General features: G+C 40.4%; 50 protein-coding genes, 2 tRNA genes, 1 pseudogene and 1 riboswitch (1 of these 54 cut by a window edge). Of the genes and pseudogenes, 29 read left to right on the top strand and 24 right to left on the bottom strand.

Translation table 11 applies throughout. The features are described from left to right. Together ACG59Z_RS05500 and recD are read left to right on the top strand one after the other, a co-directional pair. Window positions 1-3,428, top strand: the 3' portion of a protein-coding gene (locus ACG59Z_RS05500; RefSeq protein WP_400198259.1) for a UvrD-helicase domain-containing protein. The gene continues 271 nt to the left of window position 1, outside the view; only the last 3,428 of its 3,699 coding nucleotides appear in the window; the start codon falls outside the window, past its left edge; it ends in the stop codon at window positions 3,426-3,428. 107 nt (window positions 3,429-3,535) lie between these two features. Beyond that, the gene (recD, locus tag ACG59Z_RS05495) at window positions 3,536-5,287 is read left to right on the top strand and encodes an exodeoxyribonuclease V subunit alpha (protein ID WP_400198257.1); all 1,752 of its coding nucleotides are present in this window, start codon (window positions 3,536-3,538) and stop codon (window positions 5,285-5,287) included. Window positions 5,288-6,004: 717 nt separating this feature from the next. Here recD and ACG59Z_RS05490 read toward each other — a convergent pair. Further along, the gene (locus tag ACG59Z_RS05490; protein ID WP_263614938.1) at window positions 6,005-7,303 is read right to left on the bottom strand and encodes a serine hydrolase domain-containing protein; all 1,299 of its coding nucleotides are present in this window, start codon (window positions 7,301-7,303) and stop codon (window positions 6,005-6,007) included. 212 nt (window positions 7,304-7,515) lie between these two features. Here ACG59Z_RS05490 and rpsO point away from each other — a divergent pair, with 212 nt between their 5' ends. The 3 genes from rpsO (at window position 7,516) to ACG59Z_RS05475 (ending at window position 11,426) form a co-directional block, all read left to right on the top strand. Continuing rightward, window positions 7,516-7,785, top strand: a complete 270-nt coding sequence (rpsO, locus tag ACG59Z_RS05485) for a 30S ribosomal protein S15 (protein ID WP_001229357.1) — start codon at window positions 7,516-7,518, stop codon at window positions 7,783-7,785. Window positions 7,786-8,042: 257 nt separating this feature from the next. Further along, window positions 8,043-10,130 carry a polyribonucleotide nucleotidyltransferase gene (gene pnp, locus ACG59Z_RS05480; protein WP_288422346.1) on the top strand — a complete coding sequence of 696 codons (2,088 nt, stop codon included), beginning with the start codon at window positions 8,043-8,045 and terminating at the stop codon, window positions 10,128-10,130. Between the two features lie 84 nt (window positions 10,131-10,214). Then, window positions 10,215-11,426 (top strand): magnesium transporter CorA family protein, encoded by a 1,212-nt coding sequence (locus ACG59Z_RS05475; RefSeq protein ID WP_263612823.1) that lies wholly within the window; start codon window positions 10,215-10,217, stop codon window positions 11,424-11,426. Between the two features lie 271 nt (window positions 11,427-11,697). On the opposite strand, the gene ACG59Z_RS05470 is transcribed toward ACG59Z_RS05475, so the two are convergent. The 6 genes from ACG59Z_RS05470 to ACG59Z_RS05445 all read right to left on the bottom strand — a co-directional run bounded on the left by ACG59Z_RS05470 (window position 11,698) and on the right by ACG59Z_RS05445 (window position 19,084). Next, complete coding sequence (locus ACG59Z_RS05470; protein WP_209045781.1) at window positions 11,698-12,027, bottom strand: chaperone modulator CbpM; 330 nt, start codon at window positions 12,025-12,027, stop codon at window positions 11,698-11,700. Between the two features lie 11 nt (window positions 12,028-12,038). Further along, window positions 12,039-13,001 carry a DnaJ C-terminal domain-containing protein gene (locus ACG59Z_RS05465; protein ID WP_400198252.1) on the bottom strand — a complete coding sequence of 321 codons (963 nt, stop codon included), beginning with the start codon at window positions 12,999-13,001 and terminating at the stop codon, window positions 12,039-12,041. Between the two features lie 148 nt (window positions 13,002-13,149). Further along, window positions 13,150-13,761, bottom strand: a complete 612-nt coding sequence (locus tag ACG59Z_RS05460; RefSeq protein WP_308949916.1) for a LysE family translocator — start codon at window positions 13,759-13,761, stop codon at window positions 13,150-13,152. 136 nt (window positions 13,762-13,897) lie between these two features. Beyond that, window positions 13,898-14,773, bottom strand: coding sequence for an Hsp33 family molecular chaperone HslO (locus tag ACG59Z_RS05455; protein ID WP_004710781.1), 876 nt, complete (start codon window positions 14,771-14,773; stop codon window positions 13,898-13,900). A 165-nt stretch (window positions 14,774-14,938) separates the two neighbouring features. Further along, on the bottom strand, window positions 14,939-16,780 hold the full coding sequence (locus tag ACG59Z_RS05450) for a monovalent cation:proton antiporter-2 (CPA2) family protein (protein WP_400198249.1): 1,842 nt from the start codon (window positions 16,778-16,780) through the stop codon (window positions 14,939-14,941). 75 nt (window positions 16,781-16,855) lie between these two features. Then, window positions 16,856-19,084, bottom strand: a complete 2,229-nt coding sequence (locus ACG59Z_RS05445; protein WP_400198247.1) for a primosomal protein N' — start codon at window positions 19,082-19,084, stop codon at window positions 16,856-16,858. 148 nt (window positions 19,085-19,232) lie between these two features. Here ACG59Z_RS05445 and gspF point away from each other — a divergent pair, with 148 nt between their 5' ends. The 3 genes from gspF to ACG59Z_RS05430 all read left to right on the top strand — a co-directional run bounded on the left by gspF (window position 19,233) and on the right by ACG59Z_RS05430 (window position 21,654). Then, window positions 19,233-20,438, top strand: a complete 1,206-nt coding sequence (gene gspF, locus ACG59Z_RS05440) for a type II secretion system inner membrane protein GspF (RefSeq protein WP_396519843.1) — start codon at window positions 19,233-19,235, stop codon at window positions 20,436-20,438. Window positions 20,439-20,461: 23 nt separating this feature from the next. Then, complete coding sequence (gene gspG / locus ACG59Z_RS05435) at window positions 20,462-21,043, top strand: type II secretion system major pseudopilin GspG (RefSeq protein WP_400198327.1); 582 nt, start codon at window positions 20,462-20,464, stop codon at window positions 21,041-21,043. Window positions 21,044-21,309: 266 nt separating this feature from the next. Beyond that, window positions 21,310-21,654 (top strand): hypothetical protein, encoded by a 345-nt coding sequence (locus ACG59Z_RS05430; protein WP_311070272.1) that lies wholly within the window; start codon window positions 21,310-21,312, stop codon window positions 21,652-21,654. A gap of 62 nt (window positions 21,655-21,716) precedes the next feature. Here ACG59Z_RS05430 and ACG59Z_RS05425 read toward each other — a convergent pair whose 3' ends face one another. Then, window positions 21,717-21,977, bottom strand: coding sequence for a DUF2798 domain-containing protein (locus ACG59Z_RS05425; protein WP_032047914.1), 261 nt, complete (start codon window positions 21,975-21,977; stop codon window positions 21,717-21,719). A gap of 230 nt (window positions 21,978-22,207) precedes the next feature. Here ACG59Z_RS05425 and ACG59Z_RS05420 point away from each other — a divergent pair, with 230 nt between their 5' ends. Further along, window positions 22,208-22,546: a tRNA-binding protein gene (locus ACG59Z_RS05420; protein ID WP_032047915.1), complete on the top strand. Its 339-nt coding sequence runs from the start codon at window positions 22,208-22,210 to the stop codon at window positions 22,544-22,546. A gap of 1 nt (window position 22,547) precedes the next feature. Here ACG59Z_RS05420 and lnt read toward each other — a convergent pair whose 3' ends face one another. Both lnt and ACG59Z_RS05410 read right to left on the bottom strand, forming a co-directional pair. Continuing rightward, complete coding sequence (gene lnt, locus ACG59Z_RS05415) at window positions 22,548-24,107, bottom strand: apolipoprotein N-acyltransferase (RefSeq protein ID WP_032047916.1); 1,560 nt, start codon at window positions 24,105-24,107, stop codon at window positions 22,548-22,550. Beyond that, the gene (locus ACG59Z_RS05410) at window positions 24,104-24,943 is read right to left on the bottom strand and encodes an HlyC/CorC family transporter (RefSeq protein ID WP_004698992.1); all 840 of its coding nucleotides are present in this window, start codon (window positions 24,941-24,943) and stop codon (window positions 24,104-24,106) included. Before ACG59Z_RS05410 ends, lnt begins: the two co-directional genes overlap by 4 nt. A 184-nt stretch (window positions 24,944-25,127) precedes the next feature. Between ACG59Z_RS05410 and tusA the strand changes: the two genes are divergently transcribed. Together tusA and ACG59Z_RS05400 are read left to right on the top strand one after the other, a co-directional pair. Next, window positions 25,128-25,385: a sulfurtransferase TusA gene (tusA, locus tag ACG59Z_RS05405; protein ID WP_002053527.1), complete on the top strand. Its 258-nt coding sequence runs from the start codon at window positions 25,128-25,130 to the stop codon at window positions 25,383-25,385. An 84-nt stretch (window positions 25,386-25,469) separates the two neighbouring features. Then, window positions 25,470-25,997, top strand: coding sequence for a hypothetical protein (locus ACG59Z_RS05400; protein WP_400198243.1), 528 nt, complete (start codon window positions 25,470-25,472; stop codon window positions 25,995-25,997). A 42-nt stretch (window positions 25,998-26,039) separates the two neighbouring features. Here ACG59Z_RS05400 and ACG59Z_RS05395 read toward each other — a convergent pair whose 3' ends face one another. Next, on the bottom strand, window positions 26,040-27,752 hold the full coding sequence (locus ACG59Z_RS05395; protein ID WP_077169109.1) for an electron transfer flavoprotein-ubiquinone oxidoreductase: 1,713 nt from the start codon (window positions 27,750-27,752) through the stop codon (window positions 26,040-26,042). A gap of 184 nt (window positions 27,753-27,936) precedes the next feature. Here ACG59Z_RS05395 and ACG59Z_RS05390 point away from each other — a divergent pair, with 184 nt between their 5' ends. From ACG59Z_RS05390 to ACG59Z_RS05370, 5 genes are all read left to right on the top strand, one after another. Next, entirely contained in the window at window positions 27,937-28,548 is a 612-nt protein-coding gene (locus tag ACG59Z_RS05390; RefSeq protein WP_272244177.1) for a DUF1285 domain-containing protein, read from the top strand. Between the two features lie 46 nt (window positions 28,549-28,594). Next, window positions 28,595-29,461, top strand: a complete 867-nt coding sequence (gene murI / locus ACG59Z_RS05385) for a glutamate racemase (RefSeq protein WP_400198239.1) — start codon at window positions 28,595-28,597, stop codon at window positions 29,459-29,461. Between the two features lie 120 nt (window positions 29,462-29,581). Continuing rightward, window positions 29,582-30,586 carry a DUF4062 domain-containing protein gene (locus ACG59Z_RS05380; RefSeq protein WP_400198238.1) on the top strand — a complete coding sequence of 335 codons (1,005 nt, stop codon included), beginning with the start codon at window positions 29,582-29,584 and terminating at the stop codon, window positions 30,584-30,586. Between the two features lie 73 nt (window positions 30,587-30,659). Further along, window positions 30,660-31,676 carry a ferrochelatase gene (hemH, locus tag ACG59Z_RS05375; protein WP_400198236.1) on the top strand — a complete coding sequence of 339 codons (1,017 nt, stop codon included), beginning with the start codon at window positions 30,660-30,662 and terminating at the stop codon, window positions 31,674-31,676. Between the two features lie 23 nt (window positions 31,677-31,699). Further along, the gene (locus tag ACG59Z_RS05370; RefSeq protein WP_019456911.1) at window positions 31,700-32,344 is read left to right on the top strand and encodes an MBL fold metallo-hydrolase; all 645 of its coding nucleotides are present in this window, start codon (window positions 31,700-31,702) and stop codon (window positions 32,342-32,344) included. On the opposite strand, the gene ACG59Z_RS05365 is transcribed toward ACG59Z_RS05370, so the two are convergent. Next, on the bottom strand, window positions 32,341-32,535 hold the full coding sequence (locus ACG59Z_RS05365) for a DNA gyrase inhibitor YacG (protein WP_400198233.1): 195 nt from the start codon (window positions 32,533-32,535) through the stop codon (window positions 32,341-32,343). The two genes, ACG59Z_RS05370 and ACG59Z_RS05365, sit on opposite strands and share 4 nt — an antisense overlap. A gap of 87 nt (window positions 32,536-32,622) precedes the next feature. Here ACG59Z_RS05365 and ACG59Z_RS05360 point away from each other — a divergent pair, with 87 nt between their 5' ends. From ACG59Z_RS05360 to ACG59Z_RS05340, 5 genes and pseudogenes are all read left to right on the top strand, one after another. After that, on the top strand, window positions 32,623-33,261 hold the full coding sequence (locus ACG59Z_RS05360; protein ID WP_400198231.1) for an SAM-dependent methyltransferase: 639 nt from the start codon (window positions 32,623-32,625) through the stop codon (window positions 33,259-33,261). Next, the gene (locus tag ACG59Z_RS05355) at window positions 33,251-34,456 is read left to right on the top strand and encodes a TIGR03862 family flavoprotein (protein ID WP_400198230.1); all 1,206 of its coding nucleotides are present in this window, start codon (window positions 33,251-33,253) and stop codon (window positions 34,454-34,456) included. The genes ACG59Z_RS05360 and ACG59Z_RS05355 overlap by 11 nt, the downstream gene beginning before the upstream one ends. A 77-nt stretch (window positions 34,457-34,533) precedes the next feature. Then, a complete protein-coding gene (locus tag ACG59Z_RS05350; RefSeq protein WP_000075982.1) occupies window positions 34,534-34,944 on the top strand; it encodes a GFA family protein in 411 nt (136 codons plus the stop codon). A gap of 44 nt (window positions 34,945-34,988) precedes the next feature. Next, window positions 34,989-35,055: riboswitch (Fluoride riboswitch) on the top strand. Window positions 35,056-35,179: 124 nt separating this feature from the next. Further along, a complete protein-coding gene (gene crcB, locus ACG59Z_RS05345; RefSeq protein ID WP_000291735.1) occupies window positions 35,180-35,560 on the top strand; it encodes a fluoride efflux transporter CrcB in 381 nt (126 codons plus the stop codon). Between the two features lie 166 nt (window positions 35,561-35,726). Beyond that, a pseudogene (locus ACG59Z_RS05340) lies at window positions 35,727-35,853 on the top strand (hypothetical protein). 135 nt (window positions 35,854-35,988) lie between these two features. On the opposite strand, the gene ACG59Z_RS05335 reads toward ACG59Z_RS05340, so the two are convergent. The 3 genes from ACG59Z_RS05335 to ACG59Z_RS05325 form a co-directional block, all read right to left on the bottom strand. Next, window positions 35,989-36,321: a HopJ type III effector protein gene (locus ACG59Z_RS05335; protein ID WP_000046495.1), complete on the bottom strand. Its 333-nt coding sequence runs from the start codon at window positions 36,319-36,321 to the stop codon at window positions 35,989-35,991. Window positions 36,322-36,573: 252 nt separating this feature from the next. Then, a complete protein-coding gene (locus tag ACG59Z_RS05330) occupies window positions 36,574-36,828 on the bottom strand; it encodes a type B 50S ribosomal protein L31 (protein ID WP_001224256.1) in 255 nt (84 codons plus the stop codon). 101 nt (window positions 36,829-36,929) lie between these two features. Continuing rightward, entirely contained in the window at window positions 36,930-38,228 is a 1,299-nt protein-coding gene (locus ACG59Z_RS05325; RefSeq protein ID WP_400198227.1) for an ABC1 kinase family protein, read from the bottom strand. A gap of 257 nt (window positions 38,229-38,485) precedes the next feature. On the opposite strand from ACG59Z_RS05325, the gene ACG59Z_RS05320 reads away from it, so the two are divergent. Both ACG59Z_RS05320 and ACG59Z_RS05315 read left to right on the top strand, forming a co-directional pair. After that, window positions 38,486-39,733 carry an SfnB family sulfur acquisition oxidoreductase gene (locus ACG59Z_RS05320; protein ID WP_400198225.1) on the top strand — a complete coding sequence of 416 codons (1,248 nt, stop codon included), beginning with the start codon at window positions 38,486-38,488 and terminating at the stop codon, window positions 39,731-39,733. A gap of 32 nt (window positions 39,734-39,765) precedes the next feature. Then, window positions 39,766-41,016 (top strand): acyl-CoA dehydrogenase family protein, encoded by a 1,251-nt coding sequence (locus tag ACG59Z_RS05315; RefSeq protein ID WP_400198223.1) that lies wholly within the window; start codon window positions 39,766-39,768, stop codon window positions 41,014-41,016. Between the two features lie 33 nt (window positions 41,017-41,049). Here ACG59Z_RS05315 and abeM read toward each other — a convergent pair whose 3' ends face one another. Then, a complete protein-coding gene (gene abeM / locus ACG59Z_RS05310) occupies window positions 41,050-42,396 on the bottom strand; it encodes a multidrug efflux MATE transporter AbeM (RefSeq protein ID WP_400198221.1) in 1,347 nt (448 codons plus the stop codon). A 32-nt stretch (window positions 42,397-42,428) separates the two neighbouring features. Beyond that, window positions 42,429-42,890, bottom strand: coding sequence for a DMT family transporter (locus ACG59Z_RS05305; protein WP_064479811.1), 462 nt, complete (start codon window positions 42,888-42,890; stop codon window positions 42,429-42,431). Between the two features lie 117 nt (window positions 42,891-43,007). Here ACG59Z_RS05305 and hemW point away from each other — a divergent pair, with 117 nt between their 5' ends. Next, window positions 43,008-44,162, top strand: coding sequence for a radical SAM family heme chaperone HemW (gene hemW / locus ACG59Z_RS05300; protein WP_400198218.1), 1,155 nt, complete (start codon window positions 43,008-43,010; stop codon window positions 44,160-44,162). A gap of 51 nt (window positions 44,163-44,213) precedes the next feature. Here the strand turns inward: hemW and ACG59Z_RS05295 are convergent, their stop codons facing one another. Further along, complete coding sequence (locus ACG59Z_RS05295; RefSeq protein WP_004698949.1) at window positions 44,214-44,969, bottom strand: SDR family oxidoreductase; 756 nt, start codon at window positions 44,967-44,969, stop codon at window positions 44,214-44,216. Window positions 44,970-45,082: 113 nt separating this feature from the next. On the opposite strand from ACG59Z_RS05295, the gene ACG59Z_RS05290 reads away from it, so the two are divergent. After that, entirely contained in the window at window positions 45,083-45,979 is an 897-nt protein-coding gene (locus tag ACG59Z_RS05290) for a LysR family transcriptional regulator (protein WP_400198216.1), read from the top strand. A gap of 66 nt (window positions 45,980-46,045) precedes the next feature. Here ACG59Z_RS05290 and ACG59Z_RS05285 read toward each other — a convergent pair. From ACG59Z_RS05285 to ACG59Z_RS05270, 4 genes are all read right to left on the bottom strand, one after another. Next, a tRNA-Lys gene (locus tag ACG59Z_RS05285) sits at window positions 46,046-46,121 on the bottom strand. A gap of 22 nt (window positions 46,122-46,143) precedes the next feature. Continuing rightward, window positions 46,144-46,219: transfer RNA gene (locus ACG59Z_RS05280), tRNA-Lys, on the bottom strand. Between the two features lie 120 nt (window positions 46,220-46,339). After that, a complete protein-coding gene (locus ACG59Z_RS05275) occupies window positions 46,340-48,181 on the bottom strand; it encodes a long-chain-acyl-CoA synthetase (RefSeq protein ID WP_263612841.1) in 1,842 nt (613 codons plus the stop codon). Window positions 48,182-48,373: 192 nt separating this feature from the next. Beyond that, window positions 48,374-51,709: an Rne/Rng family ribonuclease gene (locus ACG59Z_RS05270; protein ID WP_400198214.1), complete on the bottom strand. Its 3,336-nt coding sequence runs from the start codon at window positions 51,707-51,709 to the stop codon at window positions 48,374-48,376. Between the two features lie 722 nt (window positions 51,710-52,431). Between ACG59Z_RS05270 and ACG59Z_RS05265 the strand changes: the two genes are divergently transcribed. The 4 genes from ACG59Z_RS05265 (at window position 52,432) to ACG59Z_RS05250 (ending at window position 55,455) form a co-directional block, all read left to right on the top strand. After that, window positions 52,432-53,364 carry an RluA family pseudouridine synthase gene (locus ACG59Z_RS05265; RefSeq protein WP_400198212.1) on the top strand — a complete coding sequence of 311 codons (933 nt, stop codon included), beginning with the start codon at window positions 52,432-52,434 and terminating at the stop codon, window positions 53,362-53,364. Then, window positions 53,361-54,035 carry an HAD-IA family hydrolase gene (locus ACG59Z_RS05260; RefSeq protein ID WP_400198210.1) on the top strand — a complete coding sequence of 225 codons (675 nt, stop codon included), beginning with the start codon at window positions 53,361-53,363 and terminating at the stop codon, window positions 54,033-54,035. The genes ACG59Z_RS05265 and ACG59Z_RS05260 overlap by 4 nt, the downstream gene beginning before the upstream one ends. A gap of 70 nt (window positions 54,036-54,105) precedes the next feature. Then, window positions 54,106-54,801, top strand: a complete 696-nt coding sequence (locus ACG59Z_RS05255; RefSeq protein ID WP_264463736.1) for a YafY family protein — start codon at window positions 54,106-54,108, stop codon at window positions 54,799-54,801. A gap of 48 nt (window positions 54,802-54,849) precedes the next feature. Next, window positions 54,850-55,455 (top strand): glutathione S-transferase family protein, encoded by a 606-nt coding sequence (locus tag ACG59Z_RS05250; RefSeq protein ID WP_212511965.1) that lies wholly within the window; start codon window positions 54,850-54,852, stop codon window positions 55,453-55,455. Window positions 55,456-55,508: 53 nt separating this feature from the next. Here ACG59Z_RS05250 and ACG59Z_RS05245 read toward each other — a convergent pair whose 3' ends face one another. After that, window positions 55,509-56,186, bottom strand: coding sequence for a DUF1345 domain-containing protein (locus ACG59Z_RS05245; protein WP_263612845.1), 678 nt, complete (start codon window positions 56,184-56,186; stop codon window positions 55,509-55,511). 268 nt (window positions 56,187-56,454) lie between these two features. After that, window positions 56,455-57,354 (bottom strand): DNA-binding transcriptional regulator HcaR, encoded by a 900-nt coding sequence (gene hcaR / locus ACG59Z_RS05240; protein WP_400198205.1) that lies wholly within the window; start codon window positions 57,352-57,354, stop codon window positions 56,455-56,457. Window positions 57,355-57,671 lie beyond the last annotated feature (317 nt).

Here is a 57,671-nt window from a genome sequence, read left to right as displayed (position 1 = left end):
TTCTTTTGGAGGCCGAGCAAGAATCTGACTTATTACTCCAACATGTTCTCAAGCATTTTGCGACACGTATTGCCTATGCCTGTGAGCGTTTAAAGCTCGTGATCGATCAGTTGGATGAGCTATTTGTCGGAACACTCGATAGCTTTAGCCAAAAGCTGTTACGTGAGTTTGCTTTTGAGAGTGGCAAAATTGAACGTGCTCAAATTACTGATGATGCTAAAACCTATAGCCGCCAACTGATTCACGATGTACTCCGTGAATGGATACAGTCTCAGCCTCAAACCGTGATTGATGCGTTGTATCTGGCAGGAGAGTTAAAAAGTGTCGACAGTTTTGTCAAATTGGTCGAAGACTCACTGAATTTTAGTTCGGCTCATTTTAAGCTTCCCGAAAAGCCTACTATTCAGTTTGAACAACTTGCTCAGCTCAAACAGTTAGCAACAGAAATTGATATTAGCCTTTTAGAGCCATATTACTTGCTTGATGGCGAGCACTATAAACATGTCAGCGGCACAATATTCCGTAATGGGGCGTTTAACAAATTATTTAGCGAGTGTTTACCGCAGTTATTACAAGTTTTAAAGCAAAGCGACAGCATTTTAGTTTTTGATGGATCTTTGACTGCACAACGTGAGCTTGTTTTTAAATTTTTAGGCCAACTTGCCGATCAGAAAGTTTTCAAGAAATGTCCCGCCGAAATTTCGGATGGATTCTATCAGCATCCTTGTATTCAGCAGATTCAGCAGTTATTTGGTGTGCTGAAAAACTACGCTGAACAGTTCGATCAGCTTCATATTTATTTAAAAGCCTATTTGTGTGTAGAAGTTAAGAAACGTTTACCTCAGGTTTTACAAAATAAGGGTGAGACGACTTTTTCTCAGCAAATTCGCACTTTGTCAGAAGCTTTAAAGGGCGAGCAGGGGCAACGTTTCGCCGTATTTGTGCAGGCTCGATACCCCTTAATCTTGGTCGATGAGTTTCAAGACACCAACCAAGACCAAGACGATATGCTCGCCAGCATTTGGCGTCATCCAGAGCGTTACCAAAAAGGTTGCATGATTATGGTGGGTGACCGTAAGCAGGCAATTTACGGTTTCCGTGGTGGGGACATGCTTACCTTTTTAAATGCCTATAAAGATATTCAGGCAAAGCATGGTCGAGAATATAAATTAATTCATAACCATCGTTCAGTCGCTGACTTGGTTGAAGTGGTTGATGCCTTATTTCAAAGGCAAATCGACTTCGGTGAGCAAGTTCAATATGACCCAATTCGGGCAGGGACTCGACCTCACCCAGCTTTAGTCGATCAAAATCAGCCTAACCCGCACCCTTTACGTTGGCTCATGCTCAAAGACAAGGAAACGGAAGCACAGCAAGTAGCATGGAAGATTCGGGATTTACTCAACCAGTCACATACTGGGCAGTTATATCTTCAAAAAGATACTCAGACCCAAGCTTTAAATGAAGATGATATTGCGGTCTTGTCACGCAATCATGATGGCCTTGATAAAGTTCAGTTTGAATTAGAACGTTTAGGAATACGCGTTAACCGGCCATCAAAACGAAGTGTTTTTGATTGCACAATTGCTCAGGATGTTGGGGCCTTACTCACTGCGATTCTTCATCCTTACGATGAGGCCAAAGTGAAACGAGCTTTGATTAGCCGATTGTTTGCTATGGACCTGAAACAGCTGTTGCAACTTGAGCAAACAGCTGAAGGTTTAAGCCAGTTCATGACGGGCTTTGATGCTATTCGGGAATTGTGGTCAGCTCAGGGCTTTTTAGTGGCATGGCAGCAATGTTTAAACCAATTTGGCATTTGGAAAAATCTGGTTGCTGTCCAGAGTAAAGATAATGAGCGGGTTGTGGTGAACTTGCGTCATTTGACCGAAATTTTGAGCCAACATAGCGAGAAATATCAGGGCGCGCAAAATCTCTATCACTGGTATCTCAAGCAATTACAATCACCGCTTGATCGCGAATGGGAGTTAGAGCGTAGGTTGTCGAGTGAAGCTGGTGTGCAGCTCATGACTATTCACCAGTCAAAAGGCCTTGAGTTTAAAATTGTCTTTTTGCTCGGGGCCGACAAGCCATTTCGGGAAAATAACAAAACACTTAACTTCTCGACCCAAGATATAACGGTTCCGGAGTCGGCTCAAACTCTAACACAACGTGTTGTTGCGATTGCCGATAAAACATATTTAAACGAAACCGAGCTGAAGCAGCATGAAGAACGGGCTTTGGCGGAACAAAACCGTCTATGGTACGTTGCTTTAACTCGGGCAAGTCATCGTGTTTATGCACTCTTACAAGATACAGATGGCAAGTCTGTTTCAGGTTTAGCTTTTTGGAAAAATAGAGCTGAACCTTTCCAGCACCGTTGTTGTACCGATGAAATGATTTTGGAGCAACCACCTGCTGCCATGCATTTAAATCAGCATATCAATATTATTGAGATACAGGCACAGCATTTTCCTGATCAGCGCTTCTATTCGAGAGGCAAAACCAGTTTTAGTTATCTGGCACAGCATTTAAGACATAAAGTAGGTACAGATTTACTCGCGAGCCAGAGTCATGAAGCTGTTTTAGCTGAAGATGAACTCGATCAGGTTATTTCTGTTGAGTCGCCCGCAGCACAGCCCATTAGCTGGATCAAAAGTAATTTTCCGAGAGGGACGCTTGCAGGTAATTTCTTACATGAAATTTTTGAACATATCGATTTTCAATGTTCAGATGAGTGGGTAAGTGAAATACGCCGTCGTTTTAAAAATGACTACAGTAGTTTGTGGCAAGATTTATTAATCAAATACCAAGAAAGCTTTCTCGAAGAACAAGAAGCGGAATATTCGCTTTATCACGCTGTGGCCGAATGGTTGCAAGAGATTCTAAGCACACCGTTATATCAAGGCTTTCGTTTAAATCAGTTACAGCCAGAGCACTATTTATCAGAGTGTCCTTTTTATTTGGCCCTATCAGATCGAGTGTTAGCTATGAAACGTATTCAGCAGCTGTTTGCTGAATATGGAATGGAAATGCCTGATTTATTAGAGGCTCGTTCCGCACGCTATTTAAATGGTTCGATAGACTTGGTTTATTTTGATGGGCAGCGTTATCACATTGCTGACTATAAGAGTAACTACTTAGGTGAAAACCTTGCCGATTACAGTGTAGAAAGCATTGCACAAAGTATGTCTCTAGCCAGCTATTGGTTGCAAGCAGGCTTGTATTTGGTTGCGCTACATCGTTATTTAAAAGTCAAAATGCAGAATTATGATATTGAGCAACATTTAGGTGGGGCGACTTATCTTTACTTGCGCGGTATGAATGGCGAAGCTGAGCAGGGTTATTATTATTGGCAGCCAAGTACAGAATTTGTTCTACGACTTGATGCTGTTTTAGGGTACTTTGCTGAGGATAAAATTGCATAAAAATGCTGATAAATGATCTAATTTTAGAATTAACAAATACTTGGGGTGTGGATAAGCCTGTCTATAACCATGTGGACAAGCGTGTGGAAAACTAGGTGGATAAGTGTGTGGACAATCTAAATAGCCCTGATCAAAGCGATTTAAGCTGGTTAACGACTTGGAGTACCTTTCTAAATCAAGCCCCGTTTACTGCACAGACACAAGCTCCAGAGGCAGCTTGTTTTTTGCAGCAGCTGATTGAAGCGAGCTTGCAAGGTGATAGTTGCATTGAGATCAGCCCAGAGCAAACAGAAGCACTTGGTCAACTGGTGATATCTGCTGAACAAGCGATGTCTCAAGTTGCCCCTTGTGTCCACGACGGGCAGGGGTTGGCATTATACCGATATTGGAACCTAGAGCAACGTCTAGCTGAGCAAATTCGCCGATTAAAGCAGCAACCAATTCAACCAGTTTCGTGTGAAGAGCATTTAGACTTACTCACTGATCCTCATCAGCGAGCTGCCTTGCAAATGGTGACTCGGCAGAGCTTGAGTATTATTACAGGTGGGCCGGGTACAGGTAAGACCTATACGCTCGCTCGTATTATTGCTGTGCTGAGTCAAGCAATTCCTCATATTCGTGTAGCAATGGCAGCTCCGACGGGTAAAGCTGCACAGCGTATGCAAGAAGCCTTACAAAACTCGTTTAATGACCCAAAACTGCTTGAGTCGGGGTTGGTTAGTGATGAGCTAAGAAACCAAAGTACCCAAACCATTCATCGATTATTAGGTATGGGGCATAGCCAAACCCCACGGTTTAATCAAAAGCAAACTTTGCCTTATGACGTTATTGTGGTGGATGAAGCCTCTATGCTGGATTTAAATCTGGCAACGTTATTATTTGAAGTGGTTCCTGAGTCTTGTCGAATTATTTTATTGGGCGATGCCAACCAGCTTGCTTCTGTAGATGTTGGAGCGGTACTTGCAGATTTACAGCAAATCGAGGCGTTGTCTGAAAACCGTGTTCACCTTCAAACCAGCCGTCGTTTTGCAGAAGGTGCTTTGATTGGTCAGGTTGCACGATTTATTCAAATGCAGACTAGTCAGATCAATCATGAACAAGTTTTGCAGCAATTTGAAATTGATATTGTTCAAGTTTCAGAGCTACGTTCAATTCCTTTAGAAGCTAATATGCCCGATGTGGTTCAGCTTGAATACTTACCTGAAGAGTCACCTATAGAGTTAGAAACTTACTACCAAAAATTGATGGTGGGTTTTCAAGGCTATGTGCAAAGCCTAAAAGCTTATTTACAAGATGATCGCTCAATTGAGCATATTGAAAATATTGTTAAGTCATTCGATGACTACCGTATTTTAACCGCCGTACGTCATGGACCATTTGGCTTACAGCAACTTAATCAATATGCCGAACGCTGGTTACAGCAACAGCTAGGTATTGTGACTTTAGGAGGATGGTATGTAGGCCGTCCTGTCATGATGACTTATAACGATTACCAGCTCGGCATTTCAAATGGTGACATTGGTTTATGTTTTGAACATAGAACCCAGCCTCAGCAGTTTGAAGTGTATTTCCCAAGTTTAAATAAATGGGTTGCCGCAAACCGATTACCTAAAAGTATTCAAAGTGCATTTGCCTTAACCATTCACAAATCGCAAGGGTCTGAATTTACACACACTGCTGTTGTTCTCGATCAGGCCGCCAAGAATTTGTTAAGCCAAGAGCTAATTTATACGGCGATTACACGAGCGAAGAAGGTGGTAAGTCTTTTGGTTCATCCAGAGGCTTTATTACAATCTTTTACAGTTCGTACGACCAGGAAAAGCGGTTTAGTTGAAAAAGTTAATCGGTTAGTTCGTTAAGTCAAACTTAATATTTTTGCCCGTGTAAGAAAAAGCTTACATGGATTCGAGATATTTGCTGCTAGAGAACACACCCTGTTTTTGAGATTATAAACGCACAACGAGCTTGGCAAGGAATGTCGGGCAAAATCGCACAATAATAATAACTTAAGTCGAGAGACTGCGAACTTACAATGACGTAGGTGAATAAAGAGGAAACTTACAGCCGCTAAGCCTTGTAGTTTTGGGAGAGACTACAGGGCTTTTTTATATTTTGAGTTTTTATCACGTCAAATAAATTAAATAAATCTTTGTTTGTATCACGCTATTTCTTCTTCTGATTATCAATCATTTAACTCGAACATATTAATATATTTATTTGTAATATGAGTTTCAAATAGTCATTTTTCGCGTGAATTGTTAAGTTAAATGTTATACAGAACCGTACGTTATTTAGCTGTTGCAGATAAACGCTAAATATTAGACAGACCTGTACGTTTTCGCTTACATGATGATAAGAAAAATACTACTTTTCTTCATAATTGGATATGACAAAATACATCACATAAGGAAATAGAAATAAAAACAACGGAAGTGAATAAAACAAGAAGAAAGATGCAGAAAGCATCTCACATATAACAAGAAAAACAGAGATAAACACGATAAACAAGAACTACAGCGCCAAAAACCCAAGCAGAAATGCTTGGGTTTTTTATTTTATCGCTAAGTTATAACTATTTAGACTAGATCTGTTTCATGTGAATCGCTACCAAACAATGAACGACGCTGATCTCTAGGAATTCGTGGGCATTGGCTAGAAATTTGATAGAGCAAGTTGGCTAGAGCAGGGAGGTGAGTGCCCACTACAGATTTTCCAGTGGTTAGTAATGAAACACTAATATCGCGTTCTGGGTCGGCCCAACATAAAATATTAGAGAAACCGAGATGACCAAAAGCTTGTCCCGTCATTGGACCAAATAAACCTACTGGATTGCTGCCGAGCATGGGACCTAGTGCATAACGCATCGGTATTAATAAGGTTCGGTCAATGTTAACTCCTGTGGTGGGGAGGGTTGCTCTAAAAATTGTTTTTTCACTTAGAATTTGTTTGCCTTGGTAGCTTCCCCCACTTAAAAGCATTTCAAAGAAGCGGCCAGCTTGTTCGGCACTGGTATAAATGTTACCGGCAGGGCAGATGGTATCCATAAAACGGCTATCATTGGTCACATCTACAGCGAGTTGTAAGCCGCCACCTAGTACATGATTGAGATAATGATCTGTTCCTAAGCGAGGATGTAAACCTGTTGCACAATTGAGTGCGACTTTGGAGCGATATTCTGGTTTCAAACCATAGTTGAAATAAGGCATGTCCATCGGTTTCTCGATGGTCTCATGCACAAATTGGCGAAGGTCTTGTCCTGTGACTCGCTCAATAATTTCTCCTAAAATATAACCTGCGGTTACAGCATGATAAGCAAGGTGATTGCCTGCTGGTGAAACAGGTCTTGCCGCATATAAGCGCTTTAAAATTTCATCTTTATCAAAAAGTAATTCAGGAGTGACTTCTCCATCAACATAAGGAATGCCTCCTCGATGTGCTAATAAATGAAAGATGGTCGCACGGCGCTTCCCATTTACACCATATTCAGGAATGTAATAACTGACAGGATCAAGTAAGTTGATTTCACCTTTTTCATCTAAAAGATGAATCAACATGGCTGTAATCATTTTGGATGCTGAAAATAAGCAAACCGGAGTATCCGGTGTTGCGATGATTGCATTATTTTGCAAACCTTCTGGAGAGTTGCCTTGAGCATAGCCAATGCTTCGATTTAATAAAATTTTCCCCTGTCTACGTAAACAAAAAGTAATGAGCGGATAGTTCCCGGTTTTATAGAGTGACTCAATACTTTTCCAGATCTTTTGAACCTGACGTTCATTCATTCCACCTTGTTCAGCAGGTACCTCATCTTTGTGATGAATGACCGATCCAATATCGTCTGGTACTGGACAGGTGTTGGTCGAAAATATTTTCACACGTCCCTCGCGTTTCTTTCTTTTTATTGAAGGCCAAGTGTGCAGGGTTCGGATGCGTATGTCAGTGTCTAAAATGACAGGTAACTGAAAACAATTTTGCAATCCATATATAGATACCTTAAAATAGGCAACTTGCTGTAGTGATGCACGGCAGTCAGTTGCGCTCAACTGATTCATATCATTTTATTTTTTAAGCATCTCGGAGAAATCGAATGGCTTTAACTAATGCAGACCGCGCAGAGATCATTGCTAAATTTGCTCGCGCTGAAAACGACACTGGTTCACCAGAAGTACAAGTAGCTTTATTGACTGCTCAAATCAATGATTTACAAGGTCACTTTAAAGCTCACAAACACGACCACCATAGCCGTCGCGGTTTAATCCGTATGGTTAACCAACGTCGTAAATTACTTGACTACTTAAATGGTAAAGACCACGAGCGTTACACTGCTTTGATCGGTGCTTTAGGTCTACGTCGTTAATTCGATTTTGCTTTGTTTTCGGTTTATCGCATGTTGCTATGCTTTGTTTCTGGAAAGAAAGTTTCGCCTAATCAACCGTTAGGCGATTTATAGAAGGGGCGCTTGTGCGCTCCTTCTTTGCGTTTAATATTATTTAAAATTTTTGGTCTAGTGTGATGGCTTCTAAGCTTTGTCATTTATCTACCAATAGTTGTAGTCTGAATGCCAAACCTTAGGGGTCTCACTAGAATAAAATTAGGAAAATACAATACATGTCAATGTTTAACATCGTTCGTAAAGAATTCCAGTTCGGTCAACATCAAGTCGTTTTAGAAACGGGTCGCGTTGCACGTCAAGCAAATACAGTTTTAATTACAATGGGCGGCGTAACTGTTTTAGTTGCAGTTGTTGCTCAATCTAAAGCAAAAGCGGGTCAAGACTTTTTCCCGTTAACAGTTAACTATCAAGAAAAACAATATGCAGCTGGACGTATCCCTGGTGGTTACGGTAAGCGTGAAGGTCGTGCTTCTGAAGCTGAAACTTTAATTTCACGTCTTATTGACCGTCCAATTCGTCCATTGTTCCCCGAAGGTTACTTCAACGAAATTCAAGTAACAGCAACAGTTGTTTCTTCTGACAAAACTATGGAAGCTGATATTGCTGCAATGTTAGGTACTTCTGCTGCATTAGCAATTGCAGGTACACCATTCCGTGGCCCAATCGGTGCAGCTCGTGTTGGTTTAATTAACGGCGAATATGTTTTAAACCCGAACTTTGAACAAATGGCTCAATCTGACCTTGACCTTGTGGTTGCTGGTACAGAAGCGGCTGTATTAATGGTTGAATCTGAAGCAAAAGAACTTTCAGAAGACCAAATGCTTGGTGCAGTGCTTTTCGGTCATGACGAAATGCAAATCGCGATTCAAGCAATTAAAGAATTTGCTGCTGCTGCTGGTGCAGTGGAATCAACTTGGGTTGCTCCAGCTAAAAATGAAACACTTCGTGAGCAATTAAAAGCAGCTTTCGAAGCTAAAATTTCTGAAGCGTATACGATTGCAGTTAAACAAGATCGTTATGCAGCATTAGATGCACTTTATGCAGAAGCTTTAGCTCAGTTCGTTCCTGAAAATGACGAAACTGGTCTTGCTGATGAAGTAAACGAATTATTTGAAGACCTTAAATACCGTACAGTACGTGACAACATCTTGTCTGGTAAGCCACGTATTGATGGTCGTGATACTAAAACTGTTCGTGCGATCGACGTTCAAGTTGGCGTATTAGACCGTGCACACGGTTCTGCATTATTTACACGTGGTGAAACTCAAGCGTTGGTAACAACAACTTTGGGTAACACACGTGATGCGTTAATGGTTGATACGCTTTCTGGTACTAAGACTGACAACTTCATGTTGCACTACAACTTCCCTGCATACTCTGTAGGTGAAACAGGTCGTGAGTCTGGTCCTAAGCGTCGTGAAATTGGTCATGGTCGTTTAGCACGTCGTGGTGTTCAAGCAGTTCTTCCTGCCGCTGACCGCTTCCCGTACGTGATCCGTATTGTATCTGACATTACTGAATCTAACGGTTCATCTTCAATGGCTTCTGTATGTGGCGCATCATTATCTCTTATGGATGCAGGTGTTCCACTTAAAGCGCCAGTTGCTGGTATCGCAATGGGCTTAGTGAAAGAAGGCGAGCGTTTCGCTGTACTTTCTGACATCTTAGGTGACGAAGACCACCTTGGTGACATGGACTTTAAAGTAGCAGGTTCTGCAAACGGTATTACTGCACTTCAAATGGACATCAAGATCGAAGGTATTACTGAAGAAATTATGGAAGTTGCGTTAAACCAAGCATTTGCTGGTCGTATGCACATCCTTAATGAAATGAACAAAGTAATTTCACGCGCTCGTCCTGAAATTTCAATGCATGCTCCAACATTTGAAGTAATTACAATTAATCCGGACAAAATCCGTGACGTAATTGGTAAAGGTGGTGCAACAATCCGTCAAATTACTGAAGAAACTAAAGCTGCAATCGATATTGAAGATAACGGTACAGTTCGCGTATTTGGTGAAACTAAAGCTGCTGCTAAAGCTGCGATTGCAAAAATCCAAGCGATTACTGCTGAAGTTGAACCAGGTAAAATCTATGACGGTAAAGTTATCCGTATCGTAGAATTTGGTGCGTTCGTAAACATTATGCCAGGTACTGATGGTCTTCTTCATATTTCGCAAATCTCGAATGAGCGTATTGCGAACGTAACTGACGTTCTTAAAGAAGGTCAGGAAGTGAAAGTACAAGTTGCTGATGTTGACAACCGTGGTCGTATCAAATTGACTATGAAAGATATTGAGCAAGCATAATTGCTTAACTCACTAAAAAAGTCCGCTTGATGCGGGCTTTTTTTATGGCATGATGCAAGTAACACACAAATAGATCGACGTGGTATGCAGGTTTATTATTTTTATCGTCATCAAAAGGATGGCTATGTTTTTTTGAGCCGAGAAAAGCACACTGAACATGTTCTGGAGTTTTTCTGGATTGATAGTGTGAGATCTGATGTTGTTAACCATAATGAAGAATGGCAACAAGAAATTCAGCAGCTTGCAGATGTCGCAATTAATGAATTTCATATGCGAGATATTGCCAATATTGAGCACCCTTGCGCCTTTGATACGCTTGAAGAATATGACCTGCTTATTTTTAGAAAGCTTGTTACACCTGATGATGAAATTAAAAATGGGGAATCACATGAGAGTGTATTTGGCTTAGCCACCACGCCAATTAGTTTTATTTTTACCCCTAAAGTACTCATTAGCGTACGTGAGCAGGGCAACAAGTCGATTGAAAACTATATTCAGCGTCTTGAAAATATTTTATGTAAAACTCTAGAAGAACAAAACAAAACCCGTAAGCTGCCTAATTCGCCTGTAGATTTATGTTTACGTCTGCTGAATAGCATGGTGGATGGTTATCTTGATATTCGTTCACCTTTAACCAGAAGGGTTGAGCACTGGCAACAACAACTATTACAGGGCAATCGCCGTTTTAAACAATGGCATCAACTATTTCATGAAAACATGGCCTTTCAACAGGTCGAAAACCTTTGTGAAGAGCAAATCGAAACCCTACAAGAGTTTCGGGATGAAATTGTAGAAAACTATCATCATGTGATTGGTGAGCGGACACATAGTTCTCAAGATCTTCTATTAGTTCGTTTGAATGATTTAATGAGTCATGTCGAACGTATTCAAAAGCATACTTTGCGTTTACGTAGCGCGATTCAATCAGCGATTGACTTACATTTCTCGGCAATTGCGAACCAGACCAATGAGAATATGCGTATTCTTGCCATTATTACCGCTGTGTTTGCACCTCTCACACTTCTAACCGGTATTTACGGGATGAACTTTGAGTTTATTCCAGGGCTTAAATCGCCAGTGGGTTTTTGGATTATGCTCGGTGTCATGTTGCTCAGTACGGTTTTATTGCTGTACTACTTCTATCGACAGCATTTGGTGGGGCGTGGTGAGAAAAGTGTTATTGATTTATTGGCGCAACAGCATCGTGAAGAACGGATGAATTTATTTTGGTTTTTGGAGTATGAACCGATTAAGCAGACTTTGAAGGAAGTGGAGAAGATTACCCGGTTGAAGTAATTCTTCAATTTTTATTGAACTTTTTCCAAATTTGCTTGAGCTAAGCGTCATCCACAACCTGAGCGAGAAAAAGCAAATATCGTTTGCTTCGAGCGCAAGACAAACGAAGTGCGTAGCTTACGTTCAAATATAAATTTGACCTTAGTACGCACTTCAATATCTCTTGTTTTGGCCTTGCGTAGCTTCGCTACTCATGCCAAAACAAAAGTAACGTAATTAGCTGATGAAATAGATAGTGAGTGCCAGTAGGACTCCGTCGTGACTATCTGATCTAATGAAAATGCTTCAACTGTTTTCTAAGTTGTTGCACCTCATCAATCAAATCTAACATCACCGCAACTGCTGCAAGGCTTGCATCAAAGTCACGTTGTAAACGATACGCTTTTCTAGCGCGAACGACATCTTCACCCATGAACTGATGTTTCTCAGGGGTATTTTCAATCGCTAGAATATCGTACTCAATGAGCTCTAGAATCCAGTCTGGGCTTTGACCACAGGCTTGAGCAAATTGTTGCAAGTCAAATGTACATTGTTCATCAACGACTTCAGCACTAAAGGTGTGGCCGTCACATACAATTTCTCGATAATGGATGGTTGTCATGATCTTGCTCCCTAATGAGATGAACGAGGTTCGAATGAAGCAAAGGCTTCTGCCAATTGCTGATACGCTTCTTTTTCTTTTTCAGAATGCGCAGGTGGGAATACAATATTTAAAATTAAATAAAGATGGCCTGGCGTTTTATTTGGTATCCCTTTGTCTTTTAAACGTAGCTGTTGTCCTTGTTTTGCATTTTTAGGTAAATTGACATGTAACGACCCAGCAGGTGTTTTTACTTCAATACCTTGACCTAATGCTGCCTCCCACGGTGCTACATCTACAGTTAAATATACATCACTCCCTTCGACATGAACACGATCTGTATCTTTATATTGAATTTCGATATAAAGATCGCCGTTGGCACCACCATTGATACCACTTTGTCCTTGTCCACTTAGGCGAATTTGTTGGCCTTCCTTCATGCCTTTAGGTATTTTCACCTGTAGGGTTTTTCGTTGTACCTCAGGCTCACCATAAACATTCACGGTCGGAATTTGTAAGGTAATCTGTTGTGTTGATCCATGATAGGCAATATCAAGACTGACCTCTATACTGGCATGCTGATCTTCACCTCGGTAACTGCGTTGTTGTCTTTGGTATTGTTGCTGTCCACCACCAAAGCCTGCACCAAAACGACCAAATAAGTCTTCAAAACCGCTAAAGTCAGCTTGTTCACCACCGCCGCCTGTAAAGCCCTGACGATAAAAACGCGCGCCATCAAATCCACCTTGAGCTGCACCTTGACCAAAGTCATTAAAGCCCTGTGGGTGATCTAACATTTGGTCATATTCAGCTTTTTTTTCTGCATTGCTTAACGTGTCATAGGCAACGTTAATGGCCTGCATCTTTTCTTCTGCATCTTTTTCTTTGCTGATGTCGGGATGATATTTACGAGCTAATTTCCGATACGCTTTTTTAATTTCATCAGCTGAGGCTTCTCGTTTAACCCCTAATTCTTCATAATAATTTTTGGCCATAATGTTTTATCACGATGGTGTTGTTTATTTCATTATGAAACGATTTTTAAAGCTTTCAATGAGCTAGATTGTATAAGAGTTGTTCTCGTGCGAAATAGGGCGAAAAATAAAAGAGACATCGAACTGTGGGAGCTATGCCTCTCATTGTTTAAATGAATGTCTGATATAAACCGTAAACGGCAATAACTAACAGTAATAGACCGCATAAACCGAGTATTTTCGGGTATAAATGGCTGTTCGAGAGGCGGCGGAAAAATATATAGACTAAAGATAGCGTCAAAAAGTCTAAAACTATCCATGTCAGCGTAAGAAGGGTCAAACTGAAATTTAAGTTAGGTGAAATAGAGACAAATTGAGGAAAGAAAGCCGAAAAGAAAATAATATCTTTAGGGTTTGAAATACCGACCAAAAAGCCTTTTTTAAAACCACCATTTTGTGCAGAAACAGTTTGTATTGCCTCAGGATGCGGAGCTTGGATGACTTCTTTAAGAATACTAAATCCTAAATAGCCAATATAGAGGCAGCCTAAAACACGAATAATATTTAAATAGCTTTCATTAATACCGAGTACTCCTTTAAGTACGAGTACTGAAATAAAAATTAAAACCAGTGATGCGAGATTTGTACCAAAAATGGTTTCCAGTGCTTTTTTATAGCCGCCTTTAAGCCCAGCGCTTGCCACTAAAATCATGACTGGGCCAGGGGTAGCAATCATAATAATGACACTAAAAATAAAGAGAAAATAATCAAAATAATTCATGAAATATAAGCATCTTGTTTATTAGGCTATAAAGTAAGCTCATATTAACTGATTTAAAATAAGATGCTGAAAATTATCATCAAAAACTATAGATAAATAAAAAGGCGGTTTGACCGCCTTTTTATGAGGTGAGTATTTAACTCAAATGTTCGCCAAATAAACCCAGTGCTTCTTCGGCAGTGAACTCATAACGGGTGTTACAGAACTGGCAATCCATTTGAATTGGGTTCTGAGCTTCCAGTGTTTCATGAACAGCATCAACACCAATTTGAATGAGTGCTTTAGCACAACGTTCTTTAGAACACGTACAGCCAAATTTTAAGTGTTCAACTTCTGGTAAGCGTACTTCTTCTTCGTTATAGAGACGATACAAAATTTCATTCGCTGAAAGCTCAGTCAGTTCTTCAGGCTTAAGCGTTTCAGTCAGCATAGTCAAACGTGGCCATAGGTCTTCATCAACCAGTTTTTGCTCTTCCTCATCATGACGAGGTAGTAACTGAATGAGTAAACCACCAGAACGTTTAGCTGTACTTGCCAATACAATACGAGTTGGAATTTGAGCAGATAAATCATAATACTGCATCAAACAACCCGCTAGATTTGTTTGGTCAAGAGGTACGATCCCTTGATAACGCTCACCATGCTCAGGTTCGATGTTAATAAATAAAATTGGATTAACTAAAGCACCAAGGACTGTACTGCTGTCAGTTGCTTCAACAAAACGTGGATCTGTTTCGTAGTCTGCTAAAGCGCGAACTTCGCCTAAATGGTTACATTCAGCCATAGCCCATTTAAAAGAGCCGCTAGCCTGGATTTGCAAGCTGATACGGCCTTTGATTTTTAAAGTACTTGCAAGTAATGCAGTCGCGCTCAACATCTCGCCTAGTAGAATTTTAACCGCAGGCATGTAGTCGCGTTGAGCTAAAATAGTTTGTAATGCTTCTTCTAGATGAACTACTTCACCGCGAACAGGAAAGTCCTCTATATAAAAGCGTTGGCGTAAATCAGACATAATATTCTCCAGGGCCCTAAGTAGATTATAACAACTTCGGTTTAATCAAGCTTAGGGAATGCAGCGAAGCTGCAAGCAGGACAACGGCAACTTTTGTACCGATTGTCGCAATCATTTAGGCAATGTGAATAAGTCCTTAATATAGCCATTTTGCGAAATCTCAAGTTATTCTTCGTGATCTCGTGTAATGTCGATACGATTTGGTTGTAAATGACGCTTTAAGTTAACGTCATGTCTTGAAGTGGCTTGCTGTGCATCGCTTTCAAATAGGTGTTCAAGTTCAGCCAGTGCATTACGATGAGTTTCAAAAACCTTTTGTTCATCGGTATAAATGCTTTGCTGTTGTATGAGTAATTTCTCATCATAATCTCGAAAGATTTCGATATTGTTATAGGCTTGTTCATCGGAAATACCGAGTTCGCGTAAAGCGCGATAAGCCATACCTAATGAGGATAAATAAGTTTCACGCCAAATATGTTCAACCCCTAAGTCTCTTAACAGGTGTACATGGTGGCGGTCACGAGCACGCGCTAGAAGTTTTAAGTTTGGATAGTTCAATCTTAAATGTCGTGCAACATTCATAGAGTCTTCGACATCATCAATTGCCAAAATAAATACTTGGGCTTTTTCAATGCCTGCTGAGCGAAGTAAATCGGGCTGGGTCACATCGCCATAATAGAGTTTGCCGCCGTATCGACGCACAAAGTCCACTTGGTGAAGGTTGTTGTCGATAGCAGTAAAGCCTAAGTGCTGCAAGCGGGCAATACGCGCAATAATCTGTCCAAATCGACCAAACCCAGCAATGATAATTGGATTATCTTGCTGAGGAATTTCATCATACTCAGGTGGACGTTCTTTATTAAACAAAGGAATGATTTTAGTTGCCATAATCCAGTAAATAACTGGTGTCAGGACCATCGACAACGTCACAATTAGCGTAACAGGCTTTAATAAGGCATCGGTTAAAATCTTTTCACTTTTCGCAAGGCTTAAAATGACAAAAGCAAATTCACCACCTTGAGCCAAGCAAGTTCCAAGCAGCAGACTATTATTCCAACTGTATTTTTTATAGCGGGCAATCGCAGTCAACACGAAGGTTTTGATGACGAGTAAGCCAATTGCTCCACCAATAATGAGCCAAGGCATTTCAATCAGTAACGACAGTTGCGTGGTCATGCCTACGGTCATAAAGAACAAACCAAGTAATAGTCCTTTAAATGGAGCAATACTTGCTTCAAGTTCATGACGGAATTCTGAGTCGGCCAAAAGTACCCCAGTGAGGAAAGCGCCTAGAGTTGTGCTAATGCCTAAAGTATCCATGAGTAGCACAACAGCAAGAATAATAAATAACCCTACTGCGGTAATCAGTTCAGTTGCACCACTTTTTGCAACGAAGCGGAAAAATGGACGCATCACATAACGACTAAATAGGAACAGACCACTGAATGTTGCAATGATGGCAGCAAAATAAGCAATGCCATGATGAGTAGATTCTGTTCCTGCTAACAGTGGAATGACTGCCAATAAAGGAATCGCTGCAATATCTTGGAAAAGCAGAATTGAAAACGATTGCTGGCCATAGGTGGTGTTGAGCTGTTGTTTTTCGGTCAGTAGTTGTAATACAAAGGCTGTAGAAGACAGTGCGAGGGCAAAACCAATGACAAAGCTGGCAGCAAGTTGTTGCTGAAATAGTAGCAATACGGTGAGCATGAGAATTACGCCCGTAATCACCACTTGCAAACTTCCCATCACGAAAATGGAGTCACGCATTTCCCATAAACGTTGTGGACGTAACTCTAAGCCAATGAGGAACATAAGTAAGATGACCCCAAACTCAGCCAGTTCCATAATTGCTTCAGGGTCATGGGCAATATTTAAAACACTTGGGCCAAGAAGGATGCCCGTAAATAAATAACCTAAAACTGTTGCAATCCCTAAGCGTTTACCCAAAGGGACTAAAATCAGAGAAGCTCCAAGAAAAATTGTTGCTTGCAGTAGGAATGACATTCATTACCCCGAATGTATTGATCTTTTTAAGTGTAAAGCCAAAAAGTCTTCTTCACACCATCATATTCAAATCATCTAACTAAATTCTTGTGGGTCAACATCAATAGAGAGTCTGAGTTGATGCTGTCTTGGTGCATGAACCAACTGAGCCCACCATTGTCTTAAGTAAAAATGCAGACGAGCACGGTCGGCAGACAAAATCACCATATGGGCGCGGTAACGTCCAGCTTTACGCTCCATTGGTGCTGGAATGGGTCCCCAGATATCAACAATATCACCTGCAATTTGGCGAAGTTGCTCTGCAGCTTCATTTAAAAAATGCAAGGTATAGTCACGATCTTTCGATTCAGCACGAATTAAAACTGCATAACGATAAGGCGGCAGTAATGCAACTTTTCGTTCAGCTAATGTTTGTTTCGCGACCGCCCGATAATCTTTTTCGATGAGTGTGGTGAGTAAAGGATGATCTGGCCTTAAAGTCTGTAAATAAACATGACCTTTGTGTTCTCCACGACCTGCACGACCAGCCACTTGTACAATCAACTGTGCAGTACGTTCTGGCGCACGAATATCGACACTCAGTAAACCTGCATCAATATCTAAAATAGCAACCAAGGTCACATGTGGAAAATGGTGACCCTTTGCCAACATTTGAGTACCGAGCAAAATTGTTGGTTTGTTTTGATGAATACGGTCATAAATTTTTTGCCAACTACCGACACGGCTGGTACTGTCACGGTCAACCCGAATCACATCATAGTCTGGAAATAGTTCTTGTAAGTGTTCTTCAACTTTGGCTGTTCCGGCACCTAAAGTTTTTAAACTTTTCTGCTGACACTCAGGGCAGTGGTCTGGCAAGCGATGAACCGTACCGCAGTGGTGACAATGTAAATAAGAATAAGGCTGAGTATGCAACGTAAAATGCGCATCGCAATGTGGACAATTTGCTTGCCATCCACAACTTTCACACACAAGTACAGGCGCATAGCCACGACGGTTTAAAAAGATTAAAACCTGTTCTTTTCTTGCTAGCGTATTTTTAATCTGCTCGATTAAAGGCTGGCTAATTCCATGCTGCTTTTTGACAATTTTAAGGTCAATCAAATGCATTTTAGGTAAAAGCGCATGGCCTGCACGTTGGTTAAGTTGCAGTGAAGTTAACTTGCCAGTTTCTACTAAGTAATAACTGTCAATGCTTGGGGTCGCTGAACCTAAAATAACAGGGCAGCCTTGTAAGTGGCCCCGATAAAGCGCGACATCACGAGCATGGTAACGGAAACCTTCTTGCTGTTTGTAAGAGAGGTCGTGTTCTTCATCTAAAATGATGAGACCCAAGCGTGGCAGTGGCGTATAAATGGCTGAACGAGTCCCTAAAATAATAGATGCTTTGCCAGTTTGAGCCTGTTGCCATGCTTGTAAGCGTTTAGAGTCATTTAAGCCTGAATGTAATAGAGCAATATCACAGTTAAAACGAGACTTAAAGCGAGAAATAGTTTGGGGAGTTAAACCAATTTCAGGCACTAACACCAGTACTTGCTTACCTTGCTTTAGCACTTCATGCATGATGTGCAAATAAACTTCAGTTTTACCACTTCCAGTTAAGCCATCTAGTAAAAATGCTTGGTATTGATGCTGTGCATTAATGACGTGCTGAGTTGCCTTCTTTTGGTCATCATTTAACGTGAGTGGCATTTGAGCCAATTGCACAGGTGCTGGGCTAAAGTCATGAGGCTCAAGTGTATAGTCTATTAGCCCCTTCTTTTGAAGTGCTTTGAGTGTAGCCGTTTCTACGCCACTCAAGTTAAGAATATTCTCTGTAGTACCTGTAGGGTGTAACTTTAAAATTTGATAAGCATCTTGTTGCTTAATGGAACGCTTTAACAGGGCTTCAACATTGTCACAAGGAATGATTTTCCATAAATGAAACAATACATCCATTGGTTTACCCTGACGCAATAACGCGGGTAGGGCCGTTTGCATCACTTCACCAATCGGAAATTGGTAATACTGGGCAGACCATGTCAATAAACTTAAAACTTGTTCATCTAAAATAGGTTCATCATCTAAAAGTTCAGAAATGGCTTTAAGCTGAAAGGTGCCTGTAAATGATTCTTGTGGGTCAACTTTTTCAGTAATGATACCAATCAGGTTTTGCCGTCCAAATGAAATCGCGACGCGTGAACCTACCTGAGCCCGTTCATATTGTGCTTTGGTGAGTGTATAGTCAAAAGTGTCGTACAGATGCACAGGTACGGCAACACGCACACGATAAACAACTGAATCAGGTTTTGGCGTTATGGTCATAGAGGCTCATTTCGTCAATTTTAAAAAACGGCATAGCGTCGTGAAGAGGACTTGGGTATTCTACACAGGCTATAGAATGAATATGAATGATTGCGTAGCATAGATGCAACAGCAGCGACTATTATTTTTGGAAAATTAGAACATTACCATGCCTGCATATCAATTTACTGCTATTGATGCTTCAGGGAAGCAGCAAAAGGGGGTGCTTGAGGGAGACTCAGCACGTCAGATTCGCCAACAATTACGCGATAAAGCATGGACTCCGATTAGCGTTGACCCTGTTGAGCAAAAAGATAAGCATCAAAGTCACGGATTATTCCAGAAAAAGTTTAGTGCTTATGATTTGGCACTTATGACTAGACAACTCTCCGTTTTGGTTGCTGCTGCAATTCCTCTAGAAGAAGCTTTACGTGCCGTGAGCAGGCAAAGCGAAAAAGCCCATGTACAAAATCTTTTACTTTCGGTTCGCTCAAGAGTATTGGAAGGGCATTCACTCGCGCAAGGCATGCAACAGTCAGGTCGTTTTCCTGACCTTTATATTGCAACGGTTGCCGCAGGTGAACGATCAGGACATTTAGATCTCATTTTAGATCAGTTGTCTGACTACACCGAGAACCGTTTTGCCATGCAAAAGAAAGTTCAAGGTGCCATGATTTACCCGATCATTTTAATGCTGATGTCATTTGGTATTGTGATGGGATTAATGACTTATGTTGTGCCAGAGATTGTAAAAACCTTCGATCAAAGCAAAGATGCCTTACCATGGATTACAGTCGCTTTAATGAAAGCGAGTGATTTTATTCGCCATGCGTGGGTGTTTATTATTCTTTTTGCAGTTGTGGGTGTGATTGCCTTTGTACGGTTTTTAAAAACAACGGCTGGTCATTATGCTTTTGATCGCTTAACACTCAAATTGCCATTATTCGGTAAACTGTCCCGTGGTATTAATGCTGCACGTTTTGCCAGTACCTTGTCTATTTTGACTCGTTCGGGTGTGCCATTGGTGGACGCCTTAAAAATTGGTGCGGCTGTGACCAATAACTGGGTCATCCGTGACTCAATTGCGAATGCTGCTGAACGGGTCACAGAAGGTGGTAACTTGGGTACGCAATTGGAGCGCAGTGGTTATTTCCCACCAATGATGGTACAAATGATTCGAAGTGGTGAGGCATCGGGTGAGCTTGACCGTATGCTGGAACGTGCGTCGACTATGCAAGACCGTGAGGTGACGACATTTATTTCAACCTTATTGGCATTACTTGAACCGCTTATGCTGGTTCTAATGGCAAGCATTGTACTGGTCATTGTAATTGCGGTTATGCTGCCAATCGTAAATATGAACAATATGATTTAATAACTTTGATATTAGAGATAATGATGAAAGTAAAAAATATTCAAAGCGAAACAGTGATGAAACAACATAGTGAATCTGCGGTTTCAAATCAGCTTGAGCCAACGTGCCATTCCGAGCATAGCTCTGTATCAGAAGTTTGTTCCTCAAGCGCTTTCGGACTTGCGGCACGTTCGAGCGGTGTTCGAATGAAACGTGCCTCAGGCTTTACCCTTATTGAAGTTATGGTAGTTATTGTAATTTTAGGGGTGTTGGCTGCTTTAATCGTACCGAACGTCATGGGCCGTAGCGAAAAAGCTAAAATCGATACGACTCAAATTACCTTGAAGGGTGTAGCGGGTGCTTTAGATCAGTACAAGCTTGATAACGGGCATTTCCCAACCATGCAAGAAGGTGGACTAGATGCACTTATTAACCAACCTGCTACAGCAAAAAACTGGATGCCGGGTGGTTATGTGAAAGGTGGTTACCCTAAAGACAGTTGGAAAAATGATATTCAATATGTCATTCCTGGAAAAGACGGCCATCCTTTTGACCTATATTCATTTGGTGCAGACGGTAAAGAAGGTGGTGAAGGTAACGATGCCGATATTTATTACCAGCCTTAATTAAAATGTAAGAGAGATTATCGATTTGTTTGAAAAGATAAAACGATAATCCGAATTGATAATCTTTCTTAATCATGAAAATATAATAACTATTTGAAAATAAAATAATAAAGTTAATAATTAGATTTGAGATTTAAAATAAGAATTATTCCCATATTTAATAGTTACAAGAAAGTTAAAATATAAGAGAAAATAAGCTATATATTTAAATAAAACCTTTGCATAATTAATAAAAAAGCACTTTGTAAACTTATAGGAGAGATTAAATGAAAGCATTTCTCGTACTTGATGAACTAAACCAGTTTCATTGGGTAATGCTTAAGTCTGTCCTATTGATTTTAGCATTATTACCGATTGCTGAAGTTTCATTAAAACTATGGTTGAGTACAGAAGGCAGTAGTCAAATCATGATTGGCTTCTTTGCATTAAGTATTGTCAGTGCGTGGTTAATGGTGAGCTTCTTTACGGCATTAAAAGCGAGTGTATGGCAAGCTAAACAGATCTCTTCTAAATATGAGCAATTAGTTTTTAAAGCTTATCGTTATGTACCAATGGTCTTTTTATCAAGCTTAGTTGCTTATTTATCTCTGGAATTATCAATCGCTTTTTAGTGGTATTTAAAACCAAATTTTTAAATAAAACGTAGATGCAGTATCTACGTTTTATTTTTTGTTTAAGCAGGCTCAACCAATCGTGCTGTGATTTTACGGACGACGGGTAAGACTAAAAGCAGCGTTGGAAAAGCAATTAACCAAGAAATGACCCATGCAGACATCCAGACATTTATAGAAAAGTCTTCTAGTCCTAAACTTCGTAAAGTGCTGACCATGGACACTACAAAAGTCATAATGATCGATAGAAGAAAAGGTAAAACAATAGCTGTATAACGACTTGGAAGTTTCTTAAAATTATAGAAAGTTTTTTGGTTTTCCATTTTGACTCCGTAAACCAACAAACGCCCGTGCCATTCAAAATAAAAATTATTTTGAATAAATAGCTCCAAGCCTTGTTGGAGGTATGTTGGAACGTTGATTAACGTAAACGTTTACGGCTTTTGAATCAGCGGACTTAATTTAACATGGAATTTTCAAATTAAACATAAATAATTTATTTTTTTGTATTATGTATTTTTGATTTGAAGATTTAAGAATATGAGAAATACAAGTGGAACAGATCGATTGGAATGATTTTTTAAAAGTAGAACTTCGCGTTGGTAAAATTATTCAAGCTGAGGTTTTTGAAAAAGCGCGTAAACCTGCCTATATTTTGCATGTAGATTTTGGTGAAGAGTTAGGGGTACGTAAATCGAGTGCTCAGATTACTAAACTTTATCAACCACAAGATTTGATTGGTAAATTAGTGGTTGCTGTCGTGAATTTTCCTAAGAAACAAATTGGTCCTATTCAGTCAGAATGCTTAGTGACAGGGTTTCATAACGCAGATGGGGATGTTGCACTTTGTATCCCAGAGTTTGAAGTTCCTCTGGGTACAAAGCTATTATAACTTAGCGACGTGATTTAAAAGACACATCAACTTGACGTGGACGATAGATCCAACCTAAAACCAGCAGTAATACCGCAAATCCTAAAATTGGATAATCACCTAAACGGTTATAGAGAGTTTGGCCTTGCATGGCAGGTAAATCGCCTCTCAAGACAAACTCTTTATCGAGCGGTGCTTTTTCAGTGATATGACCATTTTGATCGATAAACGCTGTTACACCTGTGTTGGTTGCACGAATAAACCAGCGACCATTTTCTTTTGCACGCATCTGCACCATTTGTAAATGTTGCCATGGGCCAGCAGTACCCGTAAACCAAGCATCATTAGATACAGTCACCAAGAAGTCGCTGTCTTCTGCATTACGGCGTGTCAGGTTTGGATATGCCACTTCATAACAAATTGCAGCCGCAAGCGCATGCCCTTTAATTAAAAGTGGTTTCTGGTTGCTCTCGCCACGTGTAAAACCGCTCATGCTAATGTCATTTTGCATGGCAGGTAAAACCCATGACAGTAAACCTGACAATGGAATATATTCGCCAAACGGCACAAGACGCTGTTTTTTATAGAGACCGCTTGAGTCGCTACCAGAAGCCATAATGCTGTTGTAATACTGAGGACTACCAACTTGATGTGATTTCGCGACATCCCAATAAGGAATGCCAGTTACCCAAGCTGTATGGTTCTTTTTCGCTTGCGCATCCATGGCATCCAAAAACGGTTCAATGTCGGTTTGGAAGAGCGGAATTGAAGACTCAGGCCATACAATTAAGTCACGGCCCCATTCAGATTGAGTCAAACCTGCATAAATTTCTAATGTTCTAACTTGATATTCAGTTAGCCATTTTAAATCTTGTGGAATGTTACCTTGAATGAGCGAAACGCTCAGTGGTTTAGTCGCTTTAGGTTTTACAAACTGAATATATGATGCTCCCCATGCGCCCAAAACCAATAGGGCAGCAGGGATAACCCAGAAAATACGTTTACGTAGAACTTCGACTAAAGCACACGCTAGTACAATTGCCACGAAGGAAATTGCATAAATACCAAATAGCGGCGCATAACCATCGAGTAGGCGTTCGGTAAAAGCGTACCCTACAAATAGCCACGGGAAACCCGTAAATACCCATGTTTTAGCCCACTCAAAAACAATCCAGAGAGGTGCGAAAGTCAGGGGTGTTTCTGGGAAGAAACGTCGATAAACCCAAGTTTGAAATGCTGTAAATAAGCCCATCACAAGAGCCATAACAGCAATCATACATACGCTTAGAAACGCATTGGTATCGCCGTATACATGGATAGACGTGTAGAGCCAAAAAGCTCCTACAAACCATAAACCAAAACCATAGCTCCAGCCAATCGCAAAAGCCTGTTTGGCTGAGCGTTTATGCAATGTTGCATAGAGTAGGGCAGGAGACAAAATTGCCAACCACCACCAATAATAAGGTGCCAGTGCAAAACTAAACACGGCACCCGAAAATAAAGCAATGAGCAAAGGAAAAATTAAAGGAAGCTGTTTTTGTTGTTGCGAAGAATCTAACAGCTTTTCAAAGTATGCTCTCATTGACGTACAGCTCGAATCAGATGAATAGTGCGGGCATCTGCTTCAACAATCGTAAATAACCACTTTCCAAGTTCAACAGTCTGACCTTGTAAATCACTGACTAAACCAATTTCTTGAAGCAATAAACCGCCGACAGTTTCTACTTCATCGTCAGAAAAATCAGCATCTAAAACAGTGTTGAAGTGTTCAATTGGTGTAAGTGCCTGCACCATCCATGCATTCGCTACACTGTGGTCACTATCTGGAACAATGTACTGTGCATCTTCATCAGCAGTATCATGTTCGTCTTCAATTTCACCCACGATCTCTTCAAGAATATCTTCAAGCGTCACAAGACCAGCTGTAGAGCCATATTCATCAATCACAATCGCGATATGGGTTTGGGTATGTTTGAGCATACGAAGAACTTGATCTGAACGAGCGCTTTCAGGCACAAATAATGGCTGGCGCATAAGCGAGCCAATATCTAATTTGGTATTTGGTTCAGTCAAAAATGGCAGTAAATCTTTTGCCAGTAATATACCGACAACATTATCGGGTTGGTCAGCTGAGAAAACTGGAAAACGTGAGTGAGCAGACTCAACCAATACGTGAAGAATATCAAGTAACTGATCATCTTCTTGCATACTGATCATTGCTGTTCGTGGCGTCATGACTTCACGAATTTTTGTAGCAGGAAGGTCAAGAACACCTTCAAGCATGGCAACAGTATCAGGTTCTAAAAAACGACGTGAATTTTGGACTAGTTTTAATAATTCATCTCGGGTTTCGGGCGCTGTACCTAACCACTTTCGTAAGCCTCGCATTCCCCACGACGGACTCGGTTCCTCTTGCATGATCTTTCCTAAAGACTCAATGTATCAAATGAATACAATGATCATACCGAAGAAAAGGCCCTTATGCATCTATAAAACAAAGTAAAAGACAAAACACATATTGTTATGTAAACACCAGTTACAGTTCATAAGTCCGTGATCGGTTTATGCTAAAATGTGAAAATTCTATTTGTTCGAGTTAGTTATGTCAGAACAACCTATTTCACCTACTGTACAACTCAATACACGTGGTTTACGTTGTCCAGAACCTGTCATGATGTTGCATCAAGCTATTCGTAAATCTAAGTCTGGAGATGTGGTTGAGGTCTTTGCAACAGACAATTCGACTTCGTGGGATATTCCTAAATTTTGTATGCATTTAGGTCATGAGTTGCTTTTGCAAGAAGAACGCTTAGATGAAAATGGTCATAAAGAATTTCATTATCTGGTGAAAAAGGGCTAAAGCAAATATTTAAAGCTTTAGCTCCATGTTCTTGAATCCAATAAAAAATAAAACAGTGAATACACTTCATTTCAGGACTTAAAGATGAAAAGTTCTCATCTATGCTTAGGGTTTGCTGCTTGCGCCTTATTTAGTTCAATCGCATATGCAAAAACCTGTGAAACTCCTATACAAACCATGAATGTCGCAGGTTTAAAAATTGGGCAAAATATTCGTGAGTTTCAAAAGCTTCACCCTACAGTAAAACCAGTGGTGTTAGGAGGAGATAGTTATCATTTAGAGTTTGCCGATGGGGTTGATCCCCAGATCAAAAAAACAGGCGTCACTGGAATTGGTCATATTGCTTATGATCTAGATACCGGAATGATCACTTCCTTTAGTTTGAGTTTTCTTGATGGCCCTATGGCAAGTTATGAGACGGACTTAGATCTTTTTAAAAGTAGAATTCTTAACAAATTTAAGGTTCCCCAAAAAGGTTGGGTGCAAAAGAACAATAAATATATCTACCAATGTGATGATTATCGAATTGAGATTCATCAGGACTATGGTGCTGCACATACAGCCATTGGGCCAACCGTTATGGTATTTGGTAAAAAATCGAAGATATTCTAATAAAAAAAACTCCCCTCACTTGAGGGGAGTTTTTTTAAGGAATTACATATTTGGATAGTTTGGACCACCGCCGCCTTCAGGCGTTACCCATGTGATGTTTTGAGATGGGTCTTTAATGTCACAAGTCTTACAGTGAACACAGTTTGCTGCGTTAATCTGGAAGCGTTTAGAACCATCATCATTTTCCATGATTTCATAAACACCAGCAGGACAGTAGCGCTGTGCAGGCTCATCCCATTTTGGTAAGTTTACGTTCACTGGAATTGAAGGATCAGTAAGCTTCAAGTGAGCTGGCTGGTTTTCTTCATGTACAGTGTTTGAGATAAACACCGAAGACAAACGGTCAAATGTAAGCTTGCCATCTGGTTTTGGATAGTTTGGCTTAAAGCTAGTTGCATCAACAGTTTTCAATACAGCAAAGTCTTGCTTCAAGTCGTGTAAAGTGAATGGCACTTTAAAGACGTTTTGGTCGATAAAGTTAAATGCACCACCAATCCATTGACCAAATTTATGCATTGCAGGGCCAAAGTTACGAGAGTTATAAAGCTCTTCTTTTAACCAGCTGTTGTTAAATTTGTCAGTGTATGAAGTTAATTCTTTAACGAATAAATCTTCGCCTTCAGTAACGCGAGCAATCGCAAGGTCACCGCCTTTTTCTACACCAGCAGCAATCGCTTCAAATACAGCTTCACCACATAACATGCCTGATTTCATGGCTGTGTGTGAGCCTTTGATTTTTGCAAAGTTTAAGAAACCTGCATCATCACCAATTAAGCAACCACCTGGGAAAGTCAATTTAGGCAATGAGTTGAAGCCGCCTTTCACTACAGCACGTGCGCCGTAGGAAATACGCTTACCACCTTCTAAATATTGTTTAATGAGCGGATGAGTTTTCCAGCGCTGCATTTCCATAAATGGATACATGTGTGGATTTTCATAAGACAAGTCCACGATCATACCCAAAGTCACTTGGTTGTTTTCAGCGTGGTATAACCACCAACCACCAGAAGAGCCAGTTTCAGCCAATGGCCAACCAGCACCGTGCATCACTAAGCCCGGTTTATGTTTTGCTGGGTCAATTTCCCAAAGTTCTTTAATCCCGATACCGTAGTGCTGAGGGTCAGCATCTTTATCAAGATTGTATTTCGCAATCAGGCGTTTACCTAAGTGACCACGGCAACCTTCGGCAAAGAGGGTGTATTTAGCGTGAAGCTCATAACCCGGAGTAAAGTTATGCGTTGGTTCGCCATCTTTACCAATACCCATGTCGCCAGTTTGAATACCTTTTACAGTACCGTCTTCATGGTAAAGCACTTCAGATGCAGCAAAGCCAGGGAAGATAGAAACTTCTAATTCTTCAGCTTTTTGACCTAACCAACGAACCACGTTACCTAATGAGATAACATAGTTACCATCATTGTGCATGGTTTTAGGAACCATCCAGTGAGGTGCTTCTTTAGACGTAGTTTCTGAAAGCAAGAAGAATGTTTTGTCTTCAGTTACAGGTACGTTAAGAGGCGCGCCTTCTTCTTTCCAGTTCGGGAAAAGTTCATTAATAGCACGTGGTTCAAGTACAGCACCAGATAAGATATGCGCACCTACTTCAGAGCCTTTTTCAACTACACAAACTGAAAGATCGGGTAAGTTATTCTCAATCGCTAATTGACGGATCTTAATCGCAGCAGATAGACCTGCAGGTCCTGCACCTACGATGACAACGTCAAACTCCATCGATTCGCGTTCGATGTGTTCCATGTAGGACTCCTCAATACTTAAAGGTGGCAACCGTAATGTCAGATCATCCGGTGCTGCCGTGAGTTTTAATCCATAGGCGCAAATATGCTATTGTGCCTTTTATCGTTTTGGCTAGTATAGTTTTAAACCATGATCTAGCCAATTGGCTGAGTCGTCATATTTTCTCGTCAGCAAGGCATAAACTATGGTAAATCAAAATAATTCCCCATCGGATATGGGAAAAATACCGTTATCTGATGATAAAAACTTAATGAACATTGCACAATACTTAAAAGATGTACAGCAAAGTCACAAAAGGTCAATCCCACCTTTAGAGCAATGGCATCCAAAGCATTGCGGTAAAATGGATTTAACGGTTAAAGCCAATGGAGAATGGTGGCACGAAGGTCAATTAATCAAGCGCCAAGCTCTATTGGATTTGTTTACCAAAGTCCTATGGAAAGAAGAGGGTAAATTCTACCTGAAAACCCCTGTAGAACAAATTGAAATCGAAGTTGAAGATGAACCTTTATTGGTCAATCAGGTCGATCAGGTCGAAATTTCAGGTGATCAGTTTTTACAACTGACGACGACCAATCAAGATGTGATTTTGGTTGATGCAGAACACCCAATTTTTATGCGCGAATATGCAGGAGAATTACGCCCCTATGTGCATGTCCGATTTGGTATTAATGCGCTTATTCAACGCCAAGCTTTCTATCACCTCGTGAACTATGGAATACTGGTCGAAAATGATAAAGGTGAAACCATTTTGCAGTTAAAAAGTGGTAATTTGCACTTGCAATTAGGCACTTGAGGTTTAAGCTTTATAGAGTGAAATTTTGCGACACTCTGGTACTGCCATGACAGCCATACAGCCTTTATTTACTGAATTAGAATCTATGCCTAAAGCATCAGCAGATGCCCCAATTGGTATTTTTGATTCGGGAATTGGAGGAATGTCGGTTGCAGCAGAAATAGCTAGATATTTGCCAAATGAGCGTATTGTCTATTATGCCGATACAGCCTATGTTCCTTATGGCCCGCGTTCTGATGAAGAAATTAGAGAGCTTACCGCTCGCGCTGTCGATTGGTTATACCGCCAAGGCTGTAAAATTGCAGTTGTAGCATGCAATACTGCCTCAGCATTTAGTCTTGACCATTTGCGTGAACATTATGGTGAGCATTTTCCAATTGTTGGTTTAGTACCAGCATTAAAACCTGCCGTATTACAAACCCGTTCTAAAGTGGTTGCTGTGTTGGCCACACCTGCTACTTTTCGTGGGCAACTCATTAAAGATGTTGTGGAAAAATTTGCTGTTCCAGCGGGTGTTAAGGTCATGACTTTAACTAATCTGGAACTTGTTCCTTGTGTCGAAGCAGGCCAGCAAATGAGTCCTGTTTGTTTGAATGCATTAAAAGAGGTTTTACAGCCTGCAGCCGATCAAGGGGCTGATTATTTAGTGCTCGGTTGTACGCATTATCCGTTCTTAAATGAAGCAATTCATCATCTTTTTGATAACCAATTCACACTGGTTGATTCGGGATTGGCAGTTGCCCGACAAACAACCCGTATTTTAATAAAAAATGAGTTATTATGTGACCAAATACGTCAGAATGTTGCACGTATTGAATGTTATGTAAGTGGTAATAATGCCGATGCATTGCAACCTGTTTTACAGAATATGATTCCACAAGAATTGACATGGACGCTGCACAATCTGAGTTGAGCTCTGTTGTAGGCATTCAGAAGAAAGCGTTTTTTATATTTATTTTTTCTTATTTGGGGCGGTTCATAGTCTTGGCTTATTTAGGCCATATTAAGATTATGGGGCGATAAGGGTATTGTTATGCTCGATACACGCTATCAGATTTTTATTTCAACGTCAGGTCGCGAGATGCAACCTGAACGTATGGTTCTCTCTCAAACATTAGTCAGTATGGGTTTTTTTGCTTGGGGTTTAGAGTATAGAAGTCCTTTAACTACAACACTTGCCCGTCGGCAAATTGACGAATCGGATTATGTGGTTTTACTGTTAGGTAGTCAGTATGGTGAGCAATCCATTTCTGGTGCTAGCTACTTTGCTTTAGAGTATGAATATGCTTTAAGTCGAGCTAAACCTATTGTGGTATTTATGCATGAACAACCTGAAAGCAGGGATATGCATTTACAAGAGGCTCATCCGCAGCTTAAAGAAAAATTTCTCGCATTTAGAAAAAAACTATTACACGAAGCTCACCACGTATTTTACTTTAAAAGCCCACGTGATTTAGAGCTAGCTGTGCGTTTAAATATACCTTTAATGGTTGAACAACATATGGGACAGGGCTGGGTTCCAGCACGTCAAGCGCATCAGTTAGAAGATGAAATTAATCGGTTAAAAGGTAAAGTTTTACAGTTAGAACAACAACTGACAGAGTCATCAACTTCAACTAATGAAGTGGCTCCGCAAGATGTTTTTGCGTTTGAATATCAGATACAAGCTTTTCAAGATGGTAACTTTAAAGAGCTTAAGCGCCAGAGACAAATGACTTGGTCACAACTTTTAAGTATTTTGGCTAAACATTTTGAGACAGCCATGCCAGAAGAAAGCTTTGGAACTTGTCTTAATGAGTATCTCAATCATGCTGGGCTAGAAGATGCCCGTCAGGAGCTACCAAGAGCACATGCGGTGGCTGGTGCACAGATTAATCATAAAGCGCTATACCGCATTAAAAATCAAATGCAATCACAAGGCTGGATTGTTCCAACCAAGACTGATCAACAACATAGTTTATGGAAGGTAACGACAAAAGCGCAAAAGCTCTTGCTGAGTTATAAATGGAATCATCGGGTGACTCGATTAAAAGCTTAGAGCAATTCAATTTAGATATGACCATGAAAACTGTTACATTAGTGTCATAAGATGAACTGAAAGGCATTTGCGCATGTCGTTTGAACAAAAACCGAAAGTTACTGTCATTTTAGCGAATTTAGGCACACCGGATGAGGCAACTGTCCCAGCGGTGCGCCGTTTTTTAAAGCAGTTTTTATCTGATCCACGTGTGATTGAAATTCCAAAATTCATTTGGTGGATTATTTTAAATCTGTTCGTTTTGCCTTTTCGTCCAAAAAGAGTAGCGCATGCCTATGCTTCGGTATGGTCTACCGATTCGCCAATGCGTGAAATTGTGTTTGAGCAAACAAAACGTGTGCAGGCTTATTTAGAGCGTGAAAATAAACAGTTTGATTTAACTGTATTACCCGCTATGACTTATGGTAATCCAGGTATTGATACAGTTTTAGAAAAACTAGCAGCTCATCCACAAGAGCATGTCATTTTATTGCCTTTATTTCCTCAATATTCTGCGACGTCGACAGCACCGTTATACGACGCATTTGCTAAGTGGATTCCTACTCAGCGCAATTTGCCGGGTTTGACTATTATTAAAGACTACTACCAGCACCCAATGTTTATTCAAGCACTGGCAGAAAGTGTTTTAGCTTATCAAGTACAGCATGGAAAACCTGAAAAACTGTTGATGTCATTTCACGGTATTCCACAGCCTTATGCAGACAAAGGCGACCCTTATGCAGACCGCTGTCGCATTACTGCAAAGTTAGTCGCTGAAGCTTTGCATTTAAAAGAGGATGAATGGGCAATTAGTTTCCAATCTCGTTTTGGAAAACAAGAATGGGTGAAGCCTTATACTGACCAGCTTTTACAAGATTGGGCAAAGCAAGGTGTTAAGTCAGTTCAGGTTTTAAGTCCTGCTTTTTCTGCCGACTGTTTAGAAACGCTTGAAGAGTTAGCGATTCAAAATGCTGAACTATTTCAACAAGCAAGTGGCGGAAGCTATGCTTACATTCCCGCTTTAAATAGTGATCAGGCTCATATTGATTTGCTTGCAGGTTTAGTTCAGGCTAATCTTGATGCCCTTACCCATACCTTAGCCCACCGTTAATTGCGTTTTAGCCAGAGGTTCTTATGCTGCAAGTCAAAATTGTTCCAGTTACTGCTTTTGCTCAAAATTGTTCTTTAGTTTGGGACAGTGAAACAAAAGAAGCTGTTTTGATTGATGCAGGTGGTGACGCTGCTGTTTTGAAGAAAGAAGTAGAAGCCTTAGGTTTAAAAGTAAAGGCACTATGGCTCACTCATGGGCATTTAGATCACGCAGGGGCAGTGGGTGAACTCGCACAAGAATGGAGTGTTCCTGTTGTTGGCCCACATAAAGAAGACCAGTTCTGGCTAGATATGATTCAGGAAGTTTCAGCACGTTATGGCTTTCCAATTCCACAGCCAGTAAAAGTTGATCAATGGCTTGAAGGCGGCGAAGTGCTCAAACTAGGTGAAGATGAGTTTGAGGTGCGTTTTGCACCAGGACATACACCAGGGCATGTCATGTTCTATAACAAGAATCATGGCTTACTTTGGACTGGAGATGTCCTGTTTAAAGGCTCAATAGGAAGAACAGACTTTCCGCGTGGTAACCATGAGCAACTCATTGAATCGATTCAACGTGAATGCTTTAGCTTGCCAGATCAAACTCAATTTATTTCAGGTCATGGTCCAATGAGTACCATTGGCTATGAAAAAAAATTTAACCCGTTTGTCGCAGGTAAAGCGGGTTAATCCTCATAATCATCTTCATGCTGACTACCCTTGTTTTGCTGAGGAGCATCTTGGGTAGGCAGTCTATATTCATCGTTTGCCCAAGCGCCTAAATCAATGAGTTTACAACGTTCAGAACAAAATGGACGAAATTCATTGCCTTCCCAAACACTTGGTTCACCACAACGTGGGCAGGAGAATGTACGTGGCATAAAGCGATATCCTCAAAGTGAAGAGAAATAGATTAGGCAAAAGTCAGGTGACTTGTTAGACTTGTGCCGATTTTTATTTAGTTTGATGTGATTATGCAGATTCGTCAATTTCAAGCACAACGTATGCAAGCGCCTCGTGATTTTACCCCAATTGAAAATACTCCAATTTGTGTAGAAATTGGTGCGGGCAAAGGTAAACATGCTTTGCTATTTAGTGGGCAAAATCCACAGCACACGTTATATGCGATTGAACGAACCCGAGAAAAATTCTTGGCAATGCAAAAGCAGCATGGTTTAGAACCACGAGAAAATCTGGTACCTGTACATGCGGATGCTTTGCCGTGGGTGGTACATGCTTTACACCTTGCACAAGTTGAACATTTTTTTATTCTCTATCCGAACCCAGAACCGCATAATCCGGCACAACGCTGGTTGAACATGCCATTTTTTGAGTTTTTGTTATCACGTCTGAAAACAGGCGGAACCATTACTTTGGCAAGTAATATTCCTGAATATATTGAAGAAGCTGAACAACAGTTATTAAATGTGTGGAAGCTGCCTTACCAAAAAGAAAAAATTGCACAAACTTCTGCACGTACTCATTTTGAAATTAAATATTTAGAGCGTGGTGAGCTTTGCCAACAGCTCATAATCAGCAAGCCTGAAGGTTATCAAACTCGATTTGATGAGTTTACGCCACTGCAAGGGCAAATACATGGCGAGTAAGCGGGTTGCCATTATCGGTGCTGGTCCGGCTGGTTTAATGGCAGCTGAGGTACTGAGCCAGTATGATTATGAAATTGATGTGTTTGAGCAAAAACCTTCGGCTGCGCGTAAGTTTTTGATGGCTGGTAAAACAGGTTTGAATATCTCGCATGCTGAACCTTTAGCGCAGTTTATTGAGCGCTATGACCATGTAGAATGGCTCAAACCATGGGTTAAAAAATGGGATGCAGTCTGGATTCAGAACTGGATGAAAAGTCTAGGAATAGAGTCGTATGTGGGTAGTTCTGGTCGCATTTTTCCTGTTGAAATGAAAGCTGCGCCTTTATTGCGTGCTTGGCTAAAACGCTTGGCAGAGCAACAAGTTAAATTCTTTTATCGACATCGTTGTATTAATTTGCAAGGTACAACAGTGACTTTAGAAAACCAAAATAATCAAAGCAGCAAGACTTTTACCCAACAATACGATGCAGTCGTATTGGCTTGTGGGGCTGTATCTTGGTCTCAATTGGGTAGTGATGGTGCATGGCAGCAATGGATGGATCAATCCAGTATTGAACCTTTTCAAGCGAGTAATGCAGGGGTATTGCACACTTGGTCAGCTTTTATGGAAAGCTGTTTTGGTGAACCTTTAAAGCGTATCAATGCGTGGGTTGAGCCTAGCCAAGTTACTCATGGCGATATTGTGATTACTCACTATGGTTTAGAAAGTGGTGTCATTTATAAACTTGGACGAGCTTTAAGAGAACAACAAAAACAAGGAAAAAGCTTAAATCTATTTTTAGATTTATTGCCTGATGTAGAGCTTACACAGTTAGTTAAAAAGTTACAGGCTAGCAAAAAGCAATCGCTCACCAATATCTGGCGTAAAGCAGGCTTAGACACAGCTAAAATTAACTTAATTAGAGAAGTGGTTGATAAAGCACTATGGAGTCAACCAGAGACGATGGCGCAAAAAATGAAAGCACTTCAAATTAAGTTAGATGGCTTTAGGCCTATTGAAGAAGCGATTAGCTGTGCTGGTGGTGTTAAGCAAGATGCATTAACAGAACGTTTAGAGCTGAGACAAACTTCAGGTGTTTTTTGCTGTGGCGAAATGCTGGATTGGGATGCTCCTACAGGGGGATATTTGCTGACAGCATGCTTTGCTACGGGACGAGCAGCTGGTGAAGGTGTGCATTCATTCTTAGAGAAATAACAACGAATTCGGTGCTATGTTTGATATGTGAAAAGTGTTATTTTTGAGCGATCAATAATAATAGGAGCCGGAATCGTATGTCTCAAGCATCGCCAGTCTATCAGGGAAGTTGTTTATGTCAGGGTATTCGCTATGAAATTAAAGGCGATATCGGAGATATTATCCAATGCCATTGTCAACGCTGCCGAAAATCCAATGGAACAGCATTTGCAACGAATGCTCCTATCAATAGTGCAGATTTTAAAATTACGCAAGGCGAAGACCTTATCAAAAAATTTGCTGTGAATGGTGTGTACCGTTGGTTTTGTAGCGAATGTGGTTCACCGCTTATTAGCTCGCGTGATGCTCAGCCTGAACTGTATCGTTTAAGAATTGGGACACTAGATACACCATTAGACCAAAAACCGACTATGCATATTTTTGCTGCTTCAAAGGCAGAGTGGGAATGCATTCATGACGATTTACCGCAATACGATGAACGTCCATGATTTAAAAAGTATGTTTTAATCAAATTTTAGATGATTTAATATACCTAAAACAGGGAGATGGCATTCCTCCCTTGAAAAACCGCCGTATTGGCTAATGATGCCTACGTTACCCTCATGTATTTATAACGCTGGGTACGTAGGTTATTACGTACTCTGCTTATTTTTGGAGTGCGCCATGTCACGTTTCCCATCATTTTTGTTTGCTCTTTTAGCATCTCACTAAAGGGGTGGTTCTATGTATTATCCTTTACTTTCAATTGCCTTAGGTTCAGTTCTTGGGGCGTGGTTGCGTTGGTTTTTAGGTTTAAAACTGAACCCGATTTATCCGCAAATTCCGTTGGGTACGGTTACTGTTAATTTGGTCGGTGGCTTTATTATTGGTTTTGCGATGGCTTATTTTGCTCATAGTGATTTGAGTCCGAACTATAAGCTTTTTGTGATTACCGGTTTTTGTGGTGCTTTAACTACATTCTCAACTTTCTCAATTGAGATCGTCACCTTATTGCAAAGTGGTAAGTGGGGAATGGCGATGTTGGCCATTTCTATTCATTTAATTGGGTCTTTAATTTTTACGTGTTTGGGGTTGGCGACTTATTATTGGGTAGCGGGCAACTGATTATTGGGATGTTTAAGGAGAGAGATATACGGCACGGCCTCCGTTTTACGATATTCTCAAAGAGCATTTGTATAGGCATACCTTACTTTTGAAAGATCAAAAGTAAGCAAAAATCTTCTGTTTCGCTGATGCTACATCCATGTAGCACAGCAAAACAGCGGTATCCATGCCGCTTGTCACGATAGTAAATGACGAATTAAAAACTTCTGATTTATTTTTGGGATTTGATACGCGTTAAAGTCATCAACAGCCTGACTGAAATCAGCTATATCTTGTTTTTGCAAGATAGTTGATAAGTGTAAACAGGGAACAGGTTCTGTTGATGACAAATGCCTTTGGTTACTTTGGGCAAAACCAAAGTAACAGAATTAGCTACTTTCATTTGAGAATAAACGGTAAGACTCCCTCGTGTATTCACAAATTCTTAATTACTTTTCAGTTAAAGCCTGACCTTCAAACTTCACACCATCCCAACCATTTTGCATAAACTGACGTATATTTTGGTGGTCAGTTCCCTCTGGGGTAGCTAATACAGATGCGTAGTGCTCTGCAAATAAACTTAAAGTTTGTGCTTGGTCTAAACCTTGTAACTTGGCAAAAGAGAAAACTTTCGCACTGCCTTGATTTTCAGTTGCAGCGTTATGCTGTGCGCCATTTTGAAAAGCTGTTGGAGTATGTTGGTAGCGTGCTTCAATATAAGCTAAAACATCTGAAAATTTTGCTGTGCCTGCTTGTAATTGGGCAAGTAACTCTTGTGCCATAATCTTAAACTTCCTATCAAATGGGGCTTAAGCATAGCATTGAATACATGTTTTGAAAGCTTGAGAGCTATAAAAAATGATGAGTTGTTGAGAAAAATCAGAAGCGTTCTTGTGAAAATTGTGGATAAGTTTAACTTTATACACACCTTAGAAAATCATTGAAAAATGCACATAAAAAAAGAAGCCTAAGTGGAGGAGATGAGTCTTAGGCTTCCAATGGTTTAAGTGTATTGGTTAAAACTTAACGTAAGATTAACTCTTACGATTAAAGCGAGCGAAGCGTTTGTTAAAGCTTGCAACACGCCCTTCATTACTTGCTTGACGTACTTCACCTGTATAGAAAGGATGTGAAGCACTTGAAATATCAAGAGTCACATAAGGATAGACTTGTCCTTGATATTCTTTGGTTTGTTTCGTCTGAATAGTACTACCAATTAAGAAGTATACGTCTGCATTGGTGTCATGAAATAACACTTGTTGGTAAGCAGGATGAATATCTTTACGCATGAGAGATTGTCCTAAATTATTTTTGATTAAAGAAATGTTATAACATAACACTCAATAAGTCAATGTAACCCTAAAAAGGCTACATTGATAAGTAAATTAAGTTAGTTAGAAAGTGGTACAAGCTCTTCAAATAGATCGTTAAGATTGTCATGCACTTTTAAGTGAATGAGGTTCCAGTAGTGTCCTGAAATGGTTCTATTGACCATTAATGTATCTGGTGAAGGCTTAAAGACATCCCAATATTTTAAAGATTTCTTCACGAGTAGCATGCCATCATGATGTGATGAGTTCTCTGCAAAATCATAGGTTGTGGTAAGCGGACGCAATAACACTTCAATCCAGAGCTTATAAAGGTCACTCGGGAATTTACCTTTTTCTGCTAGTGAATGTAGTTCGAGTAATTCTGTTTCAATTAAGTTGATATCTTCATGGCGAGCTGCATTCACCAGTCGTTTGAAACTATACACAATTTCATTGGAAAGTGTTTTAACACTGCCATAGTCATAAATAATCACACTGCCATCTTGGCGGAAGGCAAAATTACCTGGGTGAGGGTCACAGTGGAAACGTTTTAAAAAGAACATTTCTTGACCCAAAGCGCGGATTAGACGACGGCCAATTGTGTTTCGAATTTCGATAGGCCAAGAACTAGCAGTTTCAATACTGTCACCTTGTTCAAGGCTTAAGGTTAAAATACGTCTTGAAGAGTAATCTTTATAAACAGTCGGGATAATAATTTTGTCGTCTAATTTACTATGAAAAGTTTTAAAGACCTCAAGATTTTGAGCCTCAATTTCATAGTTAAGCTCTGCTGACAGGCTATCTTGAATCTCTGCAAAAAGTTGATCTTGCAGTTTTTTATCAATTTTAAGTACACCCATTAAGCGTAGTGCTAAACGTACTTGTTTTAAGTCACTTTCGCAGGCTTCATCAACACCGGGATATTGAACCTTAACTACAACTTGTTGGCCATTTGGCAAAACTGCTTTGTGAACTTGTCCAATTGATGCAGCAGCAAAAGGCTGTTCATCAAAAGATTTAAAGGCAGCATTGAGTGGTTTTCCAAGCTCACGTTCAACTTGTTGCTGAATCGCAGAAAAAGGCATGGCTGGAGCTTGACGTTGTAGTTTTGATATTGCTTTTGCAACTTCTGGTGGGAAGATATCTTTATATTGCGATGCAATTTGCCCAACCTTCATGACAGCACCTTTCATTTCTCCTAAGGTGTCTGCAATCTGTAGACCGATATCTTGAAACAATTTAGTTTTTGCAGCCAGTTTCTGTTCTTCATCCGCAGTCAGGTTTCGAATCGAGTTAGAAACGGTTTTTGTTGCAATGCTCGCGGTCATTCCTGCAAGTTTCATAAATCGTTTGCCAGGTGAACTTGCATTCTTTGCCATATCTTCGATACCTCGTTGACTACAACATAATATTGTCTAGTTTTGATCATAGGTGACAAAACTTAAAAAGCCTATATGAAATTGTTTAGCGCATGTAAGAAAATTTTCGAAAAACAAAACGTTATTTTTAAAGTAAAAAATGTGAAAAGCTTTTCAAAATTCATTTCATAAACAAAGCTTTAATATCTATAAAGTCGCTGTTTTTTTAGTGCTAAGGTGAATGACATGTTAAATAAGAAATAGAGACAATAAAAGTTATGACCAGTCTAAATTCGTCCTATGGGCGCTCTCAAGCGGTTCCTTTATCTGTGTTTGAGCAGTCAAAAGATGCGCATATTATTCGTTCTGATGAAGAGGCAATTGAGGTTGCCAAGCAACTTGCTCAAGAGTTTGCACAAGAGGCATCTGATCGAGACAGAGAACGTCGTTTACCCTTAAATGAAATTCAACAGTTCTCACAAAGTGGCCTGTGGGCCATTACTGTGCCGAAGCAATTTGGCGGCGCGCAAGTCAAGTATCGAACTTTAGCGGAAGTGATCAAAACAATTGCGAGTGTTGATCCATCTCTTGCTCAGTTGCCTCAAAATCACTTGGCCTTTATTGAACATTTAAGACTAGATGCGAAACCAGAACAACAACAGTTCTTCTTTAATTTGGTGCTAAGGGGAATTCGTTTCGGTAATGCATTTTCCGAAAAACACAGTAAGACAGTCGCGGACCTCACGACTAAACTTCAAAAGACCGAACATGGTTATGAAATTAATGGCAAAAAATTCTTTGCAACGGGTGCCTTGCTCGCCCACTGGATTCCAATTGTTGCTGTAAATGAACAGGGGCAACCTTATGCTGCGCTTGTGCCACGTGAAACATCTGGGGTCAATATTATTAATGATTGGTCTGGTTTTGGACAACGTACCACGGCTAGCGGTACGGTAGAGCTGAATCAGGTTCCAGTACGTGAAGAATATTTAGTTCCGATTTACCAAGCATTTGAGCGCCCAACACCAGCAGGTGCTATTTCTCAATTTATACAGGCTGCAGTCGATGCAGGTATTGCGCGTGGAGCAATTGAAGAAACAATCCAATATGTCAAAAATCACAGCCGTGCATGGATTGATTCAGGTCTGGAAAAAGCCAGTGATGACCCTTACACAATTGCAAATATTGGTGACTTAAAAATCAAACTACGTGCAGCAGAAGCGGTCCTTGACTTGGCTGGAGATGCAATTGATCAGGCCATTGCTGACACGACCGAAGAACATGTAAACCAAGCCACACTATTGGTTGCCGAGGCAAAAGTACTCACTACAGAAATTGCTATTTTGGCAGCCAATAAACTTTTTGAGTTATCGGGTACGCGTTCTACTTTATCTGAACTCAACCTTGACCGTCACTGGCGCAATGCCCGTACCCATACCTTGCATGACCCTGTGCGCTGGAAGTATCACATTGTCGGTAACTACTACCTCAATGGCGTTCAGCCACCTCGTCATGCATGGAGTTAAATTGAAGAAAAGACAAGATTAGGAGAATAACGATGACAACAGCCCAAATTGAATTAGAAGAACTATCGGTAGGCGCGGATTATGAAAAAGTTGCAAACAGATTCCGTCCCGTTTTTGAAAAAATTGCGCAAGGTGCAATTCAACGGGAAAAAGAGCGAATCTTGCCTTTTGAGCCGATTCAGTGGTTAAAAGAAGCCAAGTTGGGGGCTGTACGAGTACCCCGTAAATATGGTGGAGATGGGGTTTCATTACCTCAACTGTTCCAGCTTTTAGCAGAATTAGCAGAAGCTGACTCCAATATTGTACAAGCTTTACGAGGTCATTTTGCATTTGTTGAAGACCGTTTGGTTGCTCATAAAGAGCACTCACAAGAGGTCTGGTTTCAGCGCTTTGTACAAGGTGACTTAGTCGGAAATGCATGGACAGAAGTTGGAAATGTACAGATTGGTGATGTCGTTACACGAGTCACTAAAGATGCTTCGGGTAACTTAGTGGTGAATGGTGAAAAGTACTATTCAACTGGAAGTATTTTTGCAGACTGGATTGATTTATTTGCTTACGATGAAGTGAATGACCGTCATGTGATTGCTGCTATTTATCGCCATGAAACAGGTGTGAGCGTGATTGATGATTGGGATGGCTTTGGTCAAAAGACAACGGGCAGTGGTACTTTAAAAGTACATCAGGTTCATTTGCCAGCTTCACACCTTATTCCATTTGACCAACGTTTTAAGTATCAAACCGCTTTTTATCAGGTGGTACACCTTGCAACGTTAACGGGTATTGCGCGTGCCGCAGTTGAAACGTTTAGTCAGGAAATTCGTGAACGTAAACGTATTTTCAGTCATGGTAATGGTGACTTGGTTCGTCACGACCCACAAGTTTTACAAGTGGTGGGTAAGGCATCCGCTCAAGCGTATGCAAGTGAAGCAATTACCTTAAAAACCGCTGAGGCATTGCAAAAGGCCTATGAAAGTCATTTTGCCGAATCTGAAGTGAAAGAGCACCAGTTTAATGTAGATGCCGAGCTTGAGTCGGCACAAGGACAGGTGGTAATTTCCAACCTAGTGCTCGATTTAACTAGTCAGTTATTTAATGCCTTAGGGGCATCGGCAAGTAGCCAAGCGAAACAACTTGACCGTTTCTGGCGTAATGCGCGGACTGTATCTTCACATAATCCGCTTATTTATAAAGAAAAAGTGATTGGAGATTGGGAAGTAAACCGTACGGATTTACCTTTTGTCTGGCAAATTGGAGCAAGTCCGCGGGCGAAGTCTGCATAAAATAAAAAAGCCGATGTTTCATCGGCTTTTTTATTAGGTTTGACTTAGGCGCTTTGTATTTAGGTAGAGCCGTGAGAGCAACAAAATACAGGCAATGCTTAAGCCAATAATTAAACCTAACCATACGCCTGCTACGCCCCAATGGGTGTAACGTGCCAAATAAAGCCCTATAGGGAAAGCAATAACCCAATAAGCCATTAGGGTAATCCACATCGGTGCTTGGGTGTCTTGCATACCCCTTAAACAGCCGGCAGCACTGACTTGCAGGGCATCCATTAACTGATAACCCATTGCAAACCAGAGTAAATACATCGCAACAGGCACAACATTTATATCTTGAGTATAAACCGAGACAATTTGTTCACGGCCTAGAGCAATAAATGACATGGTCAATAGAGCAAAAAGTATTGCTGTGCTCAAACCAATCTTTTGCACTTGATACATGGAAGCCCAGTTCTTTTCACCATAATAGGTTCCCACGCGAATGGTTAAGGCAATCGCAAGTGAAAGCGGAATCATAAACAGTACCGAAGTAACTGAAATTGCCACTTGATGCGCGGCAATAAACACTTCACCTAGTGGACTAAGAACCAATGCACCTGTACTAAAAATACTCACTTCAAAAAATACAGCTAAACCAATTGGCAAGCCCAGCTGTAAAATTCTTTTAACCCAAGTCAGGCTAATTTTATCAAATCTGCTAAAAATAGACGTGTTTCGATAAGCTGAAGCTTTATAAATATAGCCTGCTAAAGTAATCAGCATAAGCCATTGTAAAATGGATGTTGCAAAGCCACAGCCTGCGCTACCTAAAGCAGGTATTGGTCCTAAGCCATGCATAAAGATCATGTTTAGAGGGATTAAAACGACTAAGGCCAATAAGCTAATTGCGGTTACAGGGCGAGGGTGACCTAAAGCCTCTGAATAGCCACGTAGCGCTGCGTACATGGTTACGGCAGGCATACCTAACCCAATGGCATGCAAGAATAAGCTTGCTTTAGGTCGTAAGCTTTCTGGGACACCAAACACGTGTAAGAAAAAAGGCATAAGCTGCAAAATGAGCATAGCCATTACACCTAAAATAATGGCAACCCATAATGACTGACGAACAATGACAGGAATTTGTTCTGTATTTCTAGCACCTTTTGCCTCGGCAACTAATGGCGTAGTGGCAATCATGATCCCACTAAACAGAAGCATAATAGGAACCCATAAGCCTACACCCACTGCAATAGCAGCTAAGTCTGCTGCAGATAAATGCCCTGCCATAATGGTGTCAATTAATCCGAACCCTGCTTGAGCAAACTGCGTAATTAAAATAGGTAGCATTAAATGGAAGAGTTGTTTTAATTCAGTCCGAAACGACGTGACATTCGACACAAAAGGTACTCTTTATAAATATAAAAATAAAACTAGCGCTGCAAGGTGAGTAATACACCAACAAAGATGACCACTCCACCTAGAAACCGTTGCCATGTAACAGGTGTCTTTTCGGTACCTAACCAACCAAAATGGTCCAGCAACATAGAAATGACCAATTGCCCAAAAACGACTAAACCTGTAAAGGTTAAAAAACCAAGCTTAGGTGCAGTATAAATGCTCATGCTAATTGCATAAACCCCAAGGAATCCTCCAGTCCACAGAAGCCATGGAATATTTGATATTTCACTTAAAGTGGGTTTCTCGGCGCTTTGGAAGAACACCATAATGGCTAAAACAATAGTACCTATGAAAAATGATAATAATGCCGCTTGCAAAGGTGAGTGTAATTGCTCACGAAGCTGAGCATTAATTGCGGTTTGAAAAGCCATGGCAACACCGATTCCCATAGCTAAGGGTAAGATCAGGAAAAGTTGACTAGAGAATTTCATCATTTTTATCAATATTTAAGTATGTTTAAAAACAGTCTAAAGCAATTAAGGTATGTTTTCATAAGCCCATTGATGCAGTCATGTTAAAATAGAAATATTGTGTAAATTGGACCCTGTTCCTTGGCTGCATTAAATCCTGCTTCTGTTCCCTTATCTTTATATATCCACATGCCTTGGTGCGTGCGTAAATGTCCCTATTGTGACTTTAACTCGCATGCCGTGCCTGATGGTGCGCTTTCGGCAGAACTCGAGCAAACCTATTTAAAAGCGTTAGTGGCCGACTTTGAAACTCAAGTCGAGATGGCCCAAGGGCGTTCAATTCACAGTGTATTTATTGGTGGTGGAACACCTTCACTCATTTCTGCTAAAGGTTATGCATGGCTATTTGAACAGCTTAAGGCACGGCTTAACTTTGAAGATGACTGTGAAATTACCTTAGAGGCCAATCCGGGAACACTAGAACATGACCCGTTTGCAGGCTATTTAGAGGCGGGTATTAACCGTTTGTCGATTGGTGTACAGACTTTTAATACTGATCATTTGCAAAAGCTTGGACGTATTCATTCAGCCAACAATGCTATGGATGCAATTGAGCAGGCACGACAAGCAGGCTTTAAGCGAGTTAATGTCGATTTAATGCATGGCCTACCTGAGCAAACGCTAGAACAAGCGCTTTATGATTTAAAGGTCGCTGTAGAGCATGGTGCGACACATATCAGTTGGTATCAACTTACTATTGAGCCAAATACCGTATTTTTCCGAACTCAGCCTGTTTTACCTCAAGATGAAGTGTTAGAAGATATTCAAGAGCAGGGCGAGGCTTATTTAAAAGCAAATGGCTTTATAAACTATGAAGTGTCAGCTTGGCGTAAAGAACAAGCTTCAGCCCATAATTTAAATTACTGGGAGTTTGGTGATTACCTTGCGATTGGTGCGGGTGCACATGGCAAAGTAACACAGCCAGATGGTGTGTATCGTTTCCAAAAGACACGTTTGCCAAAAGATTACTTAGCTAAGGTTCCAGCCGAACATTTGCAAATGAAAAAGATTGAGGCAGAAGAGTTACCTTTTGAGTTTATGATGAATGCTTTACGTCTAAATGATGGTGTGAACGCTGAGTTATATGAACAGCGTACAGGCTTAAGCTTAGATCATTTAAACGAGGTACTCACTTCACTACGAGCTAGAAAGCTACTAGTAGAGGATAGTTCTCGTTTGGCTTGTACAGAGCAGGGGCATATTTTCTTAAATTCGGTACTCGAAGAGTTTTTATAATCAAATAGTCTTAAAGAAAAAGCCGCATTATCAAATGCGGCTTTTTTGATTTTAGCGAGTGGTGTAGCCACCATTTGCGAAAATGGTTTGACCGGTAATCCACCAGCCGTCGGTGACTAAGAAGCGAACTAGAGGTTCAATATCTTCAATTTTGGTGAGTCCACCTAAAGCTGAAGCTGATTTATGGTAAGCGACTGCTTCGGCAGACTCCTGACCATAAAAGAATGGTGTGTCCATTGGGCCTGGTGCAACCGCAGTCACAGAAATTTGGCGATCTCCAAATTCTTTTGATGCAGCGCGGGTGTAATGCTCAACAGGTGCTTTTAAACCTTCGTAGGTTGAATAGAGACCCGTGTAGGCTGCAAGAAGAGAAGTCACGATTGAACAGATTTTTCCGCCGTCATTTAAATGACGACCTGCCGATTGAATAAAGAAATAGGCAATTTTTGAGTTGATATCGCTCATGCTATCAAACTCTTGTTCGGTGGTTTCTAAAAATGATTTCTTTAAAACCTTTCCAACTGTATTAATGGCAATATCAATTCCACCAAAATGCTGTTTGGTATCTACGAAAAGTTTTTCGATGTTATCGATATGAGTTAGGTCTGCCTGAATTAAAACAGCATCTACACCGAATGCTTTTACATCTGCGAGTGTTTGTTCGGCATCCGCTTGTGTCTCTGAACTATTGTAGTGAATTGCGATTTTTGCGCCTTGTTCTGCAAATTTACGGCTAATGAGTCCACCTAAGTTTTTTGCACCGCCAGTAATCAGTACAACTTTATCTTTAAGCGTATGAGTTGCCATGATGGTTATTCCTATGATGACTTGTTTTAATGTGTTTTTAGTCTAGATTGGCGGTAATTTTTGATCAATTATGCTAGTTTGGTTTAACTATTCAGAAAATACGAACAATTAAAATGGATCGGTTGCAGCAATTTTTTATTTTTACAGAAGTCGCTAAACGGCAAAGCTTTAGTGAAGTGGCACATCGACTCGATCTACCTCGCTCAACGGTAACCAGTGCCATTCAACAACTTGAAACTCATTATGGCGTACGTTTATTTCATCGAACTACGCGTAAAGTCAGTCTTACCCAAGATGGACAGCGAATATTGCCAGAGTGCCAAAACCTGTTGTTTGATTATGAACAATTAGAACAACTGATCCAGACGCAAAAACAGCATTATCGCGGCACATTAAAAATTTCAATGCCCAGTCGGATTGTGCATCAAGTGATTATTCCTGAGCTGTCAGATTTTTATCATCGCTATCCAGATATTCATTTGCAGCTCAATAGTTCTGATGATATGACTGACTTAATTGAAAAGGGGATTGACTGTGTTGTTCGGGTAGGCGAGTTAGATAGCAGCAGTTTAATTGCAAAATTTATTGGTCATTTGGTCATGGTGAACTGTGCAAGTGCTGGCTATTTAGAACAGTACGGAACTCCTAAACAGTTAGAAGATTTATCTCAGCACAAACTGATTAACTACGCAGGAGCCGTAGGTGAAAAGCAGGGTGAATTTGTATATCAGGGGGGAACCGTGATGATGGATAGTGCTTTAAGCGTAAATAATACCGAAGCTTATAGTGCTGCGGCCTGTGCGGGTTTGGGAATTATTCAAGTTCCTTACTATGATGTTCAAGATAAGATTGAGCAGGGAATCTTGGTTGAGGTGCTTAGTGCTTATAGTGCACCATCACTTCCACTTAATATTTTATATCCGAACCGAAGTTATATTCCAAAACGATTAGAAGTCTTTATGAGTTGGGTGGGAGAGGTTTTAAATCGCAAATGCATCGTCATCTTTTAGTCATAAAAAGAAAATAAGATAACAATAAAAAAAAGCCTCTCAAATTGTGAGAGGCTTTTTAGAATTTGGTGGGTCGTCCGCGACTCGAACGCGGGACCAACGGATTAAAAGTCCGCTGCTCTACCAACTGAGCTAACGACCCAAATAGGTTCAAAACAGATAAGTGGTGGGTCGTCCGCGACTCGAACGCGGGACCAACGGATTAAAAGTCCGCTGCTCTACCAACTGAGCTAACGACCCGTATCGTTTTGATGTCGCGTATTTTAGCAAGTTATTCAACTAACACAAGAGGAAATTTAAAAACATTTGCATGATTGCCTATAAAAAGCACGATTTCCTCTTGTTTAGCTAAAAAATGAACTAAAAACGGTATTTATATGCCTGAATATTGTCAAAAATTTCAGTTGTGATGTCACAGTAACTGCTTGCACCAGGCAATAAAGCGAGTAAACGTTCAGAAGTTTTGCTCGGATTAAACGCATCTTCTTTCAGTTTATTCTTCTGATATTTAAAAGTACCTGTTGTTTCGACCTTTTTTTGTACACGTAAAAACACTGGTACAGCATAAGCAGGTAAACACTTCTTAAATACAGATACCATTTCGGTTAAATCTGCATCATTTAGCTCTTCACCATCTGCCAGCGTGATGGCTGCCATACCAGCACGGCCATTGGTATTTGGAATTTCTACACCATAAACAACAGCTTCAGCGATTTTTTCGTATTCGCATACCATGTTTTCCACTTCAGTGGTCGATACGTTTTCACCTTTCCAGCGGAAAGTGTCGCCTAGACGGTCCACAAATTGAGCATGACGGAAACCAATATCACGAACTAAATCACCAGTGTTGAAATAAGAGTCGCCTTTTTTGAAAACATCTTTCCAAATCACTGATTTGTTCTTTTCAGGGTCTGTATAACCGTCAAATGGAGAGCGACTAGTAATTTTGCCAATTAATAGACCTACTTCACCTGCTTTTACTTTTTGACACCAGCCATTTTTATCGCGTATCGGTTCATTTTTCTCTTTATCGAACTGAACAATGGCATATGGTGTAGGAGAGAAGCCAACTGTGTTGTCAAAGTTGAAAATATTGCTAAATCCAACGTTACCTTCGCTCGATGCATACAGTTCAAGAACTTCTTTAACACCGAAACGTTGTTTGAACTTGTCCCAAATATTTGGGCGCATGCCGTTACCGATCATTTTGGTGACACGATGGTTACGGTCTAGTTCGGTAACAGGAGCATCCATTAAGTAGCGACAAAGTTCGCCAACATAACCAATTGCAGACGCATTAAATTTTTGAACGTCTTTCCAGAATGCGCTGGTCGAATATTTACGTCGAATTGCAAGTGTTGCACTTCCTGCGATGACACCACACCAGCAAACCACCACACCTGTTGCATGGTAAAGCGGTAAGGTGACGTACATAACGTCATCTGGGCCTAAGTTTAAGATGTGGCCATAAGTGCCATACGCTAATGTCCAGCGACTATGTTTGAAAATAACAGCCTTTGGTAAACCTGTTGTACCAGAGGTGTAGATATAGAACAGACCATCATTACCCGTCACAGAACGAGTAGTCGATGGGTTAAATTTTGGAAATTGATCAATTTGTTCAGCTAGATTCGCATAACCTTGAGGTGCTGTACCTGAGTTTTGACGAGTTGCTTGATCTGCGAACCAATGGAAACGGTCTTTAGGCACATTTAAGTCTTGGCGAATTTCATCAATAGCAGCTCGAACTTCTTCACCAGCAATAACGGCAATTGGTTTTACTAGATTGATGCTATGAGCGAGAACTTTACCGACTTGGGAAGTATTCACAAGTGCAATGGTCACCCCAATTTTAGCTAAACCAACAATTGTTGCGATTAGCTCAGAGCGGTTTTCAATCATTACAGCAATGACGTCCCCTTTACGCGCTCCGAGGGAAAGGTAGTAATGGGAAATCTGGTTTGCCCATTCATTTAAAGCTTCATAAGAATAACTTTGATCTTCAAATAATAATGCTGTGCCTTTCGGATTTCGTTTAACGGCTTTTTCAAAAGCAATACCCAAACCTGTTGGAGTATGTGATGTTCTTAAATAAGCCTGTTTTAGACCATTTAGGATATGGGGTACTTTGGGAATGAAGCTAGGAAGTCTTGTGGCAACATCACCAAGCGTAATGATATCGGTCTGTGTTGTCTGGCTCATATCAATCCTATTTATTTTTCGATCAATCCAAAAAAGGTTGTGTGGGCAAAAAGTCCAATAGTTTTCATGGTTCACCATGCTTTTAAAACTTTTCTTCTAGTGCAATCAACCTAATTGGTTAAAAATAACAAAAAAAACCTAGTCATCGAAATGACTAGGTTTGTTTAAATTAGCTGCAATTGAGCAAATGGCTTACTCAGCTACAGGATTAGCTTTTTTTGGCGGACGGCCACGAGGACGACGAGGGCGACTTGGTTTGTCCTTGTCGGCTTTAGCGTCTTCTGACTCAGCATCAGCTGTTGCTTCAGTTGGAGCTGCTGTTTCTTCAACGGCTGCTTTCGCTTTGCTTGCTGCTTTTGATGGCGTAGGTTCTTTTGCTACAGGAGCTTCAGCTACTGTTTCTGTAGTTTTTTCTTCTACAGGAGCAGCTTCAGGCTGTGCAACTTCAGTTGACTGATCTAGCTCAAGCGGTTGTTGCTTTGATTCAACAGGCGCTTGTGTTTCAGCAACAGGAGTAACAACAGTTTCTTCTACTACAGGAGCAGGCGCAGCTACTTCTTCTTGAGTAGAGTGTTGTTGTTTCACTTGCTCAAATGCTTGTTCCGCAGCAAGTTTTGCTAAACGGCGACGTTCACGTGGGTCATTTGCAACACGTGGGGTCGGTGCTTGCGATGGAGTAAGCGGAAGCACTGGTGCTGGTTCTGCTTCTTCAGCTGGTTTATGGCTTGGAAGTTCTGCATCACGAGTTACCGGTTTTTTCTCTTCTGCTTCAGAAGTTACTTCAACTACTAACGTACTTGCGTACTGTTCTGCAAACTTCTGCAATGCACGATTAAACGTTGGTACTAAACCAAATTGTTCAATCAATACGGTGCAGTCTTCACCATATACATGACGAATTAAGCTACCAATTGTGTACTGTGCCAAAGTTGGAATTTGCGATGGCGCAATAGATGGCACAGCAGCTTTAGCTTGTTTAACCTCACGTTGCTGACGACGACGCATACGAGGGTCATTGCTAGCACGTTGGTTTTGTGGCTGAGCAACTTGTTCAGTTGGCTGAGCTTCATTTTTTGCTTCAGCAACAACAGCTTTCTCTTCTACAGCAGGAGCTGGTGTTGGCTCTGGAGCAACTTCAGCAGGAGCAGACTCAACATGTTCAACTTGACGTTCAGGTGTAAGCGCAACAATTTCGCTTTGACCTTGATCTACATTGATAATTAAAGCAGTGTTCATGACATCATGCTTAGGTGCATCAATCACATCAACCTTAATTTGTTTTTCATCAACAACAACTGGTGCCGGCGCATTTTGATTTTCATTTAATACGCTTGGATCGCGGTGGCGATTTGGACGGTTTGGACGTTGTTGATTATTGCGATCACGACGTGGAACAACATTTTCAGTTTGTTGTACATCATTATTTTGATGTTGCTGATCTTGCTGTTGTTGACGTTTTTGCTGACGCTTTAACTCACGTTGCTCTTGGCGTGACAATTGAACCACTTCTTCATGAACTTGGTGTTGTTGTTCATGAGCTTGATGATGTTGTTCACGTTGCTCTTTATGTTTACGCTTTTTGTTGTTCTGGCGTTGTTGTTGAGATTTATCATCTTTTTCAACATGTTCACGAACTTCTTGTTTCACAGGTGACTGTGAAATATAAGCGTTATTTGTTTGAACTGGCGCAACTTCTGCAACAGCAGGTACAGCTACTTGACCGAACTGACCACGGCTAACAGCACCAGTATTTACCATTTGCTCAATCGCAGCAGCTGCATTTTGTGCTGAACGAGATTGATCAACAGTTTGCGCTTGTTTTTGAACAAATAAGTTTTCTAACCATGCACAAGGACTTGCTGCTTTTTGAGCTGCAGGCTGTTGTGCTACAGGTTGAGTTGCATGGCTTGTCTTTTTCTGAGCAGAACCATTTTTTGAAGCAGGAGCTGTTACATGAGCATGGCCATGATCTGCTTCTTCTAAATGCCATTCAGAAGACTCATAACCTAACTCTTTCTCACTCGAACGAGTTGCTTCAGTACGTTCATAACTAGATGGAGCAAAACCATCTGGGTTATAAGCAATTTCGTAATGTGGAGTTTCTAAGTGCGGGTGCGGTAATACAGTTACGCGTACACCAGAAGTTTGCTCTAAATACACCAGACTATGGCGCTTTTCATTAAGCAAGAAGGCTGCAATTTCAACTGGAACTTCAACCTGAACTTCACCATGACGTTCACGAAGTGCAATCTCTTCAACTTTACGCATGATTGAAAGAGAAAGCGAACGTAGGTCACGAACCATGCCTGTACCATGACAGCGAGGGCATACATAACCTGTTGCTTCTTCAAGCGATGGACGTAAGCGTTGACGGCTCATTTCCATTAAGCCAAAACGAGACAACTGACCGAACTGGATGCGGGCTCGATCGCTTTGGGTTGCTTCACGAAGTTTTGCTTCAACCATACGTTGGTTGCGTTCTTTAGTCATATCGATGAAGTCGATTACAACTAAACCGCCAATGTCACGAAGACGAAGTTGACGAGCAATTTCTTCTGCTGCTTCAAGGTTTGTGTTCAGTGCAGTTTCTTCAACGTCATGTCCGCGAGTTGATTTCGCAGAGTTAATGTCGATTGAAACTAAAGCTTCAGTCTGGTCAATCACGATTGAACCACCAGAAGGAAGTTTTACTTCACGCTCGTAAGCAGTTTGAATTTGGCTTTCAATACCGAAATGAGCGAACAAAGGCTCGTTTAAAGTATAAGTTTTTAATTTGTCTAATTGACGTGGCATTACTGCTTTAACAAAGTTATATGCTTCGTTATAAGCTTGTTCGCTATCAATTAAGATTTCCGCAACGTCATCACGTAAGTAATCACGAATCGCACGTGTTACAACGCCAGCTTCCTGATGAACAAGCATCGGAGAAGGGCCTGAACTTGCTGTACTTTGAATTTGTGCCCAAAGGTCAAGCAAGTGTTGTAAATCGAGCTGTAATTCTTCTTGAGTACGGCCAATACCAGCGGTACGTACAATAACGCTCATACCACGAGGTACATTTAACGATGCCAAGATTTCTTTTAACTCTTCACGCACTGAGCCTGAAATTTGACGGCTAATACCACCACCTTTCGGGTTGTTTGGCATAAGAACCAAATAACGGCCTGCAAGAGAAATAAAAGTAGAAAGGGCTGCACCTTTATTACCACGTTCTTCTTTTTCAACCTGAACTAAAAGCTCTGTGCCTTCAGTAATAAGTTCACGAATGTTTGAAGTTTGACGTGGATCTGCCTGAAAATAGCTATTCGCAATTTCACGCATAGACAAGAAGCCTTGACGACCTGCGCCGTATTCAACAAAAACAGCTTCTAATGAAGGTTCTACGCGGGTGACATGGCCTTTATAGATATTGGATTTTTTCTGTTCTCGGGTACGATTCTCTAAATCAAAATCGTAAAGACGATTACCAGTGATAAGTGCAACGCGAACTTCTTCGGCATGAGTTGCATTAATCAACATACGTTTCATGGGTGTGACACCTAATAGTGACTCACACAAACAAACCTAACAAACTTAAAGGTTCTGAACGAACATCGAACATGACGGATCATTTCCCAGATCTCAAAATACTTGTGGTCTGAGTCATCTGTTACCGGCTACATTTAGCCTTAGCTTCGATTCTCGTCTGTGATGTAGGCAATACTGCTTCAACCTTTAAATCGGAATTCCCTTTTGCTTCACTGGCGGGTGAGCGGTGCATTGGTTAATGACTTTCACTGTCATTGGGCGCGAAGTGACTTCTTTATTGGAAGTTTGATACGGAATGCTCATCGTATCGGTGCTTTCGGCAGTTCCAATGCATCAACGCTTTAGCCTGAAGGCAACATTAAGGATCGATTTGTCTGATGTGTATCAGTTTACGTTCCATAACCAACTAGAGTTGGTAACATATTTTTTTGAACAAACTGAATTAAACGCAACAGTTTGTCATTTTGCCGATATAATAAGCCTTCGGCGTCGGCATAATTCTTTAGGACCTGTCCGAGCTGGTGATGAAAGCATCATTTTGATTGAGGTTTCAATCAGGGAAATTTCCCTTTAGATGTTCACTTACGGTGGTATCCGTGCGCTGACTATATCAAACCTTGCAGCATCTGCCTATGGGCTAAGCTTAGATTTCTTGTGAAAAAACTAAGCTAATCGGTCATTTATTAATCAAATTTCGTAAAATTTCAGGTTTAAATATTAGTATGAATTCTACACAGCAATGGCAAAGTGTCACTTGGTTTGAGGTGGATGAGCATCAAGCAGGACAACGAATCGATAATTTCCTGTTTTCACGTTTGAAGGGTGTACCAAAGAGTCGAATTTATCGTTTGATTCGTGAAGGTCAGGTTCGCGTAAATAAAAAACGTATTAAAGCCGAGACCAAACTTGCAATTGGGGATCAGATTCGTGTTGCTCCTATTCGCTATGAACAAAAAGATGAAACTGCTGTTCCTGTAAGCGACAGTGTGGCTCAAGGTTTATTAAGCCGTGTGGTTTACGAAGATGAAGGACTATTAGTTGTAAATAAGCCATCAGGTATTGCCGTACATGGCGGTAGCGGTGTGGCATATGGTTTGATTGAGGCACTGCGTGCGGCGACAGGTAAAAAATATTTAGAATTGATTCACCGTATTGACCGTGACACATCTGGTCTGGTCATGATTAGTAAAAAGCGTAGCACTTTAAAGTTACTACAAGATATGTTGCGTGAACATAAAATTCGTAAGACTTATGCAGCCATTGTAAAAGGTCAGGTGAGCCTTGATAAACAACTCATTGATGCGCCTTTATTCCGTTACGAGTTACCAAATGGCGAGCGTCGTGTACGTGTATCTAAAGAAGGTAAGCCAAGTAAAACTGAATGGGTAGTTGCAGAACACTTTAAAAATGCCACGTTGGTACATGCTTCACCTCTATCAGGCCGTACTCATCAAATTCGTGTACATGGTTTAAGTATTGGACATCCATTGGTGGGTGATGATAAATATGGACACAACACTGCTTATGCGGGTCCTGAAGCACGCCGTTTGTGTTTACATGCGATGCGTTTAGATATTCCGGGTTATCCGACTATCGAAGCACCTTTACCAGAAGACATGACCCAGTTATTAGAGGCTTTGAGAGTAGCAAAATGAGTCTGAAAACCGAATTAGTGATTTTTGACTGGGATGGTACTTTATATAATTCTGTTGGTCAGATTGTTGCAAGTTTACAGCATGCGGCAGAGCAGCATGAGTTAACTCTGACTGATGAAGCTGCAAAAAGTATTATTGGTTTAGGTTTACCGGAAGTGATGCAAACTTTATTTCCGGAAACACCAGAGCTACATGAATCGATTTTAAAAGCATATGGCGATCACTATATTGCCAACTCGACAAATGATGCATGGTTTGATGGTATTTCTGAACTACTCCATGATTTAAAAGCCCAAGGTTTAAAACTTGCTGTAGCGACAGGTAAAAACCGCCGTGGGTTAGACCGTGTGATTGCAAAAACACAGAGTACTCATCTGTTTGATGTTACTCGCGCAGCCAATGAAACTCGTTCAAAACCAGATCCACTCATGTTACAAGAAATATTGACTGTAACTGGAGTAAGTGTCGAGCGTGCTGTCATGATTGGCGATAGTAGCTATGACCTTGAGATGGCACAGCGTTTAGGTATGCCACGTATTGGTGTTGGCTATGGTGTGCATTCGATCGAAGTTCTACAACAGTTCCAGCCTTTAACGATTGCTAAAGATGTACCTGAGTTGCATAACTTTTTAAGAGAGTACGCAAAGTTATCTAAAGCAGATGTAGCGTAATTTAGAATGATATAAGAAGGGGGAATTTATTCCCTCTTATTGTATGTCCAATAACAATAAGACGAGAAAAATGAGCCGTTCTATTCGTTTGTTAAATCTTTTACAACAACTTCGTGAATTCCGTTATCCAGTTACTGCCCAAGTCTTGGCTGAACGCATGGGAATTAGTGTTCGTAGTATTTACCGTGATATTGATAGTCTACGTGCCCAAGGTGTGAGAATCGATGCATCAGCAGGTTTAGGGTTTCAGCTTAAAGAAGATATTGTATTGCCACCAATGACGCTCAATGAAAATGAAGTTGAAGCTATTTTTTTGGCGTTGTATTGGTTGAAGAGTGTGCCTGATCAATCTTTACAATCGGCATCTACATCGATCTTAGCTAAATTAAATTCTGTTTTGCCTGAGCATCGTCAATATTTATTACAGCAAACGACTTTAAGAGCATTTAACACATGGCTACCTGTAAATGAAAAACAAGTCGAACAGATACGTTTAGCCATTCGGCAGCAAGTCAAAATTTCGATGCATTATCATGATGAACAACAGCGAAGTAGCGTTCGAACTTTGTGGCCTTTTGCCTTGGGATATTTTAATGACAAAATTGTGTTGGCTGCATGGTGTGAACTAAGACAGGACTTTCGGCATTTTAGAATGGATCGTATTCAACATTTGAGTTTAACCCAAGAGTTATATCCATCATTTAAACAGCAACTGTTCCAGCAGTGGTGGGCACAAGAATCGCAAAGGACTACTGACAAAAACTGACAAAAGATACTTGTAGACTAGAACCACGATAAACAAGGAGCCATAAAAATGAGCCTTAAACTTTATACTAACAAAGAATCGCGTGGTGTAGTTATCGACTGGCTTTTAGTCGAGCTTGGTGTTGAATGTGAGCGTATTGAGGTCGCATACCGAACTGAGATGAAATCACCAGAATATTTAAAACTTAATCCTTTTGGAAAAGTACCTGTATTGGTAGATGGCGATGTCGTTATTTATGAGTTAGGGGCAATTTGTGCATATTTAGCGGACAAGTTTAGTGACAAAGGTTTAGCACCAGCCTTGAATGATCCAAAGCGTGGTTTGTACTATCGCTGGTTGTTTATGATGGCAGGCCCTTGGGAAGCAGCTGGCGTCGATAAAGCTTTAGGAATACAAGTAACTCCTGAGCAAAAAATGTTTGTGGGTTATGGTGATTACAACGATGCTTACCAAGCTTTGGTTCAAGGATTAAGTGAAGCAAATCCATATTTATGTGGTGAACAGTTCACCGCAGCAGATGTAAGTGTCGGTGCAATGCTGTTATGGCAATTAAAAATGAATGCGATTGAATCACATCCTGCTATTACCCGTTATGTTGAAACGATCAAACAACGCGAAGGCTTAAAGCAAAGCAGTATGGGCGATTTGGCGTAAAGCTATGTTGCTGAAAGTCACCCAAATGGGTGACTTTTTAATTTCAAATGATTTTAATTGGTAAGAAAGCCCGCAGCCACGTTAATACAAATCGCCAAAATGGTCGTGTTAAAGCCAAATGCGAGTACGATATGAAATAAGTTGAGCAAACGCATATGTCTGGTGGTGACCGATACATCTGCTGTTTGAGCTGAGGTACCAATAATATAACTAAAATACAAAAAGTCGGGATACGTTGGATTTTTGGTTCCCGGAAACTCTAGTCCACCATTTTCTTCATTTCTGGACAAAGCCATATAAAAATCGTGAGCATAATGTAGAGCAAAAACGGTATGCATAAAAAGCCATGCTGAAACAATGGTGAGCAAAGCTAAAGCGACATGTCCTAATTTTGCATAATGGTCAGAGGGCAGTTGAGATAGCTGTACTAAAATAGCAACCAGACACATAGAAATTGCAAGTAAAACAATAAGCATAATGACCCATTTACTTTCGTCTTGTTTTTTCGCTTGCTGTTGCATTTGTGAATGATCGGCACTTTTCATCAGTTTCCAAACATGGAGTAAATACAAACTGATGGCACCATTCCAACTTGCCAATAAAATGGTAGACCATTTCCATGAAGTGAACCATGTCAGTAAGCCCGCGGCAATAAAACCAACGAATAAAGCAATAAAGAAGTGAGGGCGGTTTTGTATACTACGTCCTAAGTGCTGTAATAGTCCTACCATTTAATCAACGCTCCTTACGCTTATAGTAAATATATTATTTTTTACTGTTTGGTTAATTTAACATTAAGTTTTATATATGCTTTATACCTTAGATTATCTTTTTTATTTTAATATTTATTGATAATCTAAAATATAAGAAAACTTATTGCAAATTAATTAATCGATAAAAAGTATCAAATAAATTTCAATTTAATTTACTTCATACTTTAATTTAGATTCTTTAGACCATTTATTATTTAATAATAAAGATATATTTACTCGATAGTGCTTAATCTAGATTTTTGTCGAGATGGAATACTTTATTGAGTTGATCAATAAACTTTTTAACACCTACAGACTCTGTATTTTTACGATAACTCACAAATAAATCTAAAGATGGTAATTCAACATCTAAAGGTCGAACTACAGTATTAGAAACACCTAAAGGTGCGACATAGGCTGGTAAAATCGTACAACCTAGACCTGAACCAATAGAATTAATATTGAGTAAAATACTATCGGCCTTTTGTACTATATTGAGGTCAACACCATTGGTTTTCGTAAATTCCAAAATCGTATTGTGTAGAGTGTTAGATTGTTCAGCAGCAGGAATAATAAAATCAATACCATGCAGTGCTTTTACTGGAATACGTTCGTATTTGGCGAGCGGGTGATTTCTTGGTAATAAAAAAATTAAAGGTTCTGTTAAAACAAATTGGCTTTGTATTTCATCAGTTTCAGTATTTTCACGGGTAAACGTGATATCAAGCTCACCTCTTTTTAGAGCTTTGAGTTGCTCTGTATTGTTTAAACTTGATAACTCGATGGTAAGGTCAGGATGTTGTAAGCGTAGATTTGGAAGTACATATGGGAAAATTTTCATTTCTGCAATGGGGACGAAACCAATACGTAATAATTGCTGTTTCGCCTTTGAGACTTGGCGTGCCATTGCTACTGCTTTATCTGCTTGAGCAAGCGTTAAACGAGCATGCTCTAAAAATACTTCACCTTCTTCTGTTAACTCGACCTTACGTTTTGTGCGGTTTAAAAGCCGTACCCCGACATCTTCTTCTAAATCTTTAATTTGTTGACTAAGAGAGGGTTGAGCAGTATAGAGTTTGAGAGCGGCCTTACTAAAATTTAATTCTTCAGCAACAGTGATGAAATATCGAAGATGGCGTAATTCCATAAGACTAATCCAAAAAATGTCTTACTATGATTTAAGTAAAGTATAAAGCATAAAACTATATAGCGTGAAGGTGGTTTAGATATTTATAAAATAAATGAAAATTTATAAATCATTATTAATTTAATATGAAAAATTTTTTAATTATTAATTTATAAAATATATTAATCTACCTTCACAATCAAATTTATTTTAAATTTTAGTAATAAATTTTAATTAGTTTTAGGAAATCACTTAAAGTTTTCTCATATTATGAAAAAAGAATAATTAATTCAATTGTTGAGGCTCTGATTTTTCGAACAAAAAATGTGTCTAGAGTA

The sequence above is a fragment of the Acinetobacter sp. ABJ_C1_1 genome (assembly GCF_044684115.1).
GTDB lineage: Bacteria > Pseudomonadota > Gammaproteobacteria > Pseudomonadales > Moraxellaceae > Acinetobacter > Acinetobacter nosocomialis_A.
Note: the sequence above shows the minus strand (reverse complement) of the source record. Positions and strands in the feature narration are given on the sequence as shown.

What these genes read in the sequence shown, in the direction of transcription:
- ACG59Z_RS05470 (WP_209045781.1), bottom strand. Translation starts at nt 12,027, where the DNA reads ATGACAACCATCCATTATCGAGAAATTGTATGTGACGGCCACACCTTT.
- hcaR (WP_400198205.1), bottom strand. Translation starts at nt 57,354, where the DNA reads ATGGAATTACGCCATCTTCGATATTTCATCACTGTTGCTGAAGAATTA.
- ACG59Z_RS05325 (WP_400198227.1), bottom strand. Translation starts at nt 38,228, where the DNA reads ATGGCAAAGAATGCAAGTTCACCTGGCAAACGATTTATGAAACTTGCA.
- ACG59Z_RS05250 (WP_212511965.1), top strand. Translation starts at nt 54,850, where the DNA reads ATGAGCCTTAAACTTTATACTAACAAAGAATCGCGTGGTGTAGTTATC.
- ACG59Z_RS05295 (WP_004698949.1), bottom strand. Translation starts at nt 44,969, where the DNA reads ATGGCAACTCATACGCTTAAAGATAAAGTTGTACTGATTACTGGCGGT.
- ACG59Z_RS05330 (WP_001224256.1), bottom strand. Translation starts at nt 36,828, where the DNA reads ATGCGTAAAGATATTCATCCTGCTTACCAACAAGTGTTATTTCATGAC.
- ACG59Z_RS05380 (WP_400198238.1), top strand. Translation starts at nt 29,582, where the DNA reads ATGCTCGATACACGCTATCAGATTTTTATTTCAACGTCAGGTCGCGAG.
- ACG59Z_RS05255 (WP_264463736.1), top strand. Translation starts at nt 54,106, where the DNA reads ATGAGCCGTTCTATTCGTTTGTTAAATCTTTTACAACAACTTCGTGAA.
- murI (WP_400198239.1), top strand. Translation starts at nt 28,595, where the DNA reads ATGACAGCCATACAGCCTTTATTTACTGAATTAGAATCTATGCCTAAA.
- ACG59Z_RS05265 (WP_400198212.1), top strand. Translation starts at nt 52,432, where the DNA reads ATGAATTCTACACAGCAATGGCAAAGTGTCACTTGGTTTGAGGTGGAT.
- ACG59Z_RS05430 (WP_311070272.1), top strand. Translation starts at nt 21,310, where the DNA reads ATGAAAGCATTTCTCGTACTTGATGAACTAAACCAGTTTCATTGGGTA.
- ACG59Z_RS05320 (WP_400198225.1), top strand. Translation starts at nt 38,486, where the DNA reads ATGACCAGTCTAAATTCGTCCTATGGGCGCTCTCAAGCGGTTCCTTTA.
- gspF (WP_396519843.1), top strand. Translation starts at nt 19,233, where the DNA reads ATGCCTGCATATCAATTTACTGCTATTGATGCTTCAGGGAAGCAGCAA.
- ACG59Z_RS05450 (WP_400198249.1), bottom strand. Translation starts at nt 16,780, where the DNA reads ATGTCATTCCTACTGCAAGCAACAATTTTTCTTGGAGCTTCTCTGATT.
- ACG59Z_RS05290 (WP_400198216.1), top strand. Translation starts at nt 45,083, where the DNA reads ATGGATCGGTTGCAGCAATTTTTTATTTTTACAGAAGTCGCTAAACGG.
- ACG59Z_RS05475 (WP_263612823.1), top strand. Translation starts at nt 10,215, where the DNA reads ATGCAGGTTTATTATTTTTATCGTCATCAAAAGGATGGCTATGTTTTT.
- ACG59Z_RS05425 (WP_032047914.1), bottom strand. Translation starts at nt 21,977, where the DNA reads ATGGAAAACCAAAAAACTTTCTATAATTTTAAGAAACTTCCAAGTCGT.
- ACG59Z_RS05365 (WP_400198233.1), bottom strand. Translation starts at nt 32,535, where the DNA reads ATGCCACGTACATTCTCCTGCCCACGTTGTGGTGAACCAAGTGTTTGG.
- lnt (WP_032047916.1), bottom strand. Translation starts at nt 24,107, where the DNA reads ATGAGAGCATACTTTGAAAAGCTGTTAGATTCTTCGCAACAACAAAAA.
- ACG59Z_RS05410 (WP_004698992.1), bottom strand. Translation starts at nt 24,943, where the DNA reads ATGCAAGAGGAACCGAGTCCGTCGTGGGGAATGCGAGGCTTACGAAAG.
- ACG59Z_RS05260 (WP_400198210.1), top strand. Translation starts at nt 53,361, where the DNA reads ATGAGTCTGAAAACCGAATTAGTGATTTTTGACTGGGATGGTACTTTA.
- crcB (WP_000291735.1), top strand. Translation starts at nt 35,180, where the DNA reads ATGTATTATCCTTTACTTTCAATTGCCTTAGGTTCAGTTCTTGGGGCG.
- ACG59Z_RS05275 (WP_263612841.1), bottom strand. Translation starts at nt 48,181, where the DNA reads ATGAGCCAGACAACACAGACCGATATCATTACGCTTGGTGATGTTGCC.
- rpsO (WP_001229357.1), top strand. Translation starts at nt 7,516, where the DNA reads ATGGCTTTAACTAATGCAGACCGCGCAGAGATCATTGCTAAATTTGCT.
- gspG (WP_400198327.1), top strand. Translation starts at nt 20,462, where the DNA reads ATGAAAGTAAAAAATATTCAAAGCGAAACAGTGATGAAACAACATAGT.
- ACG59Z_RS05395 (WP_077169109.1), bottom strand. Translation starts at nt 27,752, where the DNA reads ATGGAACACATCGAACGCGAATCGATGGAGTTTGACGTTGTCATCGTA.
- ACG59Z_RS05460 (WP_308949916.1), bottom strand. Translation starts at nt 13,761, where the DNA reads ATGAATTATTTTGATTATTTTCTCTTTATTTTTAGTGTCATTATTATG.
- ACG59Z_RS05245 (WP_263612845.1), bottom strand. Translation starts at nt 56,186, where the DNA reads ATGGTAGGACTATTACAGCACTTAGGACGTAGTATACAAAACCGCCCT.
- ACG59Z_RS05445 (WP_400198247.1), bottom strand. Translation starts at nt 19,084, where the DNA reads ATGACCATAACGCCAAAACCTGATTCAGTTGTTTATCGTGTGCGTGTT.
- ACG59Z_RS05350 (WP_000075982.1), top strand. Translation starts at nt 34,534, where the DNA reads ATGTCTCAAGCATCGCCAGTCTATCAGGGAAGTTGTTTATGTCAGGGT.
- ACG59Z_RS05270 (WP_400198214.1), bottom strand. Translation starts at nt 51,709, where the DNA reads ATGAAACGTATGTTGATTAATGCAACTCATGCCGAAGAAGTTCGCGTT.
- ACG59Z_RS05370 (WP_019456911.1), top strand. Translation starts at nt 31,700, where the DNA reads ATGCTGCAAGTCAAAATTGTTCCAGTTACTGCTTTTGCTCAAAATTGT.
- ACG59Z_RS05355 (WP_400198230.1), top strand. Translation starts at nt 33,251, where the DNA reads ATGGCGAGTAAGCGGGTTGCCATTATCGGTGCTGGTCCGGCTGGTTTA.
- pnp (WP_288422346.1), top strand. Translation starts at nt 8,043, where the DNA reads ATGTTTAACATCGTTCGTAAAGAATTCCAGTTCGGTCAACATCAAGTC.
- ACG59Z_RS05390 (WP_272244177.1), top strand. Translation starts at nt 27,937, where the DNA reads ATGGTAAATCAAAATAATTCCCCATCGGATATGGGAAAAATACCGTTA.
- tusA (WP_002053527.1), top strand. Translation starts at nt 25,128, where the DNA reads ATGTCAGAACAACCTATTTCACCTACTGTACAACTCAATACACGTGGT.
- ACG59Z_RS05400 (WP_400198243.1), top strand. Translation starts at nt 25,470, where the DNA reads ATGAAAAGTTCTCATCTATGCTTAGGGTTTGCTGCTTGCGCCTTATTT.
- ACG59Z_RS05455 (WP_004710781.1), bottom strand. Translation starts at nt 14,773, where the DNA reads ATGTCTGATTTACGCCAACGCTTTTATATAGAGGACTTTCCTGTTCGC.
- ACG59Z_RS05465 (WP_400198252.1), bottom strand. Translation starts at nt 13,001, where the DNA reads ATGGCCAAAAATTATTATGAAGAATTAGGGGTTAAACGAGAAGCCTCA.
- hemH (WP_400198236.1), top strand. Translation starts at nt 30,660, where the DNA reads ATGTCGTTTGAACAAAAACCGAAAGTTACTGTCATTTTAGCGAATTTA.
- ACG59Z_RS05305 (WP_064479811.1), bottom strand. Translation starts at nt 42,890, where the DNA reads ATGATGAAATTCTCTAGTCAACTTTTCCTGATCTTACCCTTAGCTATG.
- ACG59Z_RS05335 (WP_000046495.1), bottom strand. Translation starts at nt 36,321, where the DNA reads ATGGCACAAGAGTTACTTGCCCAATTACAAGCAGGCACAGCAAAATTT.
- ACG59Z_RS05315 (WP_400198223.1), top strand. Translation starts at nt 39,766, where the DNA reads ATGACAACAGCCCAAATTGAATTAGAAGAACTATCGGTAGGCGCGGAT.